The following is a 57,671-nucleotide window of genomic DNA, read 5'->3' as shown; positions in this document are numbered from 1 at the left end:
GTGAGTTACCTAGAGATGCTAGTGAAGGTTTTGGTGATGCATTTGTAAAAAATGTTATTCCTGCATTTTTTAATGGTGATAAAGACGGAGTACTTGATAGAGCAAGAATGACCAAAGACGGAAAACTTACGGAACGTTTTAGCTACTTAAAAGATTATATCTCTTAACTGATAGAAAATTAAAGTGTGTAACCTAAATTTATTAAATTTTAAATCAATTGTTAAGTAATTGTTAAATTAGAGTAATATTGTGGTCATAATTTAAAGTGCCATGAGATTTAATTGGATTTTAGGTGATACAGCTGATGAAAAATTACATAGGTGGTGTGTTGACCTGGAATATCAGTTAAGACCAAAAATCGTAAAATTCTTGATTACAAATTTTGAGAGTTTGGACGCTTGCTCAGATTTTTCATGTTTCCATTTTAATGTAGATGTTATTGCTAATAAAATAACAGTAAGTGAGCAAACGCCAGCGGCACACCGAAATGCCATTACAACAAAATTTGAGCAAGAAATTGGAACTCATTTTTCTGCGTTTTTATAAGGTTCTATTTATTAGCTAAAAATTGCTCTATAGAGAATTAAGTTGTTTATGATAACGGTATTTTTAATCAACTGTATTTTCAAGATTTTTTTTGCTTTGCATTCAATTTACTAAGAATAAGTAAACCAGTAATGCTAATTACAATCCAAAAGACATCGATAAACAGAATTTGGTCATAACCTTTTGCATGGCTCACCCAAAGCCAATTGCCAGAGCAAAAACCATTTGCAATAGGAATGGTCAGTCCAATTAAACTGCCTGAAAGTAAGGTGTATTTGTTGGTGAAATAATTGTCTTTTTTAATTACAAAGAAAATGGTAATTAGCAGCCATCCTATAAAATAAAATTGATACAATAATCCCATGCCCGCAGGATTAATGACCTGTACCAAAATAAATGATAAGGCCGTTATTGGGTATAGGCTTAGGCAAATCGCCAAATAGTACCGTACTACGGTTTCGTTAAACTTTCTTTTTTTAAGGGGTATGTTCTTTTTGTTTCTAGCGGTTAACCATATAAGTACACCGCTAAGTATTACAAAACATCCTATTAAACCAAGTATAAAAGAGATAATGCGTAAGCCATATCCCCCATAATCCCCATAATGCAACCTATAAAATATACCCTTAACGGCATCTAGGTACTGTATTTTTTTTGTGGGGTCTTTTACACTATGAACACTATCATCGGCTACGTTAAAAATAGTGTAACCATAACCGTTTATTTTGTCCTTAAAATCCAAGTTGCCACTTACCGATACGTGCATGCCCGTATCACCGTAGTTGAAGATATGTACTTCGTTTACTTTAAAATTGGTCCATTGATCTTTGACTTTGTTTACGTATTTGTTAATACTAACCGGACGGGTCAGTGGAGTATTCTGAAATTCAAATTCCGGATGAGCATATTCTAGGTCCTCATATAGCTTTTTGTCATCACCATCATATAATGTCAATACAGTAGGCGCAACCAATAGTACTTTTAACATAAAGAACGTTCCGGTTACGGCATAAACGAATTGAAAAGGAAAACCTATAACGCCCAAAGCTGTATGGGCATCTGTCCACACGGTTTTTAGTTTGGTCATTGGTCTAAATACGTAGAAATTGGAAATGATCTTATCCCAGTGTACTATAATACCGGTTAACAGCGCAAACAGAAAAAAGAATGCTACAAAACCAGATAAATAATACCCAAAAGGGTGGGGCAGTTGTGCAAAAAAGTGCAGTCTATACAAGAACTCCCCCAATGTATATGAGCTAACGTAGTCTGTAGTAGATGCATCTTTGGTATTCAAATAATAAAATGAGCCTGCGGCATCCTCTTTGGTTAGCAAAGTATCTTTGGAGCTGCCTAAATTCACCCCAATATTCTGTTCGTTGTAATAGTGCCTTAATTCAATATCCCTTCCATACAGGTTTTTCTCGGTTGACATGTGTTGAAAGGTCTCATCAAAGTTCAACTGTATTTCATCAGGAATTTCTACGGTATGCCCACGTTCCCAATTGGCAATCTCATCTCTAAAAAATGAAAATGAACCTGTGAAGAAAATAACGTAAAGTGCTACACTGATAACGATACCACTAACGGTGTGTAAATGAAATAGAATGTTATAAGTTCTTTTGTTCATTGTAGAATTGGATTTAAAGCTTTGCCGTAAAACATGATAATTGCCAAAATGATGGATGTAAGCAGGTAAATACCCCAAATTTTCCAGCCGTTTTTTGCTAAAAACGCTACAATCATTAAAACTGCCCACAGAATAAGTGCGCTATAGGTACTGGTTATGATTACGGTCACATGATCAAACCAACTGGCAACTGCCAAATGAAAAAGTACAGATACTATAAAACCGCCAAGAAGAGCTGCGGTAATTTTTGAGAAACGTGGCCAGAAAGACGGATTCAGGTATTTTGAATTAGCGGGCATATCAGAGAAGTGAAAATTCGATCAAGAATATGAATAGAACGGTTGGTATTAAGGTTTTGTAAGTAATTAGGTGTAAGGGCTGTAACAAGATTACAAGACTTGCAATGGTCATTAAAATGACAGAAAAAGTAAAAATACCTGAACCCCAACCAAAATGGTAAATGGTTAGGGAACAGGCAAATAGTAGCAAGACATAACCTAAAGAATTTGCTACTTTACTTTTCTTTTGACACCAGTTTTCAATATGTAAGTGTACTGGCACTTTTTGTCTTTTAGTTGTGGCGTAACCCAAATAAAAACCAGTAAAACAAAGTATTAGAATTGCGGTGATCATTGCTAGAGGTTATTTTGAAATACAATAGGTGGCACAGTGCCATATAAATTCATATTCCTTACCATTGAATGTGCCGGGAACACGTTCTTCAAAAGTGGTTTCCATAGTATATTTGGTGTTCCAGGGCAAAGAGAAACTTACTTCTCCATTTTCATCTGTTTCTATGGTTTTGCTCCATAGGTCAGATACATATAGTTTAAATTCATTTTTAGCTAAGGGTTTACCTTTAAATAGTACTTGTAGTGTAATTTGACTATCGGTGCCGGGTAGTTCTTTGATAACGATACCATCTTGGTTCAAAGTTTTAGTAGCTGTGGCTTGGTCGCCCACTTGAACTTTTGCTGTCGATTGATAGTGTGTTTTAAAAATACCGAAATCCCATTCTGTATAATCTAGCACTTCTATATCATCATTGTTTAGGGCAACGGTATATGTGCCATTTGTATTTGGGATAAAATGGGCTACATAATATTCTTCCTTGGAAGAAATTTTCAATGCTGTTTTTTTACCGTTAGGATGTATAAGCCATAATGTAAACTTTGAAACGGATGGGTAGTTTTCACCTTTTACTTTTTCAATAACCCCATAAGTGTATTCTCCAAAGTATACACGTACCTCTTGTTCTTTGTTTAGACTGCCGGTACGGTCCGTTTCAAGCCATAAATAATGGGCGAACATGGGCGATATGGAAAATAGTAGTAAAGTAAGTGTAATAAATGTTTTTTTCATGTTTATTTTTTTAAGGCTACACCCCCGGTAAAACCGAGGGGATAACCAATTTGAACTAACTCAACAAAAAATTGTATGCTGTTCTTTAAAAATTATAGGTTACGGTAACTCTACCATTAATACCGGGTTCAGATTGCCAGTATAAATAAGCAGCGTAATTAGATCCTGAATAGAGGTATTCATCTAGTAGGTTGTTCACGTTGATCTGTACCCTAAGTTTGTCGTTGCTCCATGACAAGGCTCCGTCTAACCTGAAATAATCTGGTAATTGAGATTCATTGTCCGCTCCCCAAGACCAGGTAGAACGGTCTATTTGATATTGATACCCTAATGAGCCACCAAAACCGTGAAGTTTGGATTCTTCAGAGAATTTATAATTAAGCCAGCCGTTGGTAATGTGTTTTGCATGACCGGCTACACGTTGACCAATATTTTCTGGATCGGTATCTTCCGTAATTTCAACGTTGGTATTAGCGTAGTTGAGTATAACATTCAACTCAGGGGTTACCTCGCCCTGCAGGTCAAACTCAATACCTTTAGATTGTATTTCACCTAACTGTATAGAGAAATTAGGATTTTCTGGATCGGTGACCAATACGTTTTCTTTGGTAATCTGGTAAGCACCCAAGGATGTTCTTAACCTTCCGTTGAAAAAACTCTTTTTAAGACCTCCTTCAATATCGTTTGCATCAACGGGATCAAATGCTTCCCCGCTGAAGCTTACGCCATTTTGACCAATGAAAGAGCGGTCATATAGACCATAGGCGCTTAGTGTAGGTAATATATCCACACTTAAACCTATACGTGGCGTAATTTTAGAATCTGTTTCATCTTTACCCCTTGTGAACAGGTGAGTGTATCTTCCGGCAAGGGTTAATCTTGCTTTATTGTTGAAGAAACCTATTTCATCTTGCAGATATACAGAGCGATTAATTCCCCCGTAATTGTAAATATTGTCTCTGTATTGTACCGGGGTAGATTTGTCAAAAATAGGAAGTTCGGTATTTCCGTAAACAGGGTTGTAAATATTGAAGGGTTGATCAACATCCGTTAAGCCGAATTGATTAAAATCTGCCCAATATTCTTTTTGGCTATAGTCAAATCCTCCCAGTATATTGTGATTTATACCACCTGTATGGAATGCTCCGGTAATATAACTTTGAAAATATTTTCCAACGGATAAGGCATCCCAATTGCTAATGTACCTTACAGCATCTCCATTTTCCTCTAAAGACCAGACCCAAGTAGAATTTCCTACTTGATCATAGCGTAAAGAACCAAATTTTGTTTCCCAGCTCCAATCTTTATTAAAGTAGTGTTTTATGGTTCCAAAGAATGTTACTTCTTGAATTTCTGATGCTGGATAGTTGGTATCGGTAAATTTAAAATCTCTATCTAAACTACCGTAGCCATCATCATTAGGGGCAAAAACATAAGCGGCACCCATATAACTTTCTGCCTGTTGTACATTTAATTCTGCCGTTACAGCTGTTTTTTGGGAAAGCTTGTAGGTTAGGGCAGGGGCAAAGCCATAACGCTCAGCGTCTTCATTGCCTCTATGGCTGTCAGCTGTTTGGTACATGGCATTAAAACGGTACAATAACTTTCCGTTTTCTGTTGCCTTGCCGCCAAGGTCTAAAGTACCTCGGTAATTGTCAAAACTACCGGCCATCAATGAAACTTGACGAATAGTTCTTTCCGTAGGTTTTTTGGTTACTACATTATAAAATCCGCCTGGTTCACCGGCAGACATCATAAAACCTGCAGGACCTTTTACAAATTCTATCTGGTCAACAAAGGCCATGTCCTCTGATAATGGACCCCAGGAGTCTTGTACGTTGAAACCGTTTCTAAATGCAGGTAATCTAAATCCTCTCATATTCACCCTGGCAAAATTCCCCCAGTGCTCTAACATGGTTACACCAGATACGTTTCTGATCACCCCATCCATAATACTCGTAGCCTGCTGATCTTGCAATAGTTCACTACTGATGATTTGAATGTTTTGGGGTAGTTTAGCTACTTCTGTTTTTAGACGCAAGGAGGAGGAGGGTGTTTTTACCGCGTATTTGTTATGATGGCCTTTTACCACCACTTCATTTAATTGTTCACTTTTCTCCGGTAACGATACATTCGGTATTTCTTTTATTCTATTGGCAACTACGTTTACTTGTACCTGTTTGGTATCATGCCCCATGATGGAGAATGTTAAGGTGTATGCGCCAGGTGCCAGATCGGTTATCTCAAATTTACCTTTGGCATCTGTGGTAGTACCTAAGCTTGTATGTGAAATAGTGATGTTCACATTTGAAAGTGGTTTATTATTTTGATCAACTACCGACCCTGAGACTCCTGCAGACTGCGCAAAAGTGCTCAATGTGCCTATGAACAAGATCAGTATAGTGTAAAGATTCTTCATTTAATATTTGTTATTTTTAATTAGTCTAAATAAATTTGAAGCGAATTTATGACCTTGTTGTGGATTAGAAATGACGTGAAATGATAAAAAAAAGACGCAGTTTTACAGATGTACAGATTGTTGATTTATCTGAGACCAATAAAATCTCGTATAGTGAAATTGCCGATTGTGTTGAGGTAAAGCAGAACAATGATATTGACCATAAGGTATACCGTATAAAAGATTCATTTGGGCAAGGCCGTATAGATGTAATACAAATTGAAGATGTTTGTATATCTGCAATGCATTTTAGGTTACAGAAAGATATTATCTTAAAACAACAGCTAACTATAGATTTTGTGCAGCTTACTTTTTTAATTGAGGGTGAACGGGTAATATCTGTTGCAGGTTGTGAAGATATTTTTTTAGGTAGCGGTGATTCTTACATGGCAAATATTAAATCTTTTCATGGCACGTCTAAGATTGCAGGGAACAAAACTTATAAGGAAATTAAAGTAAGGTTGTCTAATGCGTTCTTAACAAAACATGGTTTTTTCAATGATCTTAAATTAAAAGAACTTATAGATGATAATTTGGTAGTACCCATTTCTAATGAGATGATGGTAATTCTTGAATCTTTTGATACGCTTAGTTTAGAAGGTACGGCAAGACTAATTTATTTGAAGGCTAAGGTTTTTGAAATGTTGGCCATACAAGTTTCCAATTATAAGAAAGAGCATTATAAGAACAACTCGGTTCAAAATAGTCACAGGGTAAAGAAACTTTTAAGTGTCAAAAAAAAGATCAGTGATAATTTAGCCATTAATTATTCGGTGGCTACATTGTCTAAAGAAGTGGGTATGAATAAAACCCTGCTGAACAGGGAATTCTTGCGGGTTTTTGGACAAACCGTTCATGAATATAGTATCAATAAAAAAATAGAAAAGGCTAAATTACTTCTGGTGAACACTGATTTGCCTATTTATGAAATTGCGGAGCAAATAGGTTATAAGAATGCAACCCATTTTTCTGCAGCCTTTAAGCGTCAAGAAGGTACTACGCCCAAAAAATTTAAAACCAATATTCAGTAAACGACATTGTGTATTGGCTAGGTTACTAGTTTATTAAAGAGACGCCTATGCCAAGGGTTGTTTGTCGGTGATTGTAATCTATAAGCGTTTCTCCATATCCATCAAAAAACTGTACATGGCCATTGAAGTTTTTATGAATTGGAAAAGACCAGTTCAACTGTAGGCTTCCCCTGCTTTTATCTCCTAAATTCAGTGAATGCCGGGCTATGGCTCTAAAACGTTGCCTGCCCCAATCATAGGTAACGTCGGCTTCGCCTCTTCCTATGTAATCAGATATATTTTCGTTATCGTCAATTTTGCTTCCCACACGTAACCATGGTTTTAGCATTACCTGCCAGTTACCTTTTTCAAAACCGGCGTGCAAGGCAATACGGTTCCAGCTTCGGGAGATGGGATCTGACTGTCCGTTTGATTCATGAATGACCGAAACACCCACCATTTTTGCATCAAATCCGAGAATGGGAAACTTAATTGGGAAATTGGCTATGATTTCTGGCTTATAATTCAGTTCTCTAAAAGGTCTTGAGCGCTCGGTATTATAAATTTGCCAGTAGGCAGTTTGTGAGTAACCCATCCAAAGATCCATTCGCCCGCCCAGCATATTATGAAAAATCTTTGTTTTTAAACTGATTTGAAATTTTGCTTCAACAGCATTTAAACTATTGGGTTCGTCTAGGACTTTATCTGAATTTTCGGCTACAGGAAACTCGTTAGGGTTTGTAGAATATTTAGCCAATGTCATGTAGATAGGCTTATAAGAGGTAAGGATAAAATTACCACGATGATGTTCATCATCTAGCTCCCACAACTCCGTCAAGGTCTTACTATTATTAAAATACCAATTATCATCTTCACTATCTTGTGAAAAACCTGTGGTACAGCCAAATATTAAAATAGAGAAAAATAAATAAGTTGTTTTTAAGCTCATGATAAATTATAAAGTGGCAAAATTATATATTTGATTAGAATTCATAGTCGTATTCGTGCGATATCTTAATGCAATTGATAGAGATATGAACCCAGCAGAGCACTATATTTATAACCAACCGGAACCGTACAAAGGTATTTTAATGCATCTACAAATGATGATCGAAACAACCTTACCAGGTGTTGAACTAAAATTTAAGTGGAATATACCTTGTTTTTACATTGGGAAATCTCCCATTTGTTATTTAAATGCAAATCATAAAAAAAAGTTTGTAGATATTGCTTTTTGGAATTCTGCTCACCTTACCAAACATTTGAACGTACTAGTTTCTGAAAACAGAAAAGTAGTACGTTCATTACGTTACACTACCTCAAAGGAAATAGATAACGATATTTTAGTTGATGTTTTACAAGATGCTTATTCCGTTCGTAAAAATGGGTTTTATAAGCAAAAGGATTTACTTTGATTGTAAATGTTTAGTACTATAAACCTTATTTAATAGTTGGATTTCACTATTTTTCTCTAACTATAACGTAGTAAATTACATAAAACCAGCCCAAGATTCCGTGTAATAGCGCATACAGAATTGATTTGTTTCTGTCCCATGAAATTACAATAGCAAGTGCGCTACCTATCCCAATTCCATTAGTAACTACAGTTTGTGTCATTCTGGTACTTCCTGTTTGTTGACCAAAGCTTGCTATGGAGAACAATAATAGTATGGTTAAAATAGGTATTACTTTATTCATTTCGTTCTAAATTTATTTAAAGAATTGTTATTAGCTATTATAAAAATTTAAAACTCATTAACAACTGCTCTTAACGCCACTAAATCTGTCAATAACTTTTTCATTAATCCTAAGTCTAACATATTGGCACCATCACTCTTGGCATTGGCACAATCAAAATGCGTTTCAATGAATAGTCCGTCAACTCCCGCAGCAACACCAGCGCGAGCCATGGTGCCGATCAAAGCTGGTCTACCACCAGTTACGCCAGAAGATTGATTGGGTTGTTGTAAAGAATGGGTTACATCTAATACCACGGGAGCAAATTGTTTCATGGTAGGTACACCTCTAAAATCTACGATCATATCTTGGTAACCGAACATGGTTCCACGATCGGTGATGATAGCTTGCTCGTTTCCGGTTTCGGTAACTTTATTTACGGCATGCTTCATACTTTCCGGACTCATAAATTGCCCTTTCTTTATGTTGACCGTTTTTCCGGTTTCGGCAGCGGCAACAACTAAATCGGTCTGGCGGGCTAAAAATGCAGGTATTTGCAATACGTCTACATATTCGGCAGCCATAGCGGCATCTTGTTCTGTATGTATATCGGTAACCGTAGGGACTTTAAAGGTTTCAGAAACCTTACGTAAAATTTTTAGAGCCTTTTCATCTCCAATGCCAGTAAACGAATCCAGCCTACTACGGTTGGCTTTTTTAAAACTTCCTTTAAATACATAGGGTATTTTAAGCTCATCGGTTATGGTCACAATATGCTCTGCAATGCGCAATGCCATATCTTCACCTTCAATGGCACAGGGTCCAGAGAGAAGAAAAAAGTTGTTACTGTCCGTATGTTTTATTTGGGGTATAAGAGATAGGTTCATTCGTCGAATATTTTTAAACAAAGATACTATTTTAAGAAGCTTACTGTTCTATTAGGATAAGATTGTCGAAATCAAAAAATCTGAATGAAAATCAAACAATTTACTTTATTAATAGTGCTGGCGTTTGTTGCATCTAATATACATGCTCAATTTGGTAAAAATTGTGAGCTCAGGCAAGTAAAGATCAACCTTATAAATCCCGGTCTAGAGTATGAAATGGCATTGGGTGCCAACACTACTTTTGATATTAAAGCTGGTATTCAAGTGGCATTAGATCCATTGTTGCCAGATGTTTATGATGAATTGGGTGTTTTTCCGGCAGTTGCCGCTCAGTATAGGTATTATTACAACTTTGAAAAACGACAACGCAATAGAAGACAGATTTATGGCAACTCTGCCAATTACATAGCACCGGCTGCAGCTGTGTTTTTTCCAAGTCCTAGAACTATTGCCAATGAAAATGTAAAAGGTGCTTTTGGGTACGCAGGTTTGGTTACAGGTTTGCAACGTAGTTATGATAGTGGTTTTAATTTTTCAGTAGATGTTGGTGCGGGCTATTACGCTGGGCAGTTTGAGGGCGGAATCTATCCGGTTGCCAACTTAAGTATTGGCTGGATCATCAGTGAGAAACGTTGGTGTGTGGGTAGGTAATATCTTACCTTTTTTCTTAATATTTCTTTAAATCAAGTGTTTACCTTTTTTTAATCTTGTAGTTTTAGTTGCAACATCAATCAATCTACATGAAAAAAATCACACTTGTTTTACTGTTCTTATCGGTTTCCTTGTCCAATGCACAAATAAGGGATTTCTCGGAAAAAGGTAACGGACTCATCAATCTAGAGCGTCATCAATTCACCATTAATCTATTGGGACCAGGTATTAGGTACGAGCTAGGGTTGTTTAAAAATGTAAGTGCTTCTACAAGTTTTACTCCAGCATTTGCAAGATATCAAGAAGGCTATGCTTTGGGTTATGCATGGCATACCAGAATTAGATATTACCATAATTTTCAAGAGCGTTTAGATGTCAATAAGAATGTAATAGGTAACTCTGCAAATTACATTGGTCCTGCACGGAGCATTTTCTGGGAGCCTGTACAGTTTACAGATAATATCTCTGCCGGAAATAGTGATTATGCCTTTGCATTCTATGGCGGAGTATACGGTATTCAGCGAACCAACAGAAAAGGGTTCAATGTAAATGCAGAAGTGGGTTATGGCTATTTTGATTCAAAAACTTTAGATAGCGGTCATGGCTTTTTGCTTAATGTGACCTTTGGATGGGTCGCTACCAAAAGAAAATCCAGAAAGCCCACTTTTGATTGATCTGGTCTGGTATTTGATATACATCCCGCATAAAATCAAATCAATCTACATTATGAAAAAAACCATTTTTTTATCCGTTATTCTGTTATCAGCTTTTTATTTGAATGCACAATCTGTTAAGCATGTGGAAGATGGACTTTTTAAAGTTAATGCCTTAGCACCAGGGATATCTTATGAACTAGGGGTCGCTGATAAAACTACTTTGAATTTAGAGGCGTTCTTAGGATTTGCACTTAATGGCGGTACAGATAGGGAGACCAGGTTTGGATTATATCCTGGTCTAGAAGCAGATGTAAGGCAATACATAAATTTTAATAGAAGATTAAATAATGGAAAGAATATATCTGGCAACTCGGGCAACTACATTGCATTTTTAAATCAACTTCAATTGGGTACGCCAATAATTGGTGATTTGGAATACGCCTCGGATTATTTTTATAACGGTGCTTTAGTATATGGTATTCAGCGTACTTACAGAAAAGGATTCTATTGGGGCTTGGCTTTTGGTCCCGGTATTTTTGTTGATGATTTTTATAAGGATGCAGGTATTTTAATAGATGTTAGACTTGGTTGGGTTGTAGGTGGTATAAAAAAGTAGCATGCCTATAAGGGAACTCTCTCAAAATCAATAAGATAAAAATAACATAAGTTTAAGTGTAGCTATAAATATTTAAAGTATCTTTGCACGCTTAAATAAGACCTTATGTCCACTACTACAAAGAATATTGCGATCATTGCGCACGTTGACCACGGTAAGACCACCTTGGTAGACAAAATAATGTACCACTGTAGCTTGTTTCGTGAAAACGAGAATACAGGTGATTTAATTTTGGATAATAACGACTTGGAAAGAGAGCGTGGTATTACCATTACATCCAAGAACGTTTCCGTTGTATATAAGGATACTAAGATTAATATAATAGATACTCCTGGTCACGCCGATTTTGGTGGTGAAGTAGAGCGTGTATTGAACATGGCCGATGGTGTTTTGTTATTGGTTGATGCTTTTGAAGGACCCATGCCACAAACACGTTTTGTATTACAAAAAGCAATTGATTTAGGTTTAAAGCCATGCTTGGTAATTAATAAGGTAGATAAGGAAAACTGTACTCCAGAGGAGGTGCATGAAAAAGTTTTCGATTTGATGTTCGAGCTTGGTGCAGAAGAATGGCAGTTAGATTTCCCTACAGTATACGGTTCTGCAAAGAACAACTGGATGAGTACCGACTGGCAAAATGAAACTGAGAACATTGAGCCATTGTTAGATATGGTAATTGAGCATATTCCTACTTTTGAACCAAAAGAAGGAAACACTCAAATGTTGATTACATCATTGGATTTCTCTTCATTTACAGGTAGAATCGCTATCGGTAGATTGCAAAGAGGTACATTGAAAGAAAATCAGCAAATTTCTTTGGTGAAGCGCGATGGTAGCATTGTGAAATCCAAAATAAAGGAATTGTACGTTTTTGAAGGTCTTGGCCGTAAAAAGGTACAAGAAGTTGAAACGGGTGATATTTGTGCTTTGGTAGGAGTTGAAGGTTTTGAAATTGGTGATACCGTTGCCGATTTTGAAAATCCAGAGGCATTGAAGACCATTGCTATAGATGAGCCAACAATGAGTATGTTGTTTACCATTAACGATAGTCCGTTCTTTGGTAAAGATGGTAAATTCGTTACTTCTCGTCATATCAACGACAGACTTCAAAAAGAATTGGAAAAGAACTTGGCGTTACGTGTAAACGAAACGGACAGTGCGGATAAATTCTTGGTATTCGGTCGTGGTGTATTACACCTTTCAGTTTTAATTGAGACCATGCGTCGTGAAGGGTATGAATTACAGATCGGTCAGCCTCAAGTTATTATAAAAGAGATCGATGGTGTAAAATGTGAGCCTGTTGAGGCATTGACCATAGATTTACCGGAAGCAGTATCTGGTAAAGCGGTTGAAATGGTTTCTATGCGTAAAGGTGAAATGACCAGTATGGAGGCTAAAGGCGATCGTATGGTATGTGAGTTCATTATACCATCTAGAGGAATTATTGGTCTTCGTAACCAATTGTTGACTGCTACGGCGGGTGAGGCTATTATGGCACACCGTTTCTTAGAGTACCAACCAATGAAAGGTGAAATTCCACAAAGACAGAATGGTTCCTTAGTTTCTATGGAAACAGGAAAGGCTATTCCTTATTCAATAGATAAATTACAGGATAGGGGTAAGTTCTTTGTTGATCCAGGTGAAGATATTTATGAAGGTCAGGTAATTGGTGAGAACTCTCGTGGAGATGATATGACCGTGAACATTACCAAAACTAAAAAACTATCTAACGTACGTTCTTCAGGTGCAGATGATAAAGCCAAGATCGTACCTGCAATAAAATTCTCATTGGAAGAAGCTTTAGAATATATTCAAAAAGATGAGTATGTTGAGGTAACTCCTAAGTTTTTACGTTTACGTAAAATCTATTTAACGGAGAACGAGCGTAAGCGTAATAAAATAGCTTAAAATAAAAGTTCTTTTTTCTTAAGGACTTTTTTCCTTTACTATGTAAAAGCCACCTATTTAGGTGGCTTTTCTAATTTATATACTTAAGGGGAAACTGTGCGTATTTAATTTTATCAATTTTCACTGGTTTTATGGTTGATAAAAGCTATTTCATTAAGAAAAACGCAAAATTTTAAGATAGATTTTCCTACTTTCTTAATAATGGGTTCATCCTGCAATTTTCTTCGTTTATAGTCCATTTTTTAGCTAATTTAAAGTGCAATTTAACTCAACTTAAACACTTATTAATATGCAACTAAATGGTAAAAATGTACTCATTACAGGGGGTACTCGCGGAATTGGAAAATGTATGGTTCAAAGCCTTATAAAAGAGGGAGTAACCAATGTAGCGGTAATCGCTCGTGACAAAAGTAATCTCAAGCAATTAGCAGAGGAGTACCCTGAGGTGAACTTTATGAAGATAGCCGGTGATGTCGCCAATATTGAAATATTGAGAGATGCCGCAGCCCGTATAGAAGATAAATGGGGGCATCTGGATATTTTGATCAATAATGCAGGTATAGTTGCGGCTGGTCCGTTAGAGGATATACAAGATGAAGATCTGTACGATCAAGTTGCCGTCAACCTTACCGCTGTTATGTTATTGACAAAGTACTGTATTCCATTGCTGAAGTCATCTGAAGATGCATATATTTTAAACATTTCTTCGGGATTAGGATTGATCGGAATGCCGTTCTATGCTGTCTATGGTAGTACCAAAGCTGCAATACGTCAGTTTTCAGATTCTATGAGGCGCGAATTAGCTCCTTTTAAAGTATCGGTTACCTGTGCTTTTCCAACGGCTACGGATACCGAGATGATGCAGAAGTTTAAAGGTAGAAAAATGGATGCACCTGAGTATGTAGCAGAGCGATCATTAGAAGGTTTATTTAATAAAGAACTTCAAGTAATTTTTGGCGGTGAAGATCGACTTAAGGAAAATACCCTGAATTTTGAAGCACCCCAAGAATTGGATAAAAAGGTTGCCGAGAATTATGAGGAACGTAAAACCGCTAGTTTAGATCATAAAGCCGTATGATTTTTACTGGGAAATAAATAAACGGCACACAATTATGAAATTACTTTACAAATTTTCACTTTTATCAGTTTTAGCAGTAATCGTATCCTGTAAAGAAACTCCTAAATCAGTTGATAAAGCTACCAAAGAAGTGGTTGCGGAATCTAACGTTATTTCTTATCCGGATTCATGGGTAAATTCAAGAGTTGAAAAAGCGAAAAATAGATTGAATGAAACCGAGGCGGGTAAAATAATATGGAACGCTATGGAAGCGCATGGTGGATTGGATACTTGGTTTGCCAATGGTCCTCTAACTTTTCGTTTCAATTATCAGCCTTTAGACGGGAAAACGGCAAGAGATAGCTATCAAACGGTAGATACTTGGAGCAACCGTGCGGTACATACAAGTGCTACGGATAGTTCGGCTAAATTTGGGTGGACTGGTGAAAAGGCTTGGGTCATGGCAAAGGACAGTACGGCATTTGCCTATGATACTAAATTCTGGGCATTGACACCCTTATGGTTTGTTGGTCATCCGTTTGTTTTAAGTGGAGAAGGAGTGAACTTAGAGCTATTGGAGCCTACTACCTTTAAAGATAAAGATTACAATGTTGTAAAAGTAACTTTTGATGCAGGCACGGGCGATGCACCGGACGATTACTATATTCTTTACGTGAATAAAGAAAGCAATAAGATTGCGGTAATGAGATACATTGTTTCTTACCCGGAATATTTTAAGGACGGTGGTCATGCTCCAGAAAAATTCACTGAATTTATTGGTGAGCAAAAAGTTGATGGTATTACCATGCCCGGCGGATTTAAAACGTATTGGACAGTAGAAGGTAATCAGCCTGGTGAGTATATAACCAAAATTGATTTTACCGATGTCTCATTTGAGAATGATCTGCCAAAAGACTTTTTTGATGCTCCGGCAGATGCTAAGATTTTGAATTAAGAATATAGCTTAATTAATAGAATAAAAAATCCCAAAGGTAACTTTGGGATTTTTTTATGCTATGTGGTTATACTTTATAGCACTAAACTTTTTGTGCTTTGTATTGTGAAGCAACAGCAGCGCCTATAATACCCGCGTGGTTCTGTAATTCTGCAGGTATGACCCTGGTCTCTATTTTTATTTTTGATTTGAACTCTTTAAAATCCTTTGAGGCACCGCCGCCAAGTATTATTAAATCTGGAGATACGATCAATTCTACATACTCTAAGAATTTGTTGAATCTTTTGCCCCATTTTTTATAGGAGAGTCCTTCACGGTCCTTGGCTGATCCCGCTGCCCATTTCTCAATTTTGCTATATTTTTTATAGGGAATTTGTCCTAGCTCAAAATTAGGAATCAATCTTCCGTCAAGAAATGCGCCACTTCCTAAGCCGGTACCAATGGTAATCATTACTACAAAACCTTTTTCTCCTTTTCCGGTACCATAGTTCATAGTAGCGTATCCAGCAGCATCGGCATCATTGATTACGGTAAAATCCAATCCGGTTTTCTTTTCCAGTAATTCTTCTACATTAACACCTAACCAACTTTTATCTAGATTACCTGTGGCTTTACAGATTCCGTTTTTAATAATAGTAGGGAAACCACAGCCCACTTTGCCTTTGTAGTCAAAATGCGTTACTATCTGGGCTATTACATCTGACATTGCCTCGGGTGTTCTGGGTATGGGAGTGGGTATTCTAAAACGTTCTGAAATCATTTCTCCGGTTTCAGAATTAACTAACGCTCCTTTAATTCCAGAACCACCTACATCAATACCAAGTAAAGTCATTTTATATTTTGTTATGAATTACAAAGAAACGAAAAAGTTTCGGCTCTTTGAAGTGCGATTATTTAGTGTGTTTTTTACGTTTATGGATGTCTATAATTTATAGCATAAAAAAAGGACCTTTTTAGGTCCTTTAAGTGTTTTATTCGGGCATTAGCAAGTTTGTAATCGTGCTTACTTGAATTTCCTCATCATCCTCGTCCATCTCTAGATCAATCGTAAAAGTAATAGAGAACTGTCTACCTACGAACTTAGAGCTGTTAAGGTCGTACTTTGCACTTACTCCATTGGCAACGTTGTTGAATTCAACACGTTCTCCTTCGTCGTCAGTGAACACATAAGTACCATTTATGAAGCCTTCATAGGTGGCGTTCATAGTGCTTTCGTCTTGCCCGTATGCGGTCAAGGTAGAAATGGAAACGAACAATACAATTAATAGTGATTTCATTTTTTTCTTGTTAAGTTAATTATCGATTTTTTTGCCTGATTTTAGTCCTGTTTTTAGGTCTAAAATTCTGAATACAAATGAAATCTAATTAGTTGAATAACGATTAATTTTATCATTTTATTATGAAAGATTTTTATAATGTTAAATAGCTGTAAACCAGTTCGCTAATTTTTGAATAATGAAGTAAAATATTTTTGGATTACACTATTTAATAGAAAAATTACGTACTACCTTTACTATATTAAACATTAATATACATTGAAAAACTATACATCTCCTCTACAATTTACGCTGGTTGCCATAGTGTGTTTTTTAGCATCTAATTTTGGTTATTCGCAAGACAGGGTATCTACTGATAATATTCAACAATGGGTTCAAAAATATAAGGCAGATATAAGGGGTCCGTATAAAGATATTCGTTGGTTCTGTACGGATGGTAGTATTAGACAACCAAAAGATCCCTGCCCGGATAATATTGGTCCTGGCGTGCAACATGCCCGCTACAAAGATGAAGTGGTCTCCTTGGGTGGGAACAATCATATCTATTTAGGTCAAATTTTGGCATATACGGATATTGATCAGCTGTGGGATGCCGATCATAACTACTCGCGCTTAAAACAATATCAATTGGATAAGTATTTGCGTTTGGTAGATAATGGCTGGATCAATCAAAAAGGGCAGTTCTATAGAGGCTCGGTACAGGTAGAAGACGAAGAGGCATGGGGAATCGATTTTTATAAAACTATTTTGGCAGATGATAAAGTTCTCCTCCATAACTTTTATCTCATACGCCAATCTTTAAAAGATATTCCCCATAACGGTGATGATAATGTTGCACAATTAATGCGAAGCCAGTCCAAGGTAATTTCGGATATGTACACACCGTTTATGGACCTTAGAACCAAGATCCATAGTCAGCCGGAAAAAGCCGATATTCAAAAAGTAGTAGATTTTAAAACGAAACATCAAAAATCATTGACAACCGATTTAAATAAGAAATTAGACGGATTGGTAACTACAATGAATACGTTTTTTAAACCGGTTGATGTTCAGGCGTTGCTAAACACATCTAAGTTGGTAAAAGGGACTTTATTGGGAGATAAAGTACAATCTTTTATAAATGCAAAGGCAGATAATGACAACCCGTCCTATATAGTGAATGAAACGGCTCAATTACTTTTAGATATCAGGGAGGATCTGTTAACAGAAAAGCGGTCCTTGGCACGTTTGCAGTTATTGGATATTTCTTTGAAGTTAGAAGAGTTGCTATTTCAAAACGCGCCTAATTGGGAGCCCGATACGGTTAGTGGTCAGTTAGAAAAAATATGTGCATTGACCACGGCATCTGTGGGTGCCGGCTATCTGGAATTGTGGGAGTGGGAGCAGATTTCTGGTACGCTCAGTAAATTTGGTGAAAGTAAATTGACATTGGCAGAATTGACACAAGTGCTAGAAACGGCAAGATCTGCCGTGGAGTGGAGCGCAGCGACAGTTAAAGCCAATTATCAAGAAGTAGTAAATACGTATACAGCTTTTGAGCCTAAGTCTTATGCATTTATAGATGATAGAATTAGGGGTTCCGTTGCTTTGCATTTAGGGCAAAGTGTGGGGCAGTTGGGCGATTTTATATCTAAAGAATCGGCTTTGACCAATATGGTTATGGATATTACCAATCAAAGTACCTTCAGGGGATTGAACCCTGGTTATGCCTTTGGTGAACTGGTCGTAGTGGATGGTTCATCTGAAGATATTGAGGTATCGGCAGATAAAATTTATATTTTTCAGCGCTCTCCGTCAGACCTAAAACCTGTGGCAGGTATAGCCACTGTGGCTGAAGGTAATATGGTATCGCACGTACAATTATTGGCGCGTAATTTAGGTATACCCAATGCTGCCCTATCCGATCAGAATCTTCAGAGTTTAAAGAAGTATGATGGTGACCGTGTATTTTATGCGGTTTCAAATAAAGGGAACGTGATCTTAAAACCAGAAGCGCAAATGACAGATCAAGAACGCGGACTGTTCCTAAAGAAAGAACGAAATACCGATAAGATAGAAGTGCCAGTTGAGAAAATTCAATTAGGTACTACAGATGTGTTGAACATGCGAGATGTTGATGCCAGTGATTCCGGAGCCTTATGCGGACCAAAAGCTGCTAACCTTGGTCAGTTGAAAAAGATGTTTCCAGAGCAAGTTGTGGAGGGGTTGGTAATACCTTTCGGGATCTTTAAAGATCATATGGATCAAACCATGCCTGGCGAAAATACTTCGTATTGGGAGTTTTTAAATAGCATGTTTAAAGAGGCTGAACGCATGAGAGGTGCAGATGTGCCTGAACCCGAAGTTGAAAATTATCAATTAAGACAATTGGAGACGCTAAGAACGGCAATTAAAAAAATGCCTTTAAAAGAAGATTTTAAAAATCAATTGGAGACTAAATTTAAATCGGTTCTTGGTGCTGAATTTGGTAAGGTTCCTGTATTCTTACGTAGTGATACCAATATGGAAGATTTAAAGGAGTTCACCGGTGCCGGACTAAACTTGACTTTATTCAACGTGCTGGACAAAGAAAAGATAATTGAGGGTATTAAAGATGTTTGGGCATCGCCATATACAGAACGAAGTTTTAAATGGCGCCAAGTGTATTTGTTGAATCCAGAAAATGTATTCCCTTCTATTTTGGTGATCCCAAGTGTAGATGTAGATTACTCGGGCGTTTTGATCACAAAGGGAATTAATTCAGGTAATGATAAAGACTTGACCGTTGCATTCAGTAGAGGTGCAGGAGGCGCTGTTGATGGACAGTCAGCGGAAACATATACTATTTATAGTGATAACGGATATCGCTTATTGGCTCCTGCGCGTGAAGCATTATATAATACGCTTCCCGTCACAGGTGGTACGGGCAAAAGAATAGCCACTTTTGAGCACAGGGTTTTGAATGAAAAGAACATGGCTGATATTAAAACCTTGGCAATGACCATTAGAGAAACAATGCCAAAAGAAACGAATTCGGATTATGAGGGTGCTTATGATGTGGAATTAGGTTTTAAGGAAGACAAATTATGGTTGTTTCAAATAAGACCGTTTGTTGAAAATAAAAAAGCGTTGAGTTCTGGGTATCTGGAATCCATCACCCCAAAAATTAATACGGCAAAAGAAATTTCGCTGAGTACTAAAATATGATATGAACAGAAATTCGTTTTATTTGTTAGCCATGTGTTTTCTTGTTTTTATAGCTTGTAATTCAGATGATGATGTTACGGTAATGGATGAATTACCTGCAATAAGTACGGCAGGCTTAAACACCTTTGGTTGTCTGATTGATGGACAAGTATTTGTGGCAAAGAAAGAGGAATTCTGTACGGATTGTGATTACGAGACCGAGCTGAATTTAACATATGAAAAGACTTCAGATGGGTATAGATTTGCTTTAGCTACATCTAATAAAGTAGATGGAGAAATTTCTATGCAATTGGAGGTGTATAGCGACGAAGATTTTTTGAATGAAGGAAAATACTCTTTATCAGAAACTACTTTAGAGAGTAATGATACTCCTCTCTCCAATGCTAAGTGTGTTATTGATAAAAAGATAAAAGGGGTCGCTCTTGATTCAGAATTTTATACCAATAAAAGTATTGGAGGTGTTTTGGAAATTATTAGAATTGACCAGGAAAGTAAATTTATTTCCGGAACATTTTACTTTTCGGCATTAGATGATAACGGGCAATTTGTAAACGTTAGTGATGGTCGATTTGATGTTACATATAACAATTATTAAAAGTTGGTTTAGGAATGAGTATGAAGAAAATTATAGTATTGTTAGTGATTGTTTTAAGTGCATCCGCATTTACAACATACAAATATTACCCAATTGATGGTTACGAGCGCACAGGTATTAAACGCTTAAAACGATTGGAGCTGATCAAGAGCGGAGAGATTAAAGATGCATCGGCTTTACCTGTCGGTGCCATGAAATCGTACAACGATATTCAATTGAATTTGCTGTCAAGAAAGAATGATAGCGCAATGGGTCTAATGCAGGTAGATGCAGATTTTCAGAAGGAGATCAGTGTCTTGTTTCGTGGTTTGGATAAAAGTTATTCGTTAACGGTTTTAGATATATCGGACCCAGAAAATGTTCGCTACGCAGAACGAAATGAGACTGCTGGCTATCAGCCAGGTTCTGTAGGTAAGTTGGCTGTGTTATTGGGCTTGTTCACACAGTTGGAAAAAATTTACCCAGATTCATTTGAAAAAAGAACGGAGCTACTCAAGAATAAATCCGTTAAAGCCGGAGTTTGGGGCTTAACGGATGAACATACCATTCCTATCTATAATATTGAAAAGAATACCTTGGTAAAACGTCAAGTAATTGCCAGCGATGTGTTCTCTTTATATGAATGGGCAGATCACATGTTGTCTGTGAGCAACAACGGTGCGGCAAGTATAGTATGGAGAGAGGCGCTGTTAATGGCAGCATTTGGTGAAAAGTATCCTGAGCTGACACAAGAAGAGGCGGATACTTATTTTAAGGAAACTCCTAAAAAAGAGCTGACAGATTTGAGTAATGATGTGGTTAATTTGCCTTTACGTGAATTAGGCATTACATCAGATGAATGGCGGTTGGGTAGTTTCTTCACTAGAGGTGCAAATACCTATGTGGGCGATAAAGGCGGTAGTATAGGTTCACCACAGGGTTTAATGAAATTCTTGGTTCAATTGGAACAAGGTAAGGTGGTAGATGAAGCATCAAGTTTAGAGATGAAACGATTAATGTATATGACCGATCGTAGAATTCGCTACGCACAGTCACCGGCATTGAAAGAAGCCGCTGTATATTTTAAGTCGGGCTCTTTGTACAAATGCGATAGAAGCAAAGGTGAGGCATGCGGAAAATACATGGGCAACGTTACCAATTTCATGAACTCGGTCATCATTGTTGAACACCCGGATAATTGTAGGTATATGGTGGTGTTAATGACAAACGTACTTCGTAAAAACTCTGCCAGTGACCATATGTATTTAGCGGGTAATATTGATAAAATTATTAGAAAATAGATTTACGATCAATCAGTTTTCTAATACATATTATGATTTAAACTTGTTATGTAGTTCCTCTACAATTGTGGCTACTTTTTTGTTTTTATCAATTCTATCTAGAACTATTGCAGAATTTTGACGTTCCTTACAGTTTTTAATGGCGCAGCGCTCACAAGTAACGCCAACTTGCTGCGTTTTAATACTTGGATCGTTTAAAAACTTCACTTTTTTAGAAAGTTGTTTGTTCATTAAAAGTCCAATGCTGATACTTCTGTATTGATTGTCCTTAAATGGATCCTTTGTTGCAGATGATAATACAATGTACTGGTTGCCCTCGCCTTGGTAATTAGATATTTGAATATCGAATTCATGCTCTTTTTGACTCATTTTAATATCGTTCAAGACCTTTAAAGATACCCAACGACGACAATAATGCTCATTGGTTTCATTTGCTCTGGGCGAATGTTGATGAGAAAGATGAAGTTCTTTTTTTAGATGGTATTTTTTGCTGCCCAATCTATGGGTAAACCTTAAAAAGAAGAGATTTTGTATCGCAAAAAAATTAGGTAGAATATTGGTTAATCGCTGGTAAAAAGATTCTGGCGATGCATTATAATTGTCAATTATAGACAAGAACTTATCTGCATTAAATTTTCCTTCTTTAAATACCTCTTCTAATTGTGGAGTCAGCTGGGTTTTGGGTATTAGTAGGGCGCCTGCAAAATAAGAAGCGTAAAAATTATTCAATACTTGGTCAAAATTTTCAAATTTTATCCAAGGAAAAGAATAAAGTCTATCTGTATATGCTAAAAAGTTATAACCTATTTCTTTTGCATAAATAAAAGCACGTTGAGCTTCATTAATATCCGCAGAGAGCAGTAAAGTTTTAGTTTCCGGAACAAAAAGAGATCTTAGGTTTTCCAAAGCCTCGTATTTTTCTAATTCTCCATTGTTAATACTATATCCATATTCTTCTATTAGTATTTCTTCTAAGTCTTTTGAAGAAAGTTTTTTTGATAAATCTAAATGATAGGCTTTTGCAAATTTGAGAACCTCTTGCTCTAAATTTTCGAAATAGTTGTTGTTCGCCTCTTGGTAAGAACGTAAAGACGCTAAGAAAAAACTTTCTCTACTAAAACTATAATGTTGTGCAATTTCTATAATGGTACTTATGAATGCATTGACTTTTGCCGGGGCGTTAGCTACAATATCAATTAAGTCACTTTCTTTAATGCCAAACAGATCAAGTGGTATTTCTTTTAAAATTTTAGACTGTAATAAATCACCAATAGGGGCAAGATTCTTATCTAGCTTTAAAGAAACCATTTGATCATAGGGTACCTCTAATTTTTCAGAAAGTAAGATGATCTTATCAGGTTTCGGATATTTTTTTCCTTTCTCGATCTCATTAAGATAAGATTTAGAAAGTCCGCAAATTTTAGATAAGCCAAATAATGACAAATCCTTTTCTGTTCGTATCTGCTTAAGTTTTAAGCCGAAAATGAGTTTTATATATTCTTGTTCCATATTGAGATTTTAAAGATACTATATTTTGCGTACATCAGAAATAAAGTGAATTTTATCTATTTAGCGAACGTTCGCTTGTTTTGTAAAATATTTTATTTTATCATTGTGTCAACAAAAACTTTTAATAATGGAAAACACGATTTTAAAACATCCGAAAATTCAGTTCGCGAATCAGGTTCAGCATTACTATCCTGAGATTTTAACAGACAACGCTTTAGCGTTTCTTACGGCACTCCATGAAAACTTTAATGAGAAGAGATTACAGTTGCTTAAAAACCGTGAAGTCCAGCAAGAAGTCTTTGATAGTGGTAAGTTTCCACAATTTCCAAAAGAGACGAAAACTATTCGTGAGGGAGTTTGGACTGCAGGAGGTATACCAGAAGATTTACAGGATAGAAGAGTGGAAATTACCGGTCCGGTTGATCGTAAGATGATTATTAATGCTTTAAATTCCGGAGCTAAAACATTTATGGCAGATTTGGAGGATAGTAATTCTCCTAGTTGGAAAAACAGTATTGAAGGGCAACAGAATTTAATGGATGCCAATACAAAGACCATTAGTTTAACAGATACAAAGAGGGGGAAATCATACCGATTAAATGAAGAAACGGCTGTGCTTTTAGTGAGACCAAGAGGTTTGCACTTAAATGAAAGACACTTGTTGATTAATGAAGAAGAGGCTTCTGGAAGTTTGGTAGATTTTGGGTTGTACGTTTTTCATAACACCAAGACCATGATGGAAAAAGGAACGGCACCTTATTTCTACCTTCCAAAATTAGAGCACTATACAGAAGCTCGTTGGTGGAATGAGGTTTTTGAATATGCCCAAGAGTATCTAAACGTGCCAAAAGGTACATTTAAAGCAACTGTTTTGGTAGAGACCATTACCGCTAGTTTTCAATTGGACGAAATCATTTTTGAATTGAAAGATCATATCGTAGGATTGAATTGTGGTCGTTGGGATTATATTTTCTCATACATTAAAAAGTTTAGAAACCACCCTGGGTTTGTGGTGCCCAATAGAGATCAGGTTACTATGACTACCCCGTTTATGGATGCCTATGCAAAATTGGTCGTTCAAAGATGTCATAAGCGTGGCATACTTGCTATTGGCGGTATGGCGGCTCAAATCCCTATCAAGAACAATGATAAAGCCAATGCGGAAGCTTTGGAGAAAGTGCGAAAAGATAAGGAGCGCGAAGTACAAAATGGTCATGATGGTACATGGGTAGCACACCCTGCACTAGTAGAGGTTGCTATGAGCGAATTTAATAAGCACATGCCTACACCAAACCAAATGCATGTTTTACGTGAAGATGTAAACGTGACGGAGGAGGATTTGGTTGAGATCCCAAGAGGAACTATTACGGAATCCGGAATAAGGAAAAATATCAACGTAGGTATTTTGTACACCGAAGCTTGGTTAAGGGGACATGGTGCAGTGGCACTATATAATTTAATGGAAGATGCCGCAACGGCTGAAATATCGAGAACGCAAGTATGGCATTGGTTGAAGAATGAAGTTATTCTTGCCGATGGGCGCCAATTGAATAGTGATTTGTTTACAACGATATTCGATGATGAGGTTGAAAAGCTAGTTACCGTGGTTGGTGAAAATAATATGAAGAACACCAAATTTGAGTTGGCTATAGAGTTATTCGATGAGCTGGTGGTTTCAGATGATTTCGAAGAATTCTTGACCTTACCTGCCTATAAATTCATTTAAATAAAACGATCCTGCCATTGCGGCAACAATGTACAGGATCTCATTATTAATAATAACGTAATTCAAAATTATGAAAAATTTAGAACAAAGCATGTACAGTTCGGCATTGGAGACTGTAAGAAATCTAAAGCAAAAGTACGGGGATACTTGGAATGACATCAACCCTGAAAATGCTGCTAGAATGGTCGCTCAAAACCGTTTTAAAACCGGTTTGGATATTGCAAAATATACAGCTGACATTATGAGAAAGGACATGGCGGATTATGATGTAGACCCGTCTAACTATACACAATCTTTAGGTTGCTGGCATGGTTTTGTGGCTCAGCAAAAAATGATTGCCGTAAAGAAACATCACAAAACTACAAATAAAAGATACCTATACCTTTCTGGTTGGATGGTGGCGGCCTTGCGTTCAGAATTTGGACCATTACCAGATCAATCTATGCACGAGAAGACTGCAGTTTCTGGTCTAATTGCGGAAATCTATGATTTTTTACGTCAGGCAGATGCTATTGAATTGAACGATTTGTTCAGAAGATTGGAGAAAGGGGAAGACGTTCAAGATGAAATCGATAATTATGAAACCCATATTGTACCCATAATTGCCGATATAGATGCTGGTTTTGGTAATGAAGAGGCTACTTATTTATTGGCTAAAAAAATGATACAAGCGGGTGCATGTGCCATACAAATAGAAAATCAGGTGTCAGATGCTAAACAATGTGGACATCAAGATGGTAAAGTAACCGTACCTCATGAAGATTTCGTAGCAAAACTAAATGCAGTACGATATGCTTTTATTGAATTGGGAATTGACGATGGGGTGATCGTAGCAAGAACGGATTCTGAAGGTGCGGGACTTACCCAGAAATTGCCGGTAAGCCAAGAGCCGGGTGATTTAGCTTCACAATATTTAGCTTTTGTAGAGGCAGAGGAAATTGCGATTTCAGAGGCTCGTGAAGATGATGTACTATTAAAAAGAGACGGTAAATTGGTGAGACCGGTTCGCTTACCAAACGGATTGTATAAATTTAGAGATGGTACTAATATAGATAGGGTAGTTTTAGATTGTGTTACCAGTTTGCAAAATGGTGCAGATTTACTGTGGATAGAGACACCAACACCTAATGTAAAACAGATTGCCCATATGGTAAACAGAATTAGAGCTGTAGTACCTAATGCAAAATTGGTTTACAATAATTCTCCATCATTCAACTGGACATTGAATTTCCGTAATCAAGCGTATGATGAAATGCTTGCCGAAGGTGAGAACATGACCGAATATGATAGAAATAATTTAATGGCAGAGGAGTATGATGATACTGAGCTGTCTTACAGGGCAGATCGTAAAATTAGAAGCTTTCAGGTAGATGGGGCTAGAGATGCCGGTATTTTTCACCACCTAATTACACTACCAACATATCATACTACGGCTTTACATATGAGTGACCTTACCAAGGGTTATTTTGGTGAAGAAAGTATGCTGGCATATGTGAAGGGAGTGCAAAGACAAGAAATTCGTAAAGGTGTTTCTTGTGTAAAACATCAAAGAATGGCTGGGTCTGATCTTGGTGACGATCACAAATCTTTCTTTGCGGGCGATAAAGCTTTAAAAGCAGGTGGCGAAAAGAATACGTCTAACCAGTTTGATGCCGGTGCCAAAAGTAAAAAAAGAGAAAAAGAAGTAGGTGTTTTGTCTTAATATTTGTGGTTTTGCTAACTTTCCTTAAATGGGTCAACCTACGGGTTGACTCATTTTTTTTTGTTTTAAATTATCAATGTACTAAAACCAAGTTAAATATTTTTTTATAACAAAGCACTTGCTTAGTTTTGTAGTGTAATTAGAATTAATGGCACGCAAAAAACAATATAACGAAGCTGAGGTCATAGAAAAGGCTATGCGTCTGTTCTGGCGTAATGGCTATGAAAGTACTTCCGTTCGTATGTTGGAGAAAGAAATGGGTATTAATCAGTTTTCCATTTATGCCAGTTTTAAGAATAAAGAGGGTGTTTTTCTAGAGAGCATTAAACTTTATAATGCAAAGATCAAGTCTATAACTAATATCTTGGAAAACTCTACTAATGGAGTAGAGGGTATTAAAAATTATTTTTTGGATTTTCTAGATTTCTCTAGGGAAGGAGCCATTTTTAAAGGTTGCTTGGTAACCAATACGGTAAATGAGATCAAAGAAGATACTAATCCGGTAATCATGGCCGCATTAAAACGGTTTTCATTAAATATTAGAAAATTGTTTGTAAGGAATCTAAAACAAGACGACCAAAGGGATGTAAAAGAAATAGAAGCGCAAGCAGACTATTTAATGAACGCTCTTTTAGGTCTATCAATTTCATCTAAAGTATTTAATGAGGAGGAATTAAAGGGCATTATTAAAATTACGTTTTTACACTTATAACATTTTTTTTGAACAATAACTAAGCGATTGCTTAGATTTAACATAACTATAATAAACATTAAAATTAGAAAGAGTATGACAACTTTAAAAGTACACAACATTGAATCTGCACCTGAAGGTAGTAAGCCATTATTAGAAAATTCTCAAAAGTCATTTGGAATGATTCCTGGTCTTCACGGGGTATTGGCGGCATCACCAAAAATTTTGGAAGCATACCAAACGTTACACCAATTATTTACTGAAACTTCTTTCAATGAAGAAGAATTGACTGTGGTTTGGCAAACGATAAACGTAGAGCATGCATGTCACTACTGTGTACCGGCACATACTGGTATCGCCAAAATGATGAAAGTTGATGATGCCATTACAGAAGCATTACGTAATGAAACACCGTTGGCCGATGCAAAATTAGAGGCCTTAAGAACAATGACTTTGACCATTGTGCGTAACCGTGGTAATGTAACACAAGAGGACCTTGATGCTTTTTACGCTGCAGGTTATGGTGAGCAACAAGTATTGGAAATTATCCTAGGATTATCACAAAAGGTAATCAGTAACTATACAAATCATATTGCACATACACCAGTAGATGAACCTTTCAAGAAATTTGAATGGTCTAAATAATTTGGTTTCAAGTTCCCCGAAACCATTTGTTGATTGATTGTTGATAGCCTTCTGTCTTAAGGCAGAGGGCTATTTAATTTTAATAACCTAAATACATCAAAATGAAAAAAATAGCAATAAACGGAATGGGGCGTATAGGTCGCGCTTCTTTAAAGGTAATTTTGGATAATCCAGAGTTAGACTTAGTAGCGGTAAACGACATTGTTTCCATAGAGAATATAGCTTATTTATTAAAGTATGATTCGGTTTATGGAATTTATGAAAAAGAGGTTACGCATGATGAGAACAATTTGATCATTGATGGAAAAAAAATTCAATATAATTCGCAACGCAATCCTGAAGATTTGCCTTGGGCAGAACACGAAATTGATGTTGTAATAGAAAGTACCGGTTTCTTTACCAAGAGTGAAGATGCCAAAAAACATATTAAAGCTGGTGCTAAATCCGTTATTATATCTGCACCTACTAAAAGTGAAGATATACCAACGGTTGTACACGGTGTAAATACGGATGCAGGTGAGACCAATATTTTCTCATGTGCCAGTTGTACTACCAATAACATTAGCCCGGTTGTAGAAATATTAGGGCGTAGAGTGGGTATTAAAAAAGCCATAATGACTACCGTACATGCGTATACTGCATCTCAAGGTATTGTAGATGCGCCTTCACAAAAGAATTTTAGAATGGGTCGTGCGGGTGCCGCTAACATTGTACCTACGTCAACAGGTGCGGCAATTGCAACAACAAAGGCATTACCGGAATTTGCGGGTAAGTTTGATGGTGTTGCACTACGTGTGCCAATTCCTGTTGGGTCAATGTCAGACTTAACTTTTGTTACAGAACGTGAAGTAACTCCTGAAGAAGTAAATGCTATTTTTAAAGAGGAAGCGGCTACGGATAGGTATAAGAATATTTTGGATACTACAGATCAACCTTTGGTTTCTTCTGATATTGTAAAGAATCCGCATGCGTCTACCGTAGATTTGGGGATGACCAGGGTAGTAGATGGCGATTTGTTGAAAGTGATGACCTGGTACGATAACGAATGGGGATTCACCAATCAAATGATACGTCAAATTTTGGCAGAAAACTAAATTAGATAGCTAATCTTGACATAAAAGATTGGCTATCTTTATTTATCAACTTAAATAACAAACAACATGATAAAAGTATCCGTAATGTATCCGAATAGCGAAGGCGTAAAGTTCGACACGGAATATTATAAGAACACACACTTGCCAATGGTTCAAAAATTAGTGGGCAGTGCATTGAAAGAATTGGAATTGGATTTAGGTGTTGGAGGCAGAGCACCGGGCGATGCTGCGCCATACGTAGCCATTGCTCATTTAAAATTTGATGATGTAGCTTCATTTCAAGCTGCTTTTGGTCCGCATGCGGCAACATTTGCAGCGGATGTCAAGAACTATAGTAATGTGCAAGGTGAAATTCAAATTAGTAATTTGATTACATTTTAAGTGATGAAAGAGAAATTGAAAATAGATATTGTATCTGATGTAGTTTGCCCTTGGTGTGCCATTGGGTATAAACGTTTGGAAAAAGCAATTGAAGAACTGGGAATTGAGGACCAAGTAGAAATTGAATGGCAACCGTTTGAACTGAATCCGGGTATGCCGCCAGAAGGTCAAGATCTGACCGAACATATTACCGAAAAGTATGGTTCTACTTTAGAACAGCAACAGGAATCGCGTGAAAACATGACTGATATCGGAGAAGAACTAGGATTCAAATTCGACTATTTTGAAGGTATGCGTATGGCAAACACTTTTGATGCTCATGTGCTATTGGAATATGCCAAAGATTTTGATAAACAGACCGAACTGAAATTGCGACTAATGAATTCGTTTTTTGGTGAGCGAAAAGATGTATCTGATAAAGATGTTTTAAAGCAAGCGTTACTAGATGTTGGTTTAAATGCAGATGAAGCATTGGCCAGGTTAGATAATGAAGAAGCTAGATACGAGGTAAGAAACAAGCAGGGCGAATGGAAGAATTTGGGTGTTAATTCAGTACCTACTATAGTTTTTAACATGAAAAGTGCCGTAACGGGTGCGCAACCTGTAGCTACTTTTAAGCAAGTACTGGGAGAACTTATTTCCGAATAAACCAAATAAACTTTTGAATCATGAATATTTCAAATAAAATTATATACTACGTAGCCACAGGTATTTTTACCTTGGTAATGCTATTTTCTGCAAGCATGTATTTTTTTAATCATGATTACGTGAAAACGGCTTTTCAAAGTTTGGGCTACCCAACCTATTTAATTTATCCGTACGCTACGGCTAAACTAATAGGCTTGTTCGCTATTTGGAATCCAAAGTTTTACTTGATTAAAGAATGGGCGTATGCCGCATTTTTCTTTGCCGTTGTACTGGCATTTTTTGCGCATATAATGGTAGGTGATGGTGAACAGACGGCAGCCGTTATTGCCTTGCTTTCATTGATCATTTCATATATCTTTAGTAAAAAGGTATAATGGAAATGAACAATAGGGAAATACATAAAACTATGGTAGATGGGTCATTAAAGGGTATTCGTCCTAAAGTCTTGTTCTTTGATGTAAATGAAACCCTATTGGATCTTAGCGCAGTTAAAAAAGAAGTAGGTAATGCATTAGGCGGTAGGGAAGATTTATTACCGCTTTGGTTTACCACCATGCTACAATATTCATTGGTAGTTTCCGCCAGTGGAACTTATGAACCGTTCGGTCATATTGGAGCGGCGGCATTACAAATGGTAGCGGCAAATCATAACATTGAAATTTCAAAAGATAATGCTCGTAGGTTAATAGGCGAGTCCATAAGTAATTTACCTGCACATCCAGAAGTAAAAGAGGCGCTTATAAAGTTAAAAGCGGCAGAATACAAGTTGGTAGCGTTTACCAATTCTTCTAAGATATTATTAAAGAAGCAATTTGAACATGCCGGGCTAACCGAGTATTTTGATGAACTTTTGAGTGTTGAGGAAACCGGAAAATTTAAACCATTTACGGAAACCTATACTTGGGGAGCCCAAAAAATGGGCGTACTCCACAATGAGTGCATGCTGATTGCCGCCCATGGCTGGGATGTGGCAGGTGCACAATGGGCAGGCTGGCGGGCAGCCTTTGTAAATAGACCTGGGCAACAACCCTTTCCTTTGGCTAAACAAACAGAAATTTTTGAAGACAATCTGCTACAAGTAGCCAAAACATTAATGACTTATGATTAATGGTCTGGTCAAAATAATGTAAACAACAGCACCGTACATTGTACGGTGCTGTTGTTTTATATAAGGTGTCAAAATAAAAAGTGGACAGATTATGTATATTTGACGCACCATTAACTAAAGCGTATACATATGTTTAAAAGAACACTAGTAATTGCATTCGTTGCCATTTCATTAATTTCTTGTTGGAAAGATAAAAGTCCGGAAGACCTAATTCGTTTAAAGGATAAATTTAAATCGCAGGTAAATGCTTTTGAGAACAAAAAGGAAACCGCAAACAAAAATGTGAACAAAGGTCTGGAATCCTTAAATGCATTAAAGAGTGCCTTAGAGGATACTAAAAATGAAGATAAGGAATTTGCAAAAGTGTATGGAGACTGGGAGAAAGTGGACCGTAGGGTTAAAAACCTGACGAAGGAATATGAAGACTTAAAGGAAAAAGCTTCCAATTTATTTACGGCTATGGAAACCCAAACCAATAGCTTAAGCGATGAGACCAGTAAAAAAACCTTGTTAGGGGCAATTGAAAAAGCACGTACAAAATATAATGGTACACTAGCCAATACCTCTAAAGCGATTGATAAATTAAGATTACTGCATGGCGATGCCGTTGAGGTAGTTAAAGCATTGGAGGTAGCTGCAGCACTTAATTCTTTTGATAATATCAATGATCAAATGAAAAGCATTGAAGGTCGTGTAGATGGAATAATGAGCGAGCTGAACGTTGCTGTTGTAGAAAGTAAAAAACTGTACGAGAAAAAAATAACAGAGTTAGGAGAAGAGTAGCATTACACTTTCTTTTAAAATAAAAAGCCAGTATTTTTAAAATACTGGCTTTTTTATTCAATTTATTTACCGAAAGTGATTTAAAAAGTTAATCCGTTCAAAGAAAATACTGTTAATCTCCCATCACATTTGGTAAAAACCTTTGTTAAATTAATAAAAAACATTTTAAATATTCTTAAAACCTAAAATCACATATTGTGTACCATCATAAGGACCTCGCCAAAATATTACTAGATGTTAGTCATTTAAATTGCTATCTTTTGGTGAAAATAGGAATCATTGATGATTACGCCAATGCGCAATTGATCAAATCTTTTTTAAACATGAAAAAAATATTGTTATTTATAATATTGGCAGTAGCGCTCTTAAGTTTTAAGAAGTTAGAAAAAAATGGTTCTAAAGAAAAATTGACTGAAACTGAATTGAAGTCTATCAAAGAAAACTACAATTGGATTTCTAAAGAGTTCTTGATTATTAATTTTAGAATGCCAAAAAGCAGTTGTCATTATAATAATTATTCAGATTTAAAAAAATCTTCTACATGGTGGACTAGTTATTATGCTAAAATGAAATTAGTTAACGTGCACAACGTGTTTGTATATTCAGATAAAAAGAAGGCAAAAAAGATTATTGATTCTAAAGCTCATTTTGAGGATGTCAATTCTTTTGTATTAAATAACTTTTTTTCTAAAAGCAAAGCTTGTTATGGAATTGTTGTCGTTAATGAAAGTGGAGAGTTTAAGAAAAAAGCTGGAGAATATACGCAAGAGAATATTTTAGAATTAATTAATTGCCTGAAATAACTAGATTTCAAATTAGCAGTGAATATATTTTTTAAAGTGATTTCGTAAATTGAATTATTAAATGGAAGGATAGTAATGAGTTTTAAGAAGTCATGAGTCAATACTTGTAATTATGAAGGTAACACCAGAGAAAAATGAAAAGGTTGCAAATATGATTTTTGCATCTATTTACCCACTTTATTTGGCTAGATTAGAAAAGAACGGACGAACAAAACAAGAACTTGATCAAGTAATAGAATGGCTTACCGGTTTTGATAACAAAATGGTTCAGACGTTTATTGATGAAAAAGTGACTTTTGAAGTGTTTTTTCAAAAAGCTAAAATTCACCCTAATGCACATTTGATCAAAGGTGTGGTATGTGGTTATCGTATTGAGGAAATAGAGGATGAGTTTGAAGTCTACAAACGATGCAGGCAAATGGAAAAGCTAATTGATGAGTTGGCCAAAGGACGTAAAATGGAAAAAATTTTACGTGTAGAAAAGAAATAGCTGAATTTTATAGGAAGCTATTTTATGGTTCATTGAGTATAATTGCCTTAAAGTATTTGTCAAAATGTTTAATAGATTTGTCTTAAAATAATTGGCATGTCGGTTTATCAAAAGATATCTCAAATAGGTTCTAAGTTCTTTCCACAAAGTAAGCTTTTTAAGTATGGTTTCAATTTATCGCCTATGTACAAAAGAAGTACGGCGAAAATAATCAATGTTTCAGATGACCTCTTAAGCATTACTATTAAGCTACCGATCAGCTGGAAAAACAAGAATTATGTTAATTCCATATTTGGCGGTAGTATGTTTGCAGCGGTGGATCCCATACCTATGGTTCAATTAATGAATTTGATCGGTGATGATTTTGTGGTTTGGGATAAATCTGCCGAAATAAAATTCAAAAGACCAGCAAAAGAAGATTTGTATGCAGATTTTGTTTTCTCCAAGAATGAGCTCGAAGAAATAAAGATTAAGGTAGCTACACACCAAGAATGGGAGGTTTTAAAAACCACCCATCTTACCAATAAAGAAAAGACTCAAGTATTCTGCGAGGTTCATAAAACCATTTATGTAGCCGATAAGGAATTTTATAAGGCGAAGCGTAAAAAGAAATCTAAAAAAGGGTAGTTTTAAATTGTAGGAGCGATGTAATTTGTGTTGAGTTTATTTCAACTAAAATTAACAATCTCAACCTAATTTTTATAGACTGGTCAAAATTTTTTGAGTTAAAAATCATTTGAATTTTTTAGGATTAATTTGGTTTTCTAGTGTTAAATTAAGGTATATTCATTGATTGAAATTTTAATGGTCGGTAATACCCCCTTTTAAACTGATGCTAAAAATGACAACCTTATTCTCAAAAGAGACCATGATGAAGTTGAAAGCCCTAATCGCTTCCGCAAAAACATATGTTGTACTGTTAATTTTGGCTATAGGGCTTCTATTGTATACGGTGAGCGTAGGTTACAAGCAGGTAAATAGACTTCATGAAACCGGAGATATGGTTGCGCATACATTAGAGGTGCAGCGTACTATTGTAGAACTTTCGGCTAAATTTCAAGAGCTGGAATCCTTACAACTAAAGGTTCTTTTAAAAGAGGATAGTAGCAACTTAAGTGGTATTGTAGTTTCAGAAATGGAGCAGACTCTAGAGAGGTTAAAGCAGCTAACTTCAGATAACCAGGCCCAACAAGAGCGTGTAAAGGTCTTGGAACAATTGTGCGATAAAATTAGTAGTGAGGTAAATACGGTAGAGTCTACAGATAGTATTGCTGTCATTGATAATATAGAAGCTAAGGATAGTGTAGAGATCAACTTGGCAAGCAAAAGGTATCAGCGTATTGGTAGAATCTCTAAAATTGTAGAGGAATCTCAGATTCTTAAAGAGAGAATGCTATCCGAAGAGAATTATTTAATGGTGGCCCGTAAAGAGGAATACACTTCTCAATCATTTTTGACACCTATGTCATCATTATTGGTAGCTATTACCGCTTTAGGTATTTTTCTAATTGGCTTTATTAGTATTTACAAACAAAAAGGAGAGATTCAAGAGGTTAACAATCAGGTTTTTAATCAGAACAAAAAATTACAGGAAACTGAAGAGTTTTTAAAAGGGGTATATAAAAGTTCTAACAATGTTATTAGTCATTTTGAGCCTATAATGGATGGTGAAAAGAACATTGTAGATTTTCAGTTTAAATATACCTCAGACGCTATTGAGAAAGTAACAGGTACGGAACAAGAAGATATTATAGGTAGCTCGCTTTTAGATAAGTACCCTATGGTAAATGAGAACGGACTTTTTTCATTAATGAAAGATTGTTACCTGAATGGAGAAACACAAGAACATGAAAGTGTTTACATGTTTGAGAACCAAACGAAATACATTCATAATACTATTGTAAAATCTGCCAATGGTATCACCAACACCGCGTGGGATACTACCAAGGTCAAAGAAGCTGAAAAGGTTCTACAAAAATTAAATGAGGACCTTAGCCTGCAGAATACCATTTTTAAACAAGCGGAAAATGTAGCAGGTGTGGGTAGTTTTATCTGGTACCTGGATGACGGTAGTGCTACGGTTTCCGATAATTTCTACAGAATACTTGGGGTTAAGCCCAATAGTTTTGATGTAACTTTTGATGCCTATAAGGAGTATGTACATGCAGATGATATTTCCATATTTGAATCTCTAGGGACCAATACTGAAGATAGCGGTAAATCAACGGTTTTCACTTATAGGGTTTTCACTAAAAATAAGGGAATTAGATATCTAGATCTAAAAGGGAGAAATTTGGAAATTGACAATAGACCGGTTTCCGTGGGTATTGTACAAGACATCACAAGTAGAATTGAAAAAGATAGAGAACTTATTGAGAGCTATGAAAAGCTCAAACAAAGTAATGAAGAATTGGAGTCTTTTAATAGGGTAGCCAGCCACGATCTACAAGAGCCATTAAGGAAAATACAGATGTTTATTTCTCGCATAGAGGATGATGAAGAAGGTAAGACACCCAATGCAGGTTCAGCTTATTTCAATAAAATTAAGGCAGCTACATTTAGAATGAGAGAGCTCATTCAAAACCTATTATCGTATTCACGGATAGACAAGATCAATTCTAAATTTGAGCAAATAGAATTAAACGATACAATTGAAAAAGTTGAAGACGAGCTTTCGCAATTGATAAAAGATACAAAAACAGAAATCTCATATTCCGGCTTACCGCTGTTATATGGTATTCCTTTCAAAATTGAACAATTATTTACCAATTTGATCAGTAACTCCATCAAGTATAGAAATAAAGATATTGCGCCCCAAGTACATATTGTATCGGAGAAATTAAGAAGTGATACCATTGCCGAAAACTTTGTAAAGAACGCCGAGTATTATTATAAAATTTCCCTGCGTGATAATGGTATCGGTTTTGATCCTGAATTTGCTAGTAATATTTTTGAGGTTTTTCAAAGACTACATTCTAAGAACGAATATTCGGGTACGGGTATAGGTTTGTCTATCTGTAAAAAAATAGTTGAAAAACACAATGGTTATATTCATGCCGTTAGTAAAAAAGGGGAAGGTGCTACTTTTATTATTTACTTGCCCATACAATAATGCATGGTAGATTGCTCCTTTGAAAAGCGGTTGGTCATATTGTTTTGAATGCGTTATTTTAGAAGCCGATAAAGACATTTAACAATTATGAATTTAAATCAGGTAACCGTTCCTTCCTTAAATGTTGAAAATGCTATTCTTTTTTATGAAAAATTAGGATTAAAATTAATAGTAAAATCGCTTCCCAATTATGCAAGGTTTGAGTGTCCGGATGGTAATGCCACTTTTTCCATTCACCTAACAGAAACATTGCCACAGGGAGATGGAGTCTATGTTTATTTTGAATGTGAAGATCTAGATGCTCATGTAGCCTCACTTAAAGAGAACGGTATCCAATTTGAAAAAGAACCTACCGATGAGAGGTGGTTATGGAGAGAGGCAAGATTAAAAGACCCCGATGGCAACCAGCTCATTTTGTTCTATGGTGGTGAAAACAGGCTAAATCCGCCATGGCGAATTAATTAAAGCATTGAATTCAGCAAATAGGAACTGCCTTTGCATTTATAAAACCATATAAAATTGTATAATTATAACAATGTGTTGTATATATAAAAAGGGGGTCCGTAATGTTTCATTATGTAGTTGGTAGATAATTCAAGTTGTTTTTAGTAAGTTGACATTGATAGTGCTGTAATTGTAATAATTGAACAATACTATTCATTTGATGTCTACGTTAATCATTCAAATGTTATAACAAATAGTATTTTAGAACTTAATTCATCTATTTATTTCTAAACTAAATCATTTAGATCAAGGAATAGTAAAATTGAAAAAACCCTATGAATTTTAAAAACGCCGAGGAAGAAAGGTTAGCCGTAGCGGATAATTATAAAAATTGGAAAAGATGGGGTCCTTATTTAGCTGAACGGCAATGGGGTACTGTTAGGGAAGATTATAGTCCGCAAGGGCATGCGTGGAGTTTTGTTGGTCACGATAAGGCCAGAAGTAATGCGTATAGGTGGGGAGAAGAAGGTATTGGAGGTTTCTGTGATTCTAGAGAAATATTATGCTTGGCACCTGCCTTCTGGAACGGTAAAGATGCCATTTTAAAAGAACGCCTTTTTGGGTTGACCAATGATGAAGGTAATCATGGTGAAGATGTTAAGGAGCTTTATTTTCATCAAGTTTCTACACCCACGCACTCATATGCCAAATATTTATATAAGTACCCACATAAAAAGTTTCCGTATGCAGAGCTGGTTAGAAAGAACAGAAATAGAAATAGGGAACAACCAGAATTTGAAATATTAGACACCAAGGCATTTGCCAACAATACATATTTTGACTGTTTTATAGAATACGCTAAAGAAGATGTTGGTGATATTTTAATGAAGGTTACCGTCATAAATAGAGGACCAAGAGCTGCAAATATCCATGTACTGCCGCATTTGTGGTTTCGTAATTTTTGGAAGCACAACCGTAGGTTTGAGCGCCCTGAAATGAAGGCTATTTCAGATAATTCCGTACAATCGCGTAGTACTAGAAATGGGCGCTATTATTTTTATCATGAAAAGGGAGATCAGTTATTTTGTGAGAATGAGACCAATAACGAGCGTATTTATAATGTACCCAATGAGGTAAAATATGTAAAAGACGGTATTAATAATCATGTGGTAGATGGTATGCCAACCGTAAACCCAGATAAAAAAGGATCAAAATTTGCCGTTTGGCACAAACTTCGATTAAAATCTGGAGAAGAAAAAACCATTAAAGTACGCCTAAGCAAGAAAAAGCTTGATGATCCTTGGGGTAGTTTTGATGCTATCTTTGATAAAAGAATTAAAGAATGTGAAGATTTTTATGGTGATATCTTAAAGAAAGAACTTCCGGCCGGGCAACAAGAAATAGCCAGAAAAGCTTTTTCGGGTTTATTATGGACCAAGCAGTTTTATTACTATGATGTATATAAATGGCTTTTTGGTGGTCCGGGAGAACCAAAACCTTATAGAACGGATTCTCGTAACTCTCGCTGGGAACATTTGACGAATAGGCATGTTATTTCAATGCCAGATAAGTGGGAGTATCCTTGGTATGCCGCTTGGGACCTTGCTTTTCATATGGCTTCATTCGTAGAAATAGACCCTTATTTTGCCAAAGAACAACTGCTTTTGGTATTGAAAGAAAGTTACATGCATCCCAACGGTCAAATTCCCGCTTACGAATGGAATTTCAGTGATGTAAATCCGCCAGTACATTCTTGGGCCGTTTGGACGGTTTACGAAAAGGATAAAAAACGCAATGGTAAGGGGGATGTGAACTTTCTAGAGAAAGCATATCATAAGTTACTGGTCAATTTTACGTGGTGGGTCAACCAAAAAGATAAAAGCGGAACCAACCTTTTTGAAGGCGGTTTCTTAGGGCTGGATAATATTGGTGTATTTGATCGCAACCACATGCCAGAAGGTATTACACGTATGCAACAGGCAGATGCAACCAGCTGGATGGCCATGTTTACTTTAAACATGTTGCGTATGTCGTTAGAACTTGCGGCAGTGAACCCTAATTATGAGGATAGTGTTGCCAAGTTCTTTAGACACTTTTTGAATATTGCCTGGGCAATGCACCATATAGGTCAAAAAGATATTTCACTTTGGGATGACGAAGATAATTTCTACTATGATGTGGTAGAAATGGCCAATGGTAAAACAGACCGTTTAAAAGTGAGATCTTTGGTGGGTATTATACCAATGTTCGCGGTAGAGATCATTCACAAGGATCTGTTCGATGAGCTTAAACATTTTAAAGTAAGGGCTGCGGAAATTGTTAGGACCAGACCTGATCTAGCGTCTTTAATTTCCAATATTGAAGAGTTCAACTCAGACGGTAATTATCTGTTCTCCATTATGCGTGGGTTTAGATTGGAGAAATTATTGTTCCGTTTATTGGATGAGAATGAATTCTTATCTTATTATGGTATACGCTCACTTTCTAAATATCATGAAGAACATCCCTATGTTTTCCAACACAACGGACATCATCAAATTTCGTACGAATCTGGGGAAAGTCAATCCAATATGTTCGGTGGTAATTCTAATTGGCGCGGACCAATTTGGTTGCCTTTGAATTATATGATCGTTCAATCTTTACGTAAGTATTATTCGTATTACGGAGATCAATATGTATATGAATTTCCAACGGGATCAGGTGTAAAACTGAACTTGAACGAAATTGCCAATGAGATTTCTAAAAGGCTTATTAAGTTATTTGAGCCCAATGAGAACGGTAAATTTGTCTACCACTCAGAAGATGAGCAGCAATTATTTACGAAAAATGAGCAATTTAAAAATGAACATTTCTTCTATGAGTTTTTTGATGGCGACTCAGGTAAAGGTCTTGGAGCTTCTCACCAAACAGGTTGGACAGCATTAATTGCAAACCTAATTATGGAACTGGAGCAGAATACATAGGTTTATTTATTTAAAATATTGTATATTAGAGTATTGGCTATGTGTTTTGCATAGCCTTTTTAATTATTCAACATTTTACTGATGAAAACCGATACTATACATATATCGAAAATAGTCAAAAATGTTTCCCACACTTCAAATGTTTCTGACTATACTGTTTGCTGGATCAAAGATGAAATAAAAGGGATAGAAATAGATGGTGTCCTTTATGCCAATATTTCCAACTCCATTTTCTTCTTGGACAAAAAAGTACATTGGAAATTGCATATTAAAGACGGAGCTTCCAATACGGGGTACTTGTTGCAATTGTCGCAAGAAGTATTAAGTCACCCTTTACTAAGTAAGTTACATATCAATAAGGTAAGGCTATTTAATACGGGTTCGGTGCCATTATTTAAATTAAGCCCCGGTATTGAAAAACGTACCCAAGCCATTTTAGAGATGATCGATGAACTCTTGGGTTCTCATTTGAACAATAAAGAAGATGCCCTCATTTCTTTGTTGAATACCTTTTTTGTATACTGTGATGGTCAGTGCAACATTAAATCCATCATTGAAAAAAATCATACCAAGTCAAACATTGTATACTCCTATAAACAATTGGTAGATCAAAATATAGAAGTCTCTCATGAGGTGGGTTATTATGCCTCACGCTTAAATATTTCTACAAAGTATTTGAACGAATGCGTTCAAGAAGTGCTTAATGTAAGTTCAAAGAGCATTATAATTGAGCAATTATTGATTCGTTCCAGACATGCATTAAAATTCTCGAACAAGACTATAAAGGAAATTAGTTACGAGTTAGGTTTTTCTACACCAGATTATTTTAGTTATTTCTTTAAAATACAGACAGGCAGTAAGCCTTCGGTATTAAGAAAGTCCGTTGGTTCTTAATTTCAAGGTTTATACCGTGATTTTCACATTTTAGACACAGTGGTTTATGCCTAATTTGGCATAAAAATAGAATCATGGATAGACAAAGTTTTATTAAAAAATCAGGCGCAGGTATTAGCTATGCTTTATGCTCAGGATTCATTTTCTGTAAAAGTCAAGATGATGAAGTAGGTACTTTAAATTATAATGACCCAAAGGTTATACGAGATGCCGATGGAGAGGTGCTCAATGTGATAGGAGATATACAGACCCATAAACTTTTGGGCAGCGAAACCAATAATCAAATCTTTGAGTGGGTAGATAACGTTGAACCCGGTGTAGGTATTCCGCCTCATGTACATACAAAGGAAGATGAAATTTTTAGAGTTGTAGAAGGCGAAGTAGAAATCGCGATTGATGGAGAGAGTACGGTCTTAAAAGCAGGTGATATTGCATTTGCGCCAAAAGGAGTACCGCATACATGGAAAGTAGTGGGTAGCCAAAAGGCAAAAATGATTACCTCGGCTTTGCCTGCGGGCATAGAGATAATGTTTCAAGAATTATCAGAACTACCTGCAGGACCACCGGATTTTGAGAAAGTTGCGGAAATTTGTGCTAAACAAGGTATTACCTTTGTGTAATGGCGTTATTTGTCCGAGTTCATGGCCTCATGGGCTATATGTGCAAAACTCTTAATTTTAGGGTCCGGGTCATCAAGATATTGGGCAACTATATGTAGATATCTTGGTTCTTTTTGTTGTGCGATAAGATACAATACGGCAAGTTTGATCTTAAGGTCATTGCCCTGTAAAAGAAGTTTAAAACATTCTAATTCCGTTGGTATTTTATGTTTGATCTTTTGAAGCTCCTCTTCGGAAGAAATATCCAGGGCAGATTCCTCAATGATGGGTAGCAATCTACGTTTTAGCTCACCGGTTAAAAGATTGTCCAAAAACTCTATGGCATTATGTTGCGCTTCTTGTTTCTGACTCAGTAAACCTTCATAGGCAATAGCTACATCTTTTTGTTGATAACGTAATCCCAAAAGTTTAAAAATCCGTTCTAATCCAGAATCCAGTCTGCGTTCCAATAGCTCTAAAAGACTGGTGCGCGCATCTCTTTCTGCATCGCCAATTTCCTTTTTGGATTTATTTCTATTTCGATATGAAATAATGATTTGGGTGTGCATGGCGGATAAGGTTTGGTGATGCAGTTTGCATTCGTCAAAAATGACCGATACCACCTTGTACTTATTAAATTTTAATTGCGGGTGCGTTGTCCGTATAGCACTTAATGCCCTCACTACTTCTAAACGAACCGTAAGGTCTTCATGGTTTAAAATACCCAATAAGTGATGTACGGCTTCCTTGGAATGGAAAGATTGCATTGCGACCGGTATAAATCGTAATACGGATAAAGGTTGCCGGCGCTCTGCAACATGGTTCTTTAGTATAGGCAAAATTTGCTGTCCGTATACATTAAAGGCTTCCAGTACTTTTGGTCTAAATGCCTTTTCTGCCAAAAAGGGAATAATGTGCTGTACCATTTCTGGATCGGTTGCCGCACCTATAGCCTTTATGGTGGTTTTCACGATTTCTTCATTTTCATGTTGTAAAAATGCAATCAACCTGTTGTGGAAAATGGGCAAGTTGGCTACTCCCAATATTTCAATTACTGAGGCAACGTGTAGCAGGTCTTTTTGGTCAGATGCTATGGTTTTCAGTGCCAAAGAAATACGGTCCAATAGTGAGTAGCGCTGTTTTAAAGAATAGTTGTTTTTTGCCGCTCTAGCTAAGCAATATAGGGCAGCGGTCGCAATACGCTCGTTTGAGTGTTCTAGATACGCATCAAATATGAACGATTTGTCTTTATGGGCGAAACTTAGAATATAGGCCAAAGTGGCAATGGTCAATTCACGGTCATCAATTTTCAATAATTCGGATACCTCTGCCGTCATACTTTTAGAATTTAAAAAGTATAGATTCTGTATAGCCGATAACTTCACTTTATTACTTGGGTGCTCTAACAGCAACTCTACATCATCTGCGAATCTCTTGTCATTGATTTCCATCAATTTATCCAACATAAATAGAATTTGCTCTTCTGTACCTTTCTTAAAAACGGTGCGCATGCCTGCAACCACAGATACTTTGGTGTCCGTGACCTTCTTGGTTTTCTTATAAGAGTCGGTCAGTACTTCTAAATTGTTTCTAAACGTTTTGTAATATTCAATACGTACTTTATAAATAAAATAGAGCCAAAGACATACCAAAGCAATTATAAGAATGCCAATGTAAAAAGAGGGTAGGTCCAGCCCACGTACAACGAATATTAAAAGGCATCCGGCAATTCCTGTAGCCAAACTATCCACCACCACATCAATAAATGATTTGGTCTTGTTTTTTAGCTCAAAAGGTAAGGGCAAGGTCAACAGTTCAGAGGCACTTTTATGTATGGATTGTTTCAATATGCCATCCATCGCTTTAATGACTACAACAGCAGAAAGTTCAGGAAGCATTAAAAACAAAATACTACCACCAAATATACCAATGGGCAATAATAAGAGTGAAAACCCTACACCCCAAATGCCCACAATTCTATGGGTGAAAAATAGCTGAATTATCAGCGAAAGTAGATTGAACGTAGAAAACCAAAAAGCAAAAAATGCGGTAAGCTCATCGGCATCCGTAAAAGACGACGATGCAAAATCACTGAACAAATAATCTACCAATTTAGCGACTACGACACTCACGGCTACAATGCTGGCAATATAGGTGAGATGTTTGGATTTTAATATGAGTTTTAAAGGCGGTTCACTAAGGTTGGTCGCAGATTTATGTTTTTTTACACTACCATTTTTTTTAACGCGGATGTTCCAAATATTACGAAGAAGGGGAATGCAAAAAAATAGAAGCAGGGCGGCTACGAACATTAAGTTTTCATTGCCAATTATAGGGGCTAGAATAGAAGTTAAGTATCCACCAAAAATTCCACCAATAATGGCTCCCGATCCTATAAAGCCAAACAGTCTTTTAGCCTCACGAATATTGAACACCAAATTTGCCAATACCCAAAACTGAGAGGCGGATAAAACGGCATAAATGGCTACCCAGATGTAGAAGAAATACAACAGAACGCCACTCACTACCTCAAATGACAATAGAATGCCTAAACCGATCATGATAATAATGGAACTGATCAGGGTAATCTCAATTACTTTTTTAAGCGGGTATTTTGATACCGCCTTTGAGTAAAAATAGGAGGTGGCTACCGCCGTAACGGCAACCAATAAAAAGGCAAAAGGCAATTGTTCAACACCTAGTTCAGAAAGAAAAAGAGCGTTTACCGTAGGTTTTATGATCAGTAATACGGCTATGACCAAAAAAATGTAGGCGAGCATCCAAAGAGAAACTTTGAACTCGCCTTCACGTACATCGAATATTTTTTTAATCAGTCTTTCTACCATCAAGAAATGGGCATCTGTATTCCAAGACCTAAAGTACTGGCTTTTTTAACACCTTTTCAATTGGTTTTACTAAATCTCTGATTATTTGTTCTCCATTGGCATCATCTATCAACGCAACCAGAATGTATCTTCTATTGCTGTCTTCGCCCCAAACCAATATGGAATCGGAATGATAGGTACGCCAAGAGCCCGATTTTCTGAACAACCTGGCATTGGGAGCGATCTTATCCAGTGTATTTACAAACTTATGGTGCAGTTCTGGATCTTCCATAATATCTAGCATTTGTTTGGATCGTTTTTCATTGACCAACTTACCGTTCGCCAACAGATAGTAATATCTACATACTTGGGTAACAGATGCGGCGTGACTCAGATTTTTTAAGGGCTCTCTGTTGGTTTCACCACCACTGCCGTAACGTTTGCCTACCCAAAGACCGCCTCCTTTTTGTTCATCATAAAAGGCATAATTGGGATCGCACATCACCGATTCTAATTTTTCATACCCCACGCGATCGATCATTCTGGTAGATGCGGCATTGTCAGATTTACTGATCATTAAACGCATGTCTTTCTTTACTTCTGCAGTTTCCTTTAGTTCGCCTTTTTCAATAGCATCCATGGCCGCCAATAGAATGGCAATTTTAGGCAGGCTGGCAGCATACATCATATGGTTGCCGTTGACCCTTGCAAATCTCACCTTTTCCGGATTGCTCAGATCAACTAGTCCAACTGCCATTTTCTTTTGCACGATTAGATCGTTCCATTCTTGGTGAGAAGCCAGTTCATCCCTTAAATTGGTTTGCAGAGAACTGTCTAACAATTTTTGCAGGGGTTTGATCTTCGAATTGTCCATACGAAGTGGTAGCTCATTTTGTGCTTGTACTGCGGTACAGCATAGAAGGAAAAAAAGAAAAATAACAGGGGTTGATCTCATTGACGTTCGCTTTTTTAAAAATGTAGTCAAAATTAGGTAAAGCACTCATTGGCCATATGTTAATTTTTTTGGTTAGTGCATTTTTTAAAATCACCGTAAAATCAATATAAAGACATATATCGCATAAAATAGGGTGTTAATTTTTAAAATAATTTCGGATTAAATAGTACCTATGCGTCCCTTTTTTTGGAGGGCAAATGGGTTAAAAATTTATATCTAATTTCAATAAAATAACTGTATCTTAAAAAATGGAATATATACAGACTTATGAATCTTAAAGATGGCGTAAAAACGGCTGAGAACAAGGTGTCTACAGAGGCACGTAGACTTAGTGATATGGTCAAGGATAAGGGTAAATCTTTGGTGGATCGCTTAGAGTGCTTTGAAGATATTATAAGTTTGGAAGTAGGCGATACCGGTCTGCACCGTGCCAAGACTTTAGAACGTGAGTTCGATGTTCGTCAGCTTTATTTAAAATACGAAGGTGATAACCCTACCGGAACCCAAAAAGACCGTATTGCTTTTGCACAATTGTATGATGCGCTACGTCGCGAGTTTAGCGTGGTAAGCTTGGCTACCTGCGGTAACTATGGTGTGGCAATGGCGTTGGCATCAGATTTGGCGGGTGTAGCTTGTAAGATTTATATACCGGAAAGTTACCATACCGATCGAGTGATAGAAATGGAAAGCCTAGGCGCAGAGATTATTCGTATACCCGGTAGTTATGAAGATGTGGTTACGGAAAGTTCAAGGTTGGCGGCAGAACATGGCTGGTATGACGCAAACCCGGGCGGTGCCAATACGCCGCTACAGATTTCTGCCTATGCGCAGATCGCACAAGAGATTTTTGAAGATTTGGGCGACGCCCCAAAATACTGTGCGGTACCCGTTTCTAACGGAACCTTGTTTGCAGGTATTTATAGGGGATTTGTAAATCTTTACAAAAGAGGGAAGACCTCGCGTATTCCTAAAATGATCGCGGCATCCTCTTCGCATAAGAACCCAATTGTAGAATCCTATTTGCAAGGTTTAGATCATTGTAAGGATCTTAATCCTGCCGCAATTAAAGAAACCAAATATAATGAGCCATTGATCAACTGGCATAGTTTTGATGGTGAAGAGGCGTTGTATGCACTTAAGGAATCTGAAGGGCATGCCTTTAACATAAGCGACAAAAAGCTAAAGGAGATGACCTCTCTTTTACATAAAAAGGAAGGGTTCCGAATTTTACCTGCATCCACAGCGGGTTTGATTGGACTCTTAGAATTAGACGAAAAAATGAATTTTGAGCCTGACCGATTTGTGGCGGTGCTCACTGCAAAAAATTAAATATAAAAATGAAAAAAGTTATTGACGGTAAGGCACTGGTATATTGTGAGGGGGCATTTAATACGCCTAACGGTAAAACGGCACATGGGCTGGTTCGCTTTACCGAACGTTATGAGGTGGTTGGTGTGCTAGATGCTAAATATGCCGGTAGAGATGCCGGTGATGTTTTAGATGGCAGACCAAACGGAATTCCGGTTTTTAAAGATCTGGAAGCTGCTATTATAGCATTAACGGCCAGCGACAACTTGCCAAGTTATTTGGTAATAGGGCTTGCACCAGATGGTGGTAGGTTGCCACAAGTTGCAAAAGCCACTATAAAAGCTGCGCTGCAACAAGGCTGGAACGTTGACAGTGGTTTGCATGATTTTTTAACGAACGATGCAGCATTGGTTGCATTGGCCAAAGAAAAGAATGTGAATATCAGGGATATCAGAAAAACACCGGATCGCGATCAATTGCACTTTTTTACGGGAGATATCGAAAAAGTAGACTGTTTAAAATTAGCGGTTTTAGGAACGGATTCTGCCCTAGGTAAACGTACAACTGCCTGGATTTTGGTACATGCATTTAGGAATGCCGGTAAAAAGGCGGAAATGATAGGTACCGGACAAACCGGATGGATGCAAGGCGCTAAATATAGTATGGTGATGGATAGTTGTATCAATGATTTTGTATCGGGTGAAATTGAACATGCCGTGGTCAGTGCCTACAAGAATGAAGATCCAGATGTTATTGTCATAGAAGGGCAGGGGAGTTTAATGAATCCTGCTTACCCGGGCGGATTTGAAATTCTTGCTGCAGGTAGACCGGACTATGTTATTCTGCAGCATGCACCAAAACGTTTGGAATATGATGGGTTCCCAGGATATAAATTGCATTCGTTAGAAGAGCAGATCAATGCCATACAAGTGATTTCGGGTAAAGAGGTAATTGCCATTACCGTAAATCATGAAGGCATGGAGAAAAGCGAAATTCTAGAGGTTTGCAAGGCAATTACCCTTGAAACTAAATTACCGGCTTTTGATGTATTGGAGTACGGCGCAGATGATTTAATAGCCATTTTGATGTCAAAATTGAAATGAGAATATCGAATATTTCTTTTGAGCGCTTAGATTTAAAACTCTCCGATCCTTACACGATCGCTTATGAGACTATAGATCGCACCAGTAATTTTATTCTAAAAGTTGAAACCGATGGTAAAATTATAGGTTATGGTTGCGCCGCGCCAGATCCTGTAGTTACCAATGAAACTCCTGATGATGTTGCACATGCCATAGATAGCATTATTATACCGTATTTAAAGGGCAAGGATCCATTTACCTACGCGCTATTGCTTTTAGAACTTAAACAAGTATTGGGCAAACGGTCTTCTGCATTGGCTATGGTAGATTTGGCATTATTTGATATCATGTCTAAAAAAGCCGAGGTGCCTTTATTCAAGTTTTTAGGGGGCTATCGCAATCAAATTGCTACCAGTATTACCATTGGTATTATGGGTGTAGACGAGACCTTGGCTCAAGCTAGTGAATTTGTAAAGCAAGGATTTGGCATTTTAAAGGTTAAAGGAGGTTCTAACCTTGAAGAAGATATTGCTAAAATGCGAATGATTCACGAAAAGTACCCGAATGTTGAATTACGGTTTGATGGTAACCAAGGCTATTCTGTAAAAGAATCGGTTGCATTTGTGAAGGCTACTGCCGCAATTGGGGTAGAAATTTTTGAACAACCTACAAAAGTGGAGGCTGAAGAACGTTTGGGCGAAGTAATGGATCAGGTAAATGTGCCTATTATGGCAGATGAAAGTCTAAAAACACTGACCGATGCATTTCGTTTGGCACAAAATGAACGGGTAGATATGGTGAATATCAAGCTACAGAAAGTAGGTGGTATTTGGGTGGGTATGCATATCAATTCCGTAGCCAAGGCAGCTAAATTGGATGCTATGGTGGGTTGTATAGATGAGTGCGGACTGGGTATTGCCGCAGGTTTGCACTTTGCCCTATCTAGACCTAATATTAAGTATGCCGATTTAGATGGTCATTTAGATATAATTGATGATCCCTATCATTCCATTTTTAAATTGGAAAAGGGAATTTTATATCCGACCGAAAAACACGGGTTGGGTTTCTCTGAGTCGGATATGTAAAAGGATCTTGTTACTCTTCCAATTGCTCAATAAGGTTGGCAATTAAGGCTGTCCAACCTGTTTGATGCGATGCTCCCAGACCACGACCGTTTTCTCCGTGAAAATATTCATAGAATAATATCAAGTCCTTAAAATGAGGGTCTTGGTAGTATTTTTCGTAGTTCTTGTTAATCGCCCTATTGCCTTTTTCATCTTTCTCGAACATGTGGATCAGGCGTTTGCTCAACTCATCGCTCACTTGTTTAAGGTTCAGGAGTTTGTTGCTTCCGGTTGGGTATTCAAAAAGGAAGTCGTTACCGTCATACCACTGGTATTCTCGTAGTGCTTGAATGAACAGATAGTTCATGGGCATCCAAATAGGTCCGCGCCAGTTAGAATTTCCACCGAACAAGGGCACGGTAGATTCCGCCGGCTCATAATCAATGGAATATTCTATGCCGTCAATATGAATTTGATAGGCTTTCTCATGTACTTTAGACAATGATCGTATACCATATTCACTTAAAAATTCTTTCTCATCTAAAAGTGCGGTGACCAGTTTTTGCATTCTATCCTTAGGTACCAATGAAAGCAGTAGGTCACCATCTGCTTCGTATTGCTGTATTACCTCATATTTTAAGTTTTCTGCACGGTATTTTTTAAACCAAAGAACACTGGCCTTAAACTTTGGGAATTTATCCAACACACTTTTTTTAATGGTAAGTACTGCCGCTAGGGACAACATACCTGCAATAGAGCGTACTTTAATGGTGGTAGATTGCCCATTGGGCAAGGTCAACCTATCATAGAAGAAACCTTCTACATCATCCCAAACATTAGCCTTATCGGTATCCATTTTGTTCAGGGCTTCTGCTATGAATACAAAATGCCCAAAATATTTTGTCGCCATGTCTTCATAGGTATCGTCATGTTCTGCAATACGAAGACTTATTTCTAGCATGTTTAAACTATATAGGGCCATCCAAGCGGTACCGTCAACTTGGTCCAAGAATCCACCGCCGGGCACACCATGGCTACGATCAAAGACCCCAATATTATCCAAGCCCAAAAATCCGCCTTGAAAGACATTATTGTCATTTCTGTCTTGACGATTAACCCACCAGTTGAAGTTCAACGAAAGTTTGTTGAACATGCGTTTTAGGAACTTGATATCGGGTACACCTGTAATGGACTTATCGGTACCGTAAATCTGTAATGTTGCCCATGCCTGTACTGGCGGATTTACATCACTGAAATTCCATTCGTATGCGGGAATTTGACCATTGGGAGCCATATACCATTCTTTGGTGAACAGCAATAATTGATCCTTGGCAAATTCAGGATCTATAGACGCAAAAGAGGCGCAGTGAAAGGCAGAGTCCCACGCCGCGTACCACGGATATTCCCAAGCATCGGGCATAGAAAGTACATCGTGGTTTCTCAATGTTTTCCAATTGCTGTTTCTTCCGTTTTTACGCTGCTCTGGTGGTGGGGTGGTCTTGTAATCGCCTTCCAGCCATTTTTCAACCTCGTAATTGTAGTATTGCTTTGTCCATAGTAAACCGGCAAAGGCTTGTTTTAAAATCGCCTTTCGATCATTAGTTGCTTTAGGAGCAATTTCTTCATAAAATTGTTCGCATTCTTCTTGTCGTGCTTTAAAAATGGCATCAAAATCTGAAAATGGTGATTCCAGAGTTTCTTCGGTCAAACGTAGTTGAAAGGTTTTAGATTCCCCACCACCTATAATTTCTTGGTATAGCGGTGCAAATTTGGTCCCGGAGTTATTTTTGGTGGCTAATTCAAAATCATTATTAACAACGGCATCATTAAATAAATCCTTTTTAAATGGATGGTCGTTTGTATCGCTATATACTTTTTTTCTGTTCGTTTCATTTTCGGTAAAGAACAACTGTGCCGCTTTTTGAAAATACAGATTGTAGCTGCCCACATAAGGATGGTCTATGTGTACGAAAGGATTTGTTTTGGTCCCTTTTTTAGTGATAACAGGCTTTCTGGACATTTCTTTAAATGTCCAATGATTACGCATTACCATTTGTGGTAATAGTGTTAGGGGCGCTGCTTGGTTGCTTCTGTTGGTAATGGTGATTTTGATAAGAATATCGGTTTCGTCTCCCTTTGCATATTCGGTACTGACATCAAAATAGGTGTTGTCGTCAAAAATACCGGTATCCAAAAGCTCAAATTCCAGCTCTTTACGATTTCGTTTTTGGTTCTCGGTTATGAGTTGGTTGTATGGATACGCTTTCTGCGAATACTTGTACAAGTACTTCATGTACGAGTGAGACGGTGTATTCTCTAAATAATAGTACAGTTCTTTTACGTCTTCGCCATGATTACCTTGCGGACCCGTTAACCCAAATAGGCGTTCTTTTATAATGGGATCTTTTCCGTTCCATAATCCTATGCTAAAACACATGTTGCAATAGCGGTCACTAATACCTGCAATACCATCTTCTCCCCAACGAAAAGCGCGACTTCTGGCATGGTCATGCGGAAAATAGTTCCAGGCATCGCCACCGGCACTATAATCTTCACGTACCGTTCCCCATTGGCGTTCACTTAAATACGGTCCCCATTTTAACCAGTCTTTTTCTTCTTTTTGTTGTTGTGTTAAGCGGATTTTTTCAGGGTTTGTCATTTAATGTTTTTTGGCTGCGGAATGAGTATTTAAACAGAAGTATTCTTATTAAAAAAAAGGTGTAATTACGAATATAACTTTTTACTTAATCAAGTATGAGTCTGATTTTGTCCAACACCTTTTTTCCATTTTCCGTCAAAGTATATCTTGAAAGTCCATTTCTTGCTTCAATAATCCGTAAAAGACCTAATTTTGTTAAATAATCAATATGATTACCTCTTTCTGAGTCTTCAATCCAACCTTCATTTCTACTCAGGAATAATTCAGTGTCAAGAAAGTCACTTGAAAAATTATGATTATTAACCTTATTAAATAGTAAATCAATAGGAGAATTTGATTCTATTAGGTTTTCTTTATTTGATTCAATATTTAATCCCTTATTGGATTTATTTAAATAGTTTTCTTCAAGTTTGGTTTCGAGTCTAAGAATCTCTGCTTGTAGTCTTGATTTATTTTCTCTTTCTTTCTCTAATTTAATTTCTAGATTAATTTTTTCACTGTTTAAATTGTCAAAAGTTTCTTTTAAAACAATTGATTTACTATCTGAAATTTTATAGACTAGCGGAGTAATTTGTTTTTCGGAAATATTAATGATAAAACGAGATATATTAAGAACAAGATATGTGATAATTAAAATGGCGAAAGCCCAAAGAATATTTGTAGCAAGATTTAATAAAAAGTCGTTTTTTATGTAATATTCTTCTATAAAATTTAATTTAAATTTTAAGTTGTGGTTAGGGTCGAAGTTAAATAAAGTATATACTAATAACCAGTTTCTAATTATCCAAACAACTAAGTATGTTCCTAAAAATGGATTTCGAGTTTTCTCTTTAAAATTATCTTTGAATGAAATCAAAAAATCTTTTATCATACTTGATTATATTTTTTGTTGGAGGAGTCTTTTACACAGCTCTCTGTACTACCTCAAAAACCTTATTGGCATCGCACTTAATGGTTTTAGAAGGAAATTTTAATATTAAGGCATAATCATGGGTTGCCATTAAAATGGTTCTCCCGGATTTATTGATTTCCTGTAAAACCTTCATCACCTCTACACTGGTTTGTGGGTCAAGGTTTCCGGTTGGCTCATCGGCAATGATCAGCTCGGGGTCGTTCAATAAGGCACGGGCAATGGCAATACGTTGTTGTTCTCCACCAGAAAGCTCGTGCGGAAATTTAAAGCCCTTGGTTTTCATACCTACTTTTTCAAGTACGTTTGCTACCCTTGCATCCATCTCGGCTTTATCCGTCCATCCGGTCGCTTTCAGAACAAAGAACATGTTCTGGTTAATATTGCGGTCTGGCAATAATTTAAAATCCTGAAAGACAATACCCAGTTTTCTACGTAAAAATGGAATGTCCTTTTCCTTTAGCGTCTTAAGATCGAACTCCACCACATGCCCTTCGCCTTTTTGCAAAGGCAAATCGCCGTACAGGGTCTTCATAAAGCTACTTTTACCGCTACCGGTCTTACCAATGAGGTAAACAAATTCACCTTTAGCGATTTTTAAACTAACTTCACTAAGTACCAAGCTCTCCTTTTGAAAGATAGCCGCATCTTTAAGTTCTAAAACAATCTCTTCCATAACGCAAATGTTGATATAAAAGTAATAAGTTCCATTAGATATTAGAGTCCCCATGTTCAAATTCTTTTCTTTTGTATGGGTATTGCACATACTTAGGTACAATTTTTGCCGTTATCACATGTGATAACGGTAATTCTAAATAGTAACAGAACACTATGCTTAAACAATTCACCGCTTTTATTCCAATGGTATTGGGTTTGGTAGCTTTGGGCGCAGCCCAAGAGACAAAGATCTATACCCATGAACAGAAAGCATTTCAAGACGCGCTAGCGCTATACAACAACGAACAATATCAAGCCGCACAGACTATTTTTGACAAGGTCAAGGTGTCAACAAAAGATGAGGAAACCGCTGCCAATAGCGCCTATTATTCTGCCAACGCGGCAGTGCGCTTAAACCAGATGGGTGCCGATAGGTTGATGGAAGATTTCGTTGAAAAATATCCTACGTCCACTAAACGTAACTCTGCTTATGCCGATGTGGCGGAGTATTATTTTCAAACAGGAAAATATCCATACGCCTTAAAATGGTACAACAAAGTAGATCAAAGTTCTCTTTCTCGTGGAGAGATGGATAAGTTCAACTTCAATTATGGGTATTCTTTATTTTCGTCTCGCAAAACAAAAGAGGCTGAAAAATATTTGGAGAAAGTAACGACCTCTCAGGTTTACGGTTCACAGGCAAAATATTACTTAGGTTATATTTCTTATCAGCAAGATGACTATGAAACTGCAAACCAGCGTTTTGATCAAATTACGGATCAAGATGTGTTAGAGGAAAAGTTGAGTTATTACCAGGCTGATATGAACTTTAAGCTGGGTAAGTTTGAAGAGGCTATTGCATTGGCAAAAAAGCAATTGCCAAAATCTGACCGACGTGAAGTATCTGAATTGAACAAGATTATTGGGGAAAGTTACTTTAACCTAAAGCAGTATGAAAACGCCATACCTTACCTTACGGAGTATAATGGTAAAGGCGGTAAATGGAGCAATACCGATTATTACTATTTGGGCTATGCCTATTATAAAGGTGGTGATTATGCGAATGCCATTGCCCAATTCAACAAAATTATTGGAGGTACCAATAGTGTTGCACAAAATGCATACTACCATTTGGCAGAATGTTATTTAAAGTTGGATAAAAAGCAGGAAGCTCTGAACGCTTTCCGTAATGCATCTCAAATGGATTACAGTGCGGAAATTCAAAAAGATGCATTCTTAAATTATGCACGTTTAAGTTATGAAGTGGGTAATGCCTATGAGCCGGTACCGCAAGTAATTACCAATTATTTGAAAACCTATCCTAAAGATGAGCATCAAGAAGAGATGCAGACCTTATTGGTGGATTCATACATTACCTCAAAGAACTTTGAAGGTGCCATGCAATTGTTGGAGGAGAATAAAAACTACGCCAGTAAATCGGTATACCAAAAAGTAGCTTATTATAGAGGTATTGAGCTTTTTATGGAAGGCGATTATAATGCGGCTTCAGAGAATTTTTCCAAATCATTGGGCAGTGCGGAAGACATGTTGTTCAAGGCCCGTGCCGATTATTGGAAAGCGGAGTCCGATTATTTGTCCAACCGTTTTGATGATGCGGTAAAAGGGTATACGGCATTTAAGAACAACCCGTCTGCACAAAGTACGGAAATGTATACCGATGTTGATTATAATTTGGCATACGGATATTTTAAGCAGAAAAATTATAATGAGGCCATTACCTATTTCAACGCATTTACGTCTAATGGTAATGCCGATGTAGAAAAATTAAATGATGGTTACCTACGTTTGGGCGATAGTTATTATGCGACCAGTAAATACTGGCCTGCCATAGAAACATACAATAAAGCTTTGGCTTTAACAGGACCTGAAAAAGATTATGCCTTCTACCAAAAAGCAATGAGCTATGGTTACGTGGACAGAGGTGCTAGCAAAATTGAAAACCTTGAGGAATTTGTAAGCAAATTTCCTAGATCAAGCTTTAGGGACGATGCTTTGTTTGAACTGGGTAATACGTATGTAGCCCAAGGCCAAGAGAGCAAAGGTCTAGAGGCTTATGATCGTTTAATCAGTGAATATAGGGCCAGTTCATTGGTGCCACAGGCATTAATGAGACAAGGTTTGGTCAATTATAACGCTAGCAGAAATGAGGCTGCATTGGCTAAATTTAAAACCGTGGTTAGAGATTTCCCAAAAACGCAAGAGGCTATACAGGCGGTTGCTACGGCAAAATTGGTCTATGTGGATATGGGGCAGGTAAACGAGTATGCCGAGTGGGTACGCGGATTGGATTTTGTAGAGGTAACCGATGCCGAATTGGATAATGCTACTTTTGACGCTGCCCAAAAACAGAACTTGGAGGGTAATGTTGATGCCGCTATTAAAGGGTATAAGAATTACATTCAACAGTTCCCAACAGGTTTACATGCCGTAGATGCCAACTTCAGTTTAGCTCAATTATATTTTGGAAAAGGAGATAAGGAAGCTGCTTTACAGTATTACAAATACGTGGCGGATAGAAGCACGAGCGAGTATGCAGAACAGGCATTAACACGTGTATGCGAGGTCTATATCTCTAAAGACGATTACCAGATTGCATTGCCATATTTGTTAAAATTGGAGAGTCAGGCCAATATTCAGCAGAACAGAACTTTTGCGCGTTCCAATTTAATGAAAGGGTATTACAAGCAAAAGAACTATCCAAAGACATTGGAATACGCGGATAAGGTATTGTCTACCCCAAGTATTGACGACAGAATAAAGAGCGATGCGCATATTATGATCGCCAGATCAGCCATTGCTACAAATGATGAGGCAAAGGCTAAAGCGGCCTATGCAGAAGTTTTAAAAATAGCTTCTGGTGCCACTGCTGCAGAAGCATTGTATTATGATGCTTATTTTGAGCATAAAGACGGTGCTTATGAAAATTCAAACGTAGCGGTTCAAAAATTGGCTAAAGATTATGCGGCGTACAAAGAATGGGGCGGTAAAGGTTTGGTGTTAATGGCTAAAAACTATTATGCCTTAAACGATGCCTACCAAGCAACCTATATCTTAGAAAGCGTAATAACCAACTTTACGCAATACCCGGAAATTGTTGCCGAGGCTAGAGCGGAATTGACCATTATAAAGTCAAAAGAGGCCAAGAGCAATTCATCTGTAGATCCTAATTAAAAGATTCACGTACACCAGTAAAAGAACACCTATGTACAACAAACATATATTTACGCTTATATTTTTAACGCTTGGCTTTCAAGTTACCTTTGCTCAAGAAGAGGAAGAGAAAGATTTGGGTACGGAAACCGTAACGGTGACCAAAGCCTACACGCCAACCGTTTCAGATGCTTTTAAAATTAAATCGGTACCAAACATGAACGATTCTATCGTTCTTCAGAAAAAACCGATCAATTACAGCATATTTTCTGTTCCGGTAGCATCTACGTTTACGCCTTCTAAAGGAACGGCATCTAAAGTAGAAAAATTACCTCCTCCGGTTTTATATAATTCATATGCTTCATTGGGCGCCGGATTGTATGGTAATGTTCTGGGCGAGTTTTATACGAGTAGAACTATAAATAGAGATGAGAATTTTGATATTGGTTTCAACCATTTGTCTTCTCGTGGTGGAATCAACGGTGTAGAGCTTAACGATACCTTTTATGATACCAGGTTAGATGCATCGTATGCAAAAAGAGATAGGGATTTAGATTGGGGTGCGGCCATTGGGTTGCAACATCAACTGTATAATTGGTACGGTATTGAACCCGGTGTGTTCAGTGAAACGGTTATTAATAGTATTGATGAACGTCAAAATTATTACATGGGTGAAGTAAGTGGTCACATAAACGTGGAAGATGCTTATTTTAAAAGGGCCGATTTAAAGTATAGAAGATTTTTTGATGCCGTAAGTTCCGGTGAAAACAGGGCAATTTTCAATACCGGATTTGAGTTTCCAATGAACGAAGAAACCTTTAATGCTAAAGTAAAGTTGGATTATGTTGGTGGTACATTTGAAAATGCCAGTGTTAGTAGTGTTGACAATGATAATGGTATTTCTTATGGCAATTTGCAGGTAGGTGTAAATCCGTCTTTGACCATGTTGCGTGATGATCTTTCCTTGAATTTGGGAGTAAATTTGGTCTACGGAATGGACTTGGAGAACAGTGAAAGTAATTTCTATATCTATCCGGCAGTAACGGCTTCATATAGGCTGTTAGATGAAACCGTAATTGCTTATGGTGGGGTAACAGGGGAGTTAAAACAAAACTCGTACTATGATTTTGTAGAAGGTAACCCTTTTGTTTCGCCAACGTTGACCATTGCGCCAACAGATAGCCAGTACAATGCTTATGTAGGTTTTAAAGGGCAATTGTTACCTAATTTAAGCTATAATGTTAAAGGGTCATATACCGCCGAGAACAATACACCTTTGTATACTTTAAATCCGAGAAACGATTTTAGGTCAGATGATAAAGGATATTACTATGGTAATTCATTTGGTTTGTTTTATGATGATATAAAGACCTTGGGTATTTTTGGGGAGTTGAATGTAGATGTTAACCGTAATTTTACCGCAGGTGCAAATGTTGAGATCTATGATTATAATACAGAAACGGGCAACCCGGCATGGAACCTTCCAAATTTACAGGCTTCTTTGTTTATGGATTATCAAATAGGTGAAAAATGGTATGCTGGTGTTAACTTGTTCTATGTTGGTGAGCGTGAAGATTTTTCATCCACGGTAGTACAAAATGCACAACCAAGTGAATTTCCTGCAACCCTTATTACTTTAGATGGGTATTTTGATGCCAACGCCCATGTTGGATATCGTTATACAGATCAATGGTCGT

General features: G+C 37.0%; 51 protein-coding genes (2 of these 51 cut by a window edge). 36 read left to right on the top strand and 15 right to left on the bottom strand.

What is annotated here, in order from left to right; translation table 11 throughout:
- Positions 1-167: the final stretch of an NAD(P)-dependent oxidoreductase gene (locus tag VBZ51_RS01885; protein ID WP_416575885.1), read on the top strand. Its footprint begins 1,030 nt before the window's first position; only the last 167 of its 1,197 coding nucleotides appear in the window; the start codon falls outside the window, past its left edge; it ends in the stop codon at positions 165-167.
- 103 nt (positions 168-270) lie between these two features.
- A complete protein-coding gene (locus VBZ51_RS01880; protein ID WP_416575884.1) occupies positions 271-546 on the top strand; it encodes a hypothetical protein in 276 nt (91 codons plus the stop codon).
- A gap of 79 nt (positions 547-625) precedes the next feature.
- Here VBZ51_RS01880 and VBZ51_RS01875 read toward each other — a convergent pair whose 3' ends face one another.
- The 4 genes from VBZ51_RS01875 to VBZ51_RS01860 form a co-directional block, all read right to left on the bottom strand.
- Complete coding sequence (locus VBZ51_RS01875; protein WP_416575883.1) at positions 626-2,176, bottom strand: PepSY-associated TM helix domain-containing protein; 1,551 nt, start codon at positions 2,174-2,176, stop codon at positions 626-628.
- The gene (locus VBZ51_RS01870; RefSeq protein ID WP_416575882.1) at positions 2,173-2,475 is read right to left on the bottom strand and encodes a hypothetical protein; all 303 of its coding nucleotides are present in this window, start codon (positions 2,473-2,475) and stop codon (positions 2,173-2,175) included. The genes VBZ51_RS01875 and VBZ51_RS01870 overlap by 4 nt, the downstream gene beginning before the upstream one ends.
- Positions 2,476-2,818: 343 nt before the next feature.
- Complete coding sequence (locus tag VBZ51_RS01865; protein WP_416575881.1) at positions 2,819-3,538, bottom strand: DUF4198 domain-containing protein; 720 nt, start codon at positions 3,536-3,538, stop codon at positions 2,819-2,821.
- A gap of 85 nt (positions 3,539-3,623) precedes the next feature.
- Positions 3,624-5,957, bottom strand: coding sequence for a TonB-dependent siderophore receptor (locus tag VBZ51_RS01860; protein WP_416575880.1), 2,334 nt, complete (start codon positions 5,955-5,957; stop codon positions 3,624-3,626).
- Between the two features lie 80 nt (positions 5,958-6,037).
- Between VBZ51_RS01860 and VBZ51_RS01855 the strand changes: the two genes are divergently transcribed.
- Positions 6,038-7,027: a helix-turn-helix domain-containing protein gene (locus tag VBZ51_RS01855; protein ID WP_058103719.1), complete on the top strand. Its 990-nt coding sequence runs from the start codon at positions 6,038-6,040 to the stop codon at positions 7,025-7,027.
- 25 nt (positions 7,028-7,052) lie between these two features.
- Here VBZ51_RS01855 and VBZ51_RS01850 read toward each other — a convergent pair whose 3' ends face one another.
- Positions 7,053-7,955, bottom strand: a complete 903-nt coding sequence (locus VBZ51_RS01850) for a phospholipase A (RefSeq protein WP_416575879.1) — start codon at positions 7,953-7,955, stop codon at positions 7,053-7,055.
- Positions 7,956-8,040: 85 nt separating this feature from the next.
- On the opposite strand from VBZ51_RS01850, the gene VBZ51_RS01845 reads away from it, so the two are divergent.
- Positions 8,041-8,421 carry a DUF1801 domain-containing protein gene (locus tag VBZ51_RS01845; RefSeq protein ID WP_416575878.1) on the top strand — a complete coding sequence of 127 codons (381 nt, stop codon included), beginning with the start codon at positions 8,041-8,043 and terminating at the stop codon, positions 8,419-8,421.
- A 46-nt stretch (positions 8,422-8,467) separates the two neighbouring features.
- Here VBZ51_RS01845 and VBZ51_RS01840 read toward each other — a convergent pair whose 3' ends face one another.
- Both VBZ51_RS01840 and kdsA read right to left on the bottom strand, forming a co-directional pair.
- Positions 8,468-8,704: a hypothetical protein gene (locus VBZ51_RS01840; RefSeq protein WP_305521553.1), complete on the bottom strand. Its 237-nt coding sequence runs from the start codon at positions 8,702-8,704 to the stop codon at positions 8,468-8,470.
- Between the two features lie 47 nt (positions 8,705-8,751).
- Positions 8,752-9,570, bottom strand: a complete 819-nt coding sequence (gene kdsA, locus VBZ51_RS01835; protein WP_091606340.1) for a 3-deoxy-8-phosphooctulonate synthase — start codon at positions 9,568-9,570, stop codon at positions 8,752-8,754.
- 84 nt (positions 9,571-9,654) lie between these two features.
- Here kdsA and VBZ51_RS01830 point away from each other — a divergent pair, with 84 nt between their 5' ends.
- The 6 genes from VBZ51_RS01830 (at position 9,655) to VBZ51_RS01805 (ending at position 15,413) form a co-directional block, all read left to right on the top strand.
- Positions 9,655-10,221 carry a DUF3575 domain-containing protein gene (locus VBZ51_RS01830; protein WP_215996432.1) on the top strand — a complete coding sequence of 189 codons (567 nt, stop codon included), beginning with the start codon at positions 9,655-9,657 and terminating at the stop codon, positions 10,219-10,221.
- Positions 10,222-10,310: 89 nt separating this feature from the next.
- Positions 10,311-10,895, top strand: a complete 585-nt coding sequence (locus tag VBZ51_RS01825) for a hypothetical protein (RefSeq protein WP_416575877.1) — start codon at positions 10,311-10,313, stop codon at positions 10,893-10,895.
- A gap of 52 nt (positions 10,896-10,947) precedes the next feature.
- On the top strand, positions 10,948-11,493 hold the full coding sequence (locus tag VBZ51_RS01820) for a hypothetical protein (protein ID WP_416575876.1): 546 nt from the start codon (positions 10,948-10,950) through the stop codon (positions 11,491-11,493).
- Between the two features lie 105 nt (positions 11,494-11,598).
- Positions 11,599-13,401: a translational GTPase TypA gene (gene typA / locus VBZ51_RS01815; RefSeq protein ID WP_058103710.1), complete on the top strand. Its 1,803-nt coding sequence runs from the start codon at positions 11,599-11,601 to the stop codon at positions 13,399-13,401.
- A gap of 289 nt (positions 13,402-13,690) precedes the next feature.
- Positions 13,691-14,479: an SDR family NAD(P)-dependent oxidoreductase gene (locus VBZ51_RS01810; RefSeq protein WP_416575875.1), complete on the top strand. Its 789-nt coding sequence runs from the start codon at positions 13,691-13,693 to the stop codon at positions 14,477-14,479.
- A 34-nt stretch (positions 14,480-14,513) separates the two neighbouring features.
- Entirely contained in the window at positions 14,514-15,413 is a 900-nt protein-coding gene (locus VBZ51_RS01805; protein WP_416575874.1) for a DUF6503 family protein, read from the top strand.
- Positions 15,414-15,495: 82 nt separating this feature from the next.
- Here VBZ51_RS01805 and ppgK read toward each other — a convergent pair whose 3' ends face one another.
- Positions 15,496-16,245 (bottom strand): polyphosphate--glucose phosphotransferase, encoded by a 750-nt coding sequence (ppgK, locus tag VBZ51_RS01800; protein WP_091606323.1) that lies wholly within the window; start codon positions 16,243-16,245, stop codon positions 15,496-15,498.
- A gap of 139 nt (positions 16,246-16,384) precedes the next feature.
- On the bottom strand, positions 16,385-16,690 hold the full coding sequence (locus tag VBZ51_RS01795; protein ID WP_058103706.1) for a hypothetical protein: 306 nt from the start codon (positions 16,688-16,690) through the stop codon (positions 16,385-16,387).
- Between the two features lie 1,020 nt (positions 16,691-17,710).
- On the opposite strand from VBZ51_RS01795, the gene VBZ51_RS01790 reads away from it, so the two are divergent.
- From VBZ51_RS01790 to VBZ51_RS01780, 3 genes are read left to right on the top strand one after another with little or no spacing between them, the layout of a single operon-like run.
- The gene (locus VBZ51_RS01790) at positions 17,711-19,876 is read left to right on the top strand and encodes a PEP/pyruvate-binding domain-containing protein (RefSeq protein WP_416576257.1); all 2,166 of its coding nucleotides are present in this window, start codon (positions 17,711-17,713) and stop codon (positions 19,874-19,876) included.
- Position 19,877: 1 nt separating this feature from the next.
- Positions 19,878-20,471: a hypothetical protein gene (locus VBZ51_RS01785; protein WP_416575873.1), complete on the top strand. Its 594-nt coding sequence runs from the start codon at positions 19,878-19,880 to the stop codon at positions 20,469-20,471.
- Between the two features lie 20 nt (positions 20,472-20,491).
- Complete coding sequence (locus tag VBZ51_RS01780) at positions 20,492-21,751, top strand: serine hydrolase (RefSeq protein ID WP_416575872.1); 1,260 nt, start codon at positions 20,492-20,494, stop codon at positions 21,749-21,751.
- A gap of 30 nt (positions 21,752-21,781) precedes the next feature.
- Here the strand turns inward: VBZ51_RS01780 and VBZ51_RS01775 are convergent, their stop codons facing one another.
- Positions 21,782-23,260, bottom strand: a complete 1,479-nt coding sequence (locus tag VBZ51_RS01775; RefSeq protein ID WP_416575871.1) for a helix-turn-helix domain-containing protein — start codon at positions 23,258-23,260, stop codon at positions 21,782-21,784.
- Positions 23,261-23,387: 127 nt separating this feature from the next.
- Here VBZ51_RS01775 and aceB point away from each other — a divergent pair, with 127 nt between their 5' ends.
- The 18 genes from aceB (at position 23,388) to VBZ51_RS01685 (ending at position 41,364) form a co-directional block, all read left to right on the top strand.
- Complete coding sequence (gene aceB, locus VBZ51_RS01770; protein ID WP_416575870.1) at positions 23,388-24,986, top strand: malate synthase A; 1,599 nt, start codon at positions 23,388-23,390, stop codon at positions 24,984-24,986.
- Between the two features lie 70 nt (positions 24,987-25,056).
- Entirely contained in the window at positions 25,057-26,688 is a 1,632-nt protein-coding gene (locus VBZ51_RS01765; protein ID WP_416575869.1) for an isocitrate lyase, read from the top strand.
- Between the two features lie 148 nt (positions 26,689-26,836).
- Positions 26,837-27,400, top strand: a complete 564-nt coding sequence (locus tag VBZ51_RS01760) for a TetR/AcrR family transcriptional regulator (protein WP_416575868.1) — start codon at positions 26,837-26,839, stop codon at positions 27,398-27,400.
- Positions 27,401-27,475: 75 nt separating this feature from the next.
- Positions 27,476-28,024: a carboxymuconolactone decarboxylase family protein gene (locus VBZ51_RS01755; RefSeq protein ID WP_058103702.1), complete on the top strand. Its 549-nt coding sequence runs from the start codon at positions 27,476-27,478 to the stop codon at positions 28,022-28,024.
- 101 nt (positions 28,025-28,125) lie between these two features.
- Positions 28,126-29,118, top strand: coding sequence for a type I glyceraldehyde-3-phosphate dehydrogenase (gene gap / locus VBZ51_RS01750; protein WP_416575867.1), 993 nt, complete (start codon positions 28,126-28,128; stop codon positions 29,116-29,118).
- A gap of 66 nt (positions 29,119-29,184) precedes the next feature.
- The gene (locus VBZ51_RS01745; protein ID WP_091606303.1) at positions 29,185-29,499 is read left to right on the top strand and encodes an EthD family reductase; all 315 of its coding nucleotides are present in this window, start codon (positions 29,185-29,187) and stop codon (positions 29,497-29,499) included.
- 3 nt (positions 29,500-29,502) lie between these two features.
- Complete coding sequence (locus tag VBZ51_RS01740) at positions 29,503-30,147, top strand: DsbA family oxidoreductase (RefSeq protein ID WP_416575866.1); 645 nt, start codon at positions 29,503-29,505, stop codon at positions 30,145-30,147.
- Between the two features lie 20 nt (positions 30,148-30,167).
- Positions 30,168-30,521 carry a DoxX family protein gene (locus tag VBZ51_RS01735; RefSeq protein ID WP_416575865.1) on the top strand — a complete coding sequence of 118 codons (354 nt, stop codon included), beginning with the start codon at positions 30,168-30,170 and terminating at the stop codon, positions 30,519-30,521.
- Positions 30,522-30,526: 5 nt separating this feature from the next.
- Positions 30,527-31,255: a haloacid dehalogenase type II gene (locus VBZ51_RS01730; RefSeq protein ID WP_416575864.1), complete on the top strand. Its 729-nt coding sequence runs from the start codon at positions 30,527-30,529 to the stop codon at positions 31,253-31,255.
- 129 nt (positions 31,256-31,384) lie between these two features.
- Positions 31,385-32,038 carry a hypothetical protein gene (locus tag VBZ51_RS01725; protein ID WP_071341468.1) on the top strand — a complete coding sequence of 218 codons (654 nt, stop codon included), beginning with the start codon at positions 31,385-31,387 and terminating at the stop codon, positions 32,036-32,038.
- 263 nt (positions 32,039-32,301) lie between these two features.
- A complete protein-coding gene (locus tag VBZ51_RS01720; protein WP_416575863.1) occupies positions 32,302-32,841 on the top strand; it encodes a hypothetical protein in 540 nt (179 codons plus the stop codon).
- A gap of 112 nt (positions 32,842-32,953) precedes the next feature.
- Positions 32,954-33,331 (top strand): DUF2200 domain-containing protein, encoded by a 378-nt coding sequence (locus VBZ51_RS01715; protein WP_416575862.1) that lies wholly within the window; start codon positions 32,954-32,956, stop codon positions 33,329-33,331.
- 96 nt (positions 33,332-33,427) lie between these two features.
- Entirely contained in the window at positions 33,428-33,958 is a 531-nt protein-coding gene (locus VBZ51_RS01710) for a DUF4442 domain-containing protein (RefSeq protein WP_416575861.1), read from the top strand.
- Positions 33,959-34,172: 214 nt separating this feature from the next.
- Positions 34,173-36,443, top strand: a complete 2,271-nt coding sequence (locus VBZ51_RS01705) for an ATP-binding protein (protein ID WP_416575860.1) — start codon at positions 34,173-34,175, stop codon at positions 36,441-36,443.
- 87 nt (positions 36,444-36,530) lie between these two features.
- Entirely contained in the window at positions 36,531-36,908 is a 378-nt protein-coding gene (locus VBZ51_RS01700) for a VOC family protein (protein ID WP_416575859.1), read from the top strand.
- Between the two features lie 314 nt (positions 36,909-37,222).
- Positions 37,223-39,850, top strand: coding sequence for an MGH1-like glycoside hydrolase domain-containing protein (locus tag VBZ51_RS01695; protein WP_416575858.1), 2,628 nt, complete (start codon positions 37,223-37,225; stop codon positions 39,848-39,850).
- Positions 39,851-39,931: 81 nt separating this feature from the next.
- Positions 39,932-40,744 carry a helix-turn-helix domain-containing protein gene (locus VBZ51_RS01690; protein ID WP_058103688.1) on the top strand — a complete coding sequence of 271 codons (813 nt, stop codon included), beginning with the start codon at positions 39,932-39,934 and terminating at the stop codon, positions 40,742-40,744.
- Between the two features lie 74 nt (positions 40,745-40,818).
- Positions 40,819-41,364, top strand: coding sequence for a cupin domain-containing protein (locus VBZ51_RS01685; protein ID WP_058103687.1), 546 nt, complete (start codon positions 40,819-40,821; stop codon positions 41,362-41,364).
- Positions 41,365-41,369: 5 nt separating this feature from the next.
- On the opposite strand, the gene VBZ51_RS01680 is transcribed toward VBZ51_RS01685, so the two are convergent.
- Both VBZ51_RS01680 and VBZ51_RS01675 read right to left on the bottom strand, forming a co-directional pair.
- Positions 41,370-44,189 carry an Npt1/Npt2 family nucleotide transporter gene (locus VBZ51_RS01680; protein ID WP_416575857.1) on the bottom strand — a complete coding sequence of 940 codons (2,820 nt, stop codon included), beginning with the start codon at positions 44,187-44,189 and terminating at the stop codon, positions 41,370-41,372.
- A 28-nt stretch (positions 44,190-44,217) separates the two neighbouring features.
- Positions 44,218-45,123, bottom strand: a complete 906-nt coding sequence (locus VBZ51_RS01675; RefSeq protein WP_416575856.1) for a serine hydrolase — start codon at positions 45,121-45,123, stop codon at positions 44,218-44,220.
- Between the two features lie 267 nt (positions 45,124-45,390).
- Between VBZ51_RS01675 and VBZ51_RS01670 the strand changes: the two genes are divergently transcribed.
- From VBZ51_RS01670 to VBZ51_RS01660, 3 genes are read left to right on the top strand one after another with little or no spacing between them, the layout of a single operon-like run.
- Complete coding sequence (locus VBZ51_RS01670; protein WP_416575855.1) at positions 45,391-46,452, top strand: pyridoxal-phosphate dependent enzyme; 1,062 nt, start codon at positions 45,391-45,393, stop codon at positions 46,450-46,452.
- 8 nt (positions 46,453-46,460) lie between these two features.
- A complete protein-coding gene (locus tag VBZ51_RS01665) occupies positions 46,461-47,534 on the top strand; it encodes a DUF1611 domain-containing protein (protein WP_416575854.1) in 1,074 nt (357 codons plus the stop codon).
- The gene (locus VBZ51_RS01660; protein ID WP_416575853.1) at positions 47,531-48,598 is read left to right on the top strand and encodes a mandelate racemase/muconate lactonizing enzyme family protein; all 1,068 of its coding nucleotides are present in this window, start codon (positions 47,531-47,533) and stop codon (positions 48,596-48,598) included. Before VBZ51_RS01665 ends, VBZ51_RS01660 begins: the two co-directional genes overlap by 4 nt.
- 10 nt (positions 48,599-48,608) lie before the next feature.
- On the opposite strand, the gene VBZ51_RS01655 is transcribed toward VBZ51_RS01660, so the two are convergent.
- The 3 genes from VBZ51_RS01655 to VBZ51_RS01645 form a co-directional block, all read right to left on the bottom strand.
- The gene (locus tag VBZ51_RS01655; protein ID WP_416575852.1) at positions 48,609-51,236 is read right to left on the bottom strand and encodes an MGH1-like glycoside hydrolase domain-containing protein; all 2,628 of its coding nucleotides are present in this window, start codon (positions 51,234-51,236) and stop codon (positions 48,609-48,611) included.
- A gap of 85 nt (positions 51,237-51,321) precedes the next feature.
- Positions 51,322-52,107 (bottom strand): hypothetical protein, encoded by a 786-nt coding sequence (locus tag VBZ51_RS01650; protein WP_416575851.1) that lies wholly within the window; start codon positions 52,105-52,107, stop codon positions 51,322-51,324.
- A 31-nt stretch (positions 52,108-52,138) separates the two neighbouring features.
- Entirely contained in the window at positions 52,139-52,822 is a 684-nt protein-coding gene (locus VBZ51_RS01645) for a cell division ATP-binding protein FtsE (protein ID WP_058103679.1), read from the bottom strand.
- Positions 52,823-52,977: 155 nt separating this feature from the next.
- Between VBZ51_RS01645 and VBZ51_RS01640 the strand changes: the two genes are divergently transcribed.
- Both VBZ51_RS01640 and VBZ51_RS01635 read left to right on the top strand, forming a co-directional pair.
- Positions 52,978-55,995, top strand: a complete 3,018-nt coding sequence (locus tag VBZ51_RS01640; protein WP_416575850.1) for a tetratricopeptide repeat protein — start codon at positions 52,978-52,980, stop codon at positions 55,993-55,995.
- A 31-nt stretch (positions 55,996-56,026) separates the two neighbouring features.
- A protein-coding gene (locus VBZ51_RS01635) for a TonB-dependent receptor (RefSeq protein WP_416575849.1) crosses the window boundary here: on the top strand, positions 56,027-57,671 show its 5' portion. The gene runs 110 nt beyond the window's last position; 1,645 of the gene's 1,755 nt are visible here — the first part of the coding sequence; it begins with the start codon at positions 56,027-56,029; its stop codon lies off the right edge, out of view.

The sequence above is a fragment of the Maribacter sp. HS genome (assembly GCF_048059195.1).
Lineage (GTDB): Bacteria > Bacteroidota > Bacteroidia > Flavobacteriales > Flavobacteriaceae > Maribacter > Maribacter dokdonensis.
The sequence above is the reverse complement of the archived record's forward strand: the minus strand, read 5'-3'. Positions and strand labels throughout refer to the sequence as shown.

Excerpts from the sequence above, each read along its gene's own strand:
- VBZ51_RS01685 (WP_058103687.1), top strand. The coding sequence starts at position 40,819 with ATGGATAGACAAAGTTTTATTAAAAAATCAGGCGCAGGTATTAGCTAT.
- VBZ51_RS01855 (WP_058103719.1), top strand. The coding sequence starts at position 6,038 with ATGATAAAAAAAAGACGCAGTTTTACAGATGTACAGATTGTTGATTTA.
- VBZ51_RS01665 (WP_416575854.1), top strand. The coding sequence starts at position 46,461 with ATGAAAAAAGTTATTGACGGTAAGGCACTGGTATATTGTGAGGGGGCA.
- VBZ51_RS01690 (WP_058103688.1), top strand. The coding sequence starts at position 39,932 with ATGAAAACCGATACTATACATATATCGAAAATAGTCAAAAATGTTTCC.
- VBZ51_RS01805 (WP_416575874.1), top strand. The coding sequence starts at position 14,514 with ATGAAATTACTTTACAAATTTTCACTTTTATCAGTTTTAGCAGTAATC.
- VBZ51_RS01880 (WP_416575884.1), top strand. The coding sequence starts at position 271 with ATGAGATTTAATTGGATTTTAGGTGATACAGCTGATGAAAAATTACAT.
- VBZ51_RS01715 (WP_416575862.1), top strand. The coding sequence starts at position 32,954 with ATGAAGGTAACACCAGAGAAAAATGAAAAGGTTGCAAATATGATTTTT.
- VBZ51_RS01710 (WP_416575861.1), top strand. The coding sequence starts at position 33,428 with ATGTCGGTTTATCAAAAGATATCTCAAATAGGTTCTAAGTTCTTTCCA.
- VBZ51_RS01780 (WP_416575872.1), top strand. The coding sequence starts at position 20,492 with ATGAAGAAAATTATAGTATTGTTAGTGATTGTTTTAAGTGCATCCGCA.
- VBZ51_RS01840 (WP_305521553.1), bottom strand. The coding sequence starts at position 8,704 with ATGAATAAAGTAATACCTATTTTAACCATACTATTATTGTTCTCCATA.
- VBZ51_RS01790 (WP_416576257.1), top strand. The coding sequence starts at position 17,711 with ATGAATACGTTTTTTAAACCGGTTGATGTTCAGGCGTTGCTAAACACA.
- VBZ51_RS01655 (WP_416575852.1), bottom strand. The coding sequence starts at position 51,236 with ATGACAAACCCTGAAAAAATCCGCTTAACACAACAACAAAAAGAAGAA.
- VBZ51_RS01745 (WP_091606303.1), top strand. The coding sequence starts at position 29,185 with ATGATAAAAGTATCCGTAATGTATCCGAATAGCGAAGGCGTAAAGTTC.
- VBZ51_RS01860 (WP_416575880.1), bottom strand. The coding sequence starts at position 5,957 with ATGAAGAATCTTTACACTATACTGATCTTGTTCATAGGCACATTGAGC.
- VBZ51_RS01700 (WP_416575859.1), top strand. The coding sequence starts at position 36,531 with ATGAATTTAAATCAGGTAACCGTTCCTTCCTTAAATGTTGAAAATGCT.
- typA (WP_058103710.1), top strand. The coding sequence starts at position 11,599 with ATGTCCACTACTACAAAGAATATTGCGATCATTGCGCACGTTGACCAC.
- VBZ51_RS01765 (WP_416575869.1), top strand. The coding sequence starts at position 25,057 with ATGAAAAATTTAGAACAAAGCATGTACAGTTCGGCATTGGAGACTGTA.
- VBZ51_RS01670 (WP_416575855.1), top strand. The coding sequence starts at position 45,391 with ATGAATCTTAAAGATGGCGTAAAAACGGCTGAGAACAAGGTGTCTACA.
- VBZ51_RS01640 (WP_416575850.1), top strand. The coding sequence starts at position 52,978 with ATGCTTAAACAATTCACCGCTTTTATTCCAATGGTATTGGGTTTGGTA.
- VBZ51_RS01725 (WP_071341468.1), top strand. The coding sequence starts at position 31,385 with ATGTTTAAAAGAACACTAGTAATTGCATTCGTTGCCATTTCATTAATT.
- kdsA (WP_091606340.1), bottom strand. The coding sequence starts at position 9,570 with ATGAACCTATCTCTTATACCCCAAATAAAACATACGGACAGTAACAAC.
- VBZ51_RS01775 (WP_416575871.1), bottom strand. The coding sequence starts at position 23,260 with ATGGAACAAGAATATATAAAACTCATTTTCGGCTTAAAACTTAAGCAG.
- VBZ51_RS01820 (WP_416575876.1), top strand. The coding sequence starts at position 10,948 with ATGAAAAAAACCATTTTTTTATCCGTTATTCTGTTATCAGCTTTTTAT.
- VBZ51_RS01740 (WP_416575866.1), top strand. The coding sequence starts at position 29,503 with ATGAAAGAGAAATTGAAAATAGATATTGTATCTGATGTAGTTTGCCCT.
- VBZ51_RS01660 (WP_416575853.1), top strand. The coding sequence starts at position 47,531 with ATGAGAATATCGAATATTTCTTTTGAGCGCTTAGATTTAAAACTCTCC.
- ppgK (WP_091606323.1), bottom strand. The coding sequence starts at position 16,245 with ATGACTTTACTTGGTATTGATGTAGGTGGTTCTGGAATTAAAGGAGCG.
- VBZ51_RS01730 (WP_416575864.1), top strand. The coding sequence starts at position 30,527 with ATGAACAATAGGGAAATACATAAAACTATGGTAGATGGGTCATTAAAG.
- VBZ51_RS01825 (WP_416575877.1), top strand. The coding sequence starts at position 10,311 with ATGAAAAAAATCACACTTGTTTTACTGTTCTTATCGGTTTCCTTGTCC.
- VBZ51_RS01830 (WP_215996432.1), top strand. The coding sequence starts at position 9,655 with ATGAAAATCAAACAATTTACTTTATTAATAGTGCTGGCGTTTGTTGCA.
- VBZ51_RS01810 (WP_416575875.1), top strand. The coding sequence starts at position 13,691 with ATGCAACTAAATGGTAAAAATGTACTCATTACAGGGGGTACTCGCGGA.
- VBZ51_RS01795 (WP_058103706.1), bottom strand. The coding sequence starts at position 16,690 with ATGAAATCACTATTAATTGTATTGTTCGTTTCCATTTCTACCTTGACC.
- VBZ51_RS01705 (WP_416575860.1), top strand. The coding sequence starts at position 34,173 with ATGACAACCTTATTCTCAAAAGAGACCATGATGAAGTTGAAAGCCCTA.
- VBZ51_RS01675 (WP_416575856.1), bottom strand. The coding sequence starts at position 45,123 with ATGAGATCAACCCCTGTTATTTTTCTTTTTTTCCTTCTATGCTGTACC.
- VBZ51_RS01875 (WP_416575883.1), bottom strand. The coding sequence starts at position 2,176 with ATGAACAAAAGAACTTATAACATTCTATTTCATTTACACACCGTTAGT.
- VBZ51_RS01785 (WP_416575873.1), top strand. The coding sequence starts at position 19,878 with ATGAACAGAAATTCGTTTTATTTGTTAGCCATGTGTTTTCTTGTTTTT.
- VBZ51_RS01735 (WP_416575865.1), top strand. The coding sequence starts at position 30,168 with ATGAATATTTCAAATAAAATTATATACTACGTAGCCACAGGTATTTTT.
- VBZ51_RS01650 (WP_416575851.1), bottom strand. The coding sequence starts at position 52,107 with ATGATAAAAGATTTTTTGATTTCATTCAAAGATAATTTTAAAGAGAAA.
- VBZ51_RS01645 (WP_058103679.1), bottom strand. The coding sequence starts at position 52,822 with ATGGAAGAGATTGTTTTAGAACTTAAAGATGCGGCTATCTTTCAAAAG.
- VBZ51_RS01865 (WP_416575881.1), bottom strand. The coding sequence starts at position 3,538 with ATGAAAAAAACATTTATTACACTTACTTTACTACTATTTTCCATATCG.
- VBZ51_RS01870 (WP_416575882.1), bottom strand. The coding sequence starts at position 2,475 with ATGCCCGCTAATTCAAAATACCTGAATCCGTCTTTCTGGCCACGTTTC.
- VBZ51_RS01680 (WP_416575857.1), bottom strand. The coding sequence starts at position 44,189 with ATGGTAGAAAGACTGATTAAAAAAATATTCGATGTACGTGAAGGCGAG.
- gap (WP_416575867.1), top strand. The coding sequence starts at position 28,126 with ATGAAAAAAATAGCAATAAACGGAATGGGGCGTATAGGTCGCGCTTCT.
- VBZ51_RS01760 (WP_416575868.1), top strand. The coding sequence starts at position 26,837 with ATGGCACGCAAAAAACAATATAACGAAGCTGAGGTCATAGAAAAGGCT.
- VBZ51_RS01755 (WP_058103702.1), top strand. The coding sequence starts at position 27,476 with ATGACAACTTTAAAAGTACACAACATTGAATCTGCACCTGAAGGTAGT.
- aceB (WP_416575870.1), top strand. The coding sequence starts at position 23,388 with ATGGAAAACACGATTTTAAAACATCCGAAAATTCAGTTCGCGAATCAG.
- VBZ51_RS01695 (WP_416575858.1), top strand. The coding sequence starts at position 37,223 with ATGAATTTTAAAAACGCCGAGGAAGAAAGGTTAGCCGTAGCGGATAAT.
- VBZ51_RS01850 (WP_416575879.1), bottom strand. The coding sequence starts at position 7,955 with ATGAGCTTAAAAACAACTTATTTATTTTTCTCTATTTTAATATTTGGC.
- VBZ51_RS01845 (WP_416575878.1), top strand. The coding sequence starts at position 8,041 with ATGAACCCAGCAGAGCACTATATTTATAACCAACCGGAACCGTACAAA.